Source organism: Moorena sp. SIO4G3 (assembly GCF_010692305.1).
Taxonomy (GTDB): domain Bacteria; phylum Cyanobacteriota; class Cyanobacteriia; order Cyanobacteriales; family Coleofasciculaceae; genus Moorena; species Moorena producens_A.
This window is the reverse complement of sequence record NZ_JAAHIG010000039.1, coordinates 1-49701: the sequence shown is the minus strand read 5'-3', so window position 1 is coordinate 49701 and position 49701 is coordinate 1. Positions and strand designations below refer to the sequence as shown.

At 43.2% G+C, this 49701-nt stretch carries 48 protein-coding genes, 1 tRNA gene and 1 pseudogene; 30 read left to right on the top strand and 20 right to left on the bottom strand.

The genetic code is table 11. The features are described 5' to 3' along the window. Positions 1 to 304: 304 nt before the first annotated feature. From F6J99_RS10270 to F6J99_RS10260, 3 genes are all read right to left on the bottom strand, one after another. Positions 305 to 1564, bottom strand: a complete 1260-nt coding sequence (locus tag F6J99_RS10270) for an ATP-binding protein (RefSeq protein WP_293112839.1) — start codon at positions 1562 to 1564, stop codon at positions 305 to 307. A 2-nt stretch (positions 1565 to 1566) separates the two neighbouring features. Further along, on the bottom strand, positions 1567 to 2832 hold the full coding sequence (locus F6J99_RS10265; RefSeq protein ID WP_293112838.1) for a tetratricopeptide repeat protein: 1266 nt from the start codon (positions 2830 to 2832) through the stop codon (positions 1567 to 1569). A gap of 647 nt (positions 2833 to 3479) precedes the next feature. Beyond that, complete coding sequence (locus tag F6J99_RS10260) at positions 3480 to 3713, bottom strand: hypothetical protein (RefSeq protein WP_293112837.1); 234 nt, start codon at positions 3711 to 3713, stop codon at positions 3480 to 3482. 1008 nt (positions 3714 to 4721) lie between these two features. On the opposite strand from F6J99_RS10260, the gene F6J99_RS10255 reads away from it, so the two are divergent. The 5 genes from F6J99_RS10255 (at position 4722) to F6J99_RS10235 (ending at position 7102) form a co-directional block, all read left to right on the top strand. Continuing rightward, the gene (locus F6J99_RS10255; RefSeq protein WP_293112836.1) at positions 4722 to 5051 is read left to right on the top strand and encodes a hypothetical protein; all 330 of its coding nucleotides are present in this window, start codon (positions 4722 to 4724) and stop codon (positions 5049 to 5051) included. Positions 5052 to 5125: 74 nt separating this feature from the next. Continuing rightward, on the top strand, positions 5126 to 5335 hold the full coding sequence (locus F6J99_RS10250) for a hypothetical protein (RefSeq protein WP_293112835.1): 210 nt from the start codon (positions 5126 to 5128) through the stop codon (positions 5333 to 5335). A 2-nt stretch (positions 5336 to 5337) separates the two neighbouring features. Next, complete coding sequence (locus F6J99_RS10245; RefSeq protein WP_293112843.1) at positions 5338 to 6432, top strand: SdrD B-like domain-containing protein; 1095 nt, start codon at positions 5338 to 5340, stop codon at positions 6430 to 6432. Positions 6433 to 6492: 60 nt separating this feature from the next. Next, the gene (locus tag F6J99_RS10240; protein WP_293112834.1) at positions 6493 to 6807 is read left to right on the top strand and encodes a hypothetical protein; all 315 of its coding nucleotides are present in this window, start codon (positions 6493 to 6495) and stop codon (positions 6805 to 6807) included. Between the two features lies 1 nt (position 6808). Next, positions 6809 to 7102 carry a hypothetical protein gene (locus F6J99_RS10235; RefSeq protein ID WP_293112833.1) on the top strand — a complete coding sequence of 98 codons (294 nt, stop codon included), beginning with the start codon at positions 6809 to 6811 and terminating at the stop codon, positions 7100 to 7102. A gap of 46 nt (positions 7103 to 7148) precedes the next feature. Here F6J99_RS10235 and F6J99_RS10230 read toward each other — a convergent pair whose 3' ends face one another. From F6J99_RS10230 to F6J99_RS10220, 3 genes are read right to left on the bottom strand one after another with little or no spacing between them, the layout of a single operon-like run. Continuing rightward, positions 7149 to 7652 (bottom strand): DNA-binding protein, encoded by a 504-nt coding sequence (locus tag F6J99_RS10230; RefSeq protein ID WP_070391419.1) that lies wholly within the window; start codon positions 7650 to 7652, stop codon positions 7149 to 7151. 38 nt (positions 7653 to 7690) lie between these two features. After that, positions 7691 to 7855 carry a hypothetical protein gene (locus F6J99_RS10225; RefSeq protein ID WP_293112832.1) on the bottom strand — a complete coding sequence of 55 codons (165 nt, stop codon included), beginning with the start codon at positions 7853 to 7855 and terminating at the stop codon, positions 7691 to 7693. Next, positions 7827 to 9446, bottom strand: coding sequence for a hypothetical protein (locus F6J99_RS10220; RefSeq protein ID WP_365973039.1), 1620 nt, complete (start codon positions 9444 to 9446; stop codon positions 7827 to 7829). Before F6J99_RS10220 ends, F6J99_RS10225 begins: the two co-directional genes overlap by 29 nt. A gap of 682 nt (positions 9447 to 10128) precedes the next feature. On the opposite strand from F6J99_RS10220, the gene F6J99_RS10215 reads away from it, so the two are divergent. Both F6J99_RS10215 and F6J99_RS10210 read left to right on the top strand, forming a co-directional pair. Beyond that, positions 10129 to 14121, top strand: a complete 3993-nt coding sequence (locus F6J99_RS10215; protein ID WP_293112830.1) for a magnesium chelatase subunit H — start codon at positions 10129 to 10131, stop codon at positions 14119 to 14121. Between the two features lie 628 nt (positions 14122 to 14749). Then, complete coding sequence (locus F6J99_RS10210; protein WP_293112829.1) at positions 14750 to 15004, top strand: hypothetical protein; 255 nt, start codon at positions 14750 to 14752, stop codon at positions 15002 to 15004. A 142-nt stretch (positions 15005 to 15146) separates the two neighbouring features. On the opposite strand, the gene F6J99_RS10205 is transcribed toward F6J99_RS10210, so the two are convergent. Next, entirely contained in the window at positions 15147 to 15272 is a 126-nt protein-coding gene (locus F6J99_RS10205) for a hypothetical protein (RefSeq protein WP_293112828.1), read from the bottom strand. 772 nt (positions 15273 to 16044) lie between these two features. Between F6J99_RS10205 and F6J99_RS10200 the strand changes: the two genes are divergently transcribed. The 3 genes from F6J99_RS10200 (at position 16045) to F6J99_RS10190 (ending at position 22139) form a co-directional block, all read left to right on the top strand. Then, positions 16045 to 16215: a hypothetical protein gene (locus F6J99_RS10200; protein ID WP_293112827.1), complete on the top strand. Its 171-nt coding sequence runs from the start codon at positions 16045 to 16047 to the stop codon at positions 16213 to 16215. A 171-nt stretch (positions 16216 to 16386) separates the two neighbouring features. Beyond that, complete coding sequence (locus F6J99_RS10195; RefSeq protein WP_293112826.1) at positions 16387 to 17736, top strand: hypothetical protein; 1350 nt, start codon at positions 16387 to 16389, stop codon at positions 17734 to 17736. A 44-nt stretch (positions 17737 to 17780) separates the two neighbouring features. After that, positions 17781 to 22139 (top strand): caspase family protein, encoded by a 4359-nt coding sequence (locus F6J99_RS10190; RefSeq protein ID WP_293112825.1) that lies wholly within the window; start codon positions 17781 to 17783, stop codon positions 22137 to 22139. Here F6J99_RS10190 and F6J99_RS10185 read toward each other — a convergent pair. Continuing rightward, complete coding sequence (locus F6J99_RS10185) at positions 22136 to 22879, bottom strand: hypothetical protein (protein WP_293112824.1); 744 nt, start codon at positions 22877 to 22879, stop codon at positions 22136 to 22138. The genes F6J99_RS10190 and F6J99_RS10185 overlap by 4 nt on opposite strands. A 436-nt stretch (positions 22880 to 23315) precedes the next feature. Between F6J99_RS10185 and F6J99_RS10180 the strand changes: the two genes are divergently transcribed. Beyond that, positions 23316 to 24977, top strand: a complete 1662-nt coding sequence (locus F6J99_RS10180; protein WP_075905259.1) for a C25 family cysteine peptidase — start codon at positions 23316 to 23318, stop codon at positions 24975 to 24977. Positions 24978 to 25132: 155 nt separating this feature from the next. Here the strand turns inward: F6J99_RS10180 and F6J99_RS10175 are convergent, their stop codons facing one another. From F6J99_RS10175 to F6J99_RS10160, 4 genes are all read right to left on the bottom strand, one after another. Beyond that, positions 25133 to 25981, bottom strand: coding sequence for an enoyl-CoA hydratase/isomerase family protein (locus F6J99_RS10175; RefSeq protein WP_293112823.1), 849 nt, complete (start codon positions 25979 to 25981; stop codon positions 25133 to 25135). A 308-nt stretch (positions 25982 to 26289) separates the two neighbouring features. Further along, positions 26290 to 26991, bottom strand: a complete 702-nt coding sequence (locus F6J99_RS10170) for a Uma2 family endonuclease (RefSeq protein WP_293112842.1) — start codon at positions 26989 to 26991, stop codon at positions 26290 to 26292. Between the two features lie 237 nt (positions 26992 to 27228). Beyond that, positions 27229 to 28062 (bottom strand): Uma2 family endonuclease, encoded by an 834-nt coding sequence (locus tag F6J99_RS10165; protein ID WP_293112822.1) that lies wholly within the window; start codon positions 28060 to 28062, stop codon positions 27229 to 27231. A 37-nt stretch (positions 28063 to 28099) separates the two neighbouring features. Beyond that, positions 28100 to 28279: a hypothetical protein gene (locus F6J99_RS10160; RefSeq protein ID WP_293112821.1), complete on the bottom strand. Its 180-nt coding sequence runs from the start codon at positions 28277 to 28279 to the stop codon at positions 28100 to 28102. 342 nt (positions 28280 to 28621) lie between these two features. Here F6J99_RS10160 and F6J99_RS10155 point away from each other — a divergent pair, with 342 nt between their 5' ends. From F6J99_RS10155 to F6J99_RS10140, 4 genes are all read left to right on the top strand, one after another. Beyond that, positions 28622 to 28762, top strand: a complete 141-nt coding sequence (locus F6J99_RS10155) for a hypothetical protein (protein ID WP_293112820.1) — start codon at positions 28622 to 28624, stop codon at positions 28760 to 28762. Beyond that, entirely contained in the window at positions 28759 to 29331 is a 573-nt protein-coding gene (locus F6J99_RS10150; RefSeq protein ID WP_293112819.1) for a Uma2 family endonuclease, read from the top strand. The genes F6J99_RS10155 and F6J99_RS10150 overlap by 4 nt, the downstream gene beginning before the upstream one ends. A gap of 66 nt (positions 29332 to 29397) precedes the next feature. Further along, the gene (locus F6J99_RS10145; protein ID WP_293112818.1) at positions 29398 to 29529 is read left to right on the top strand and encodes a hypothetical protein; all 132 of its coding nucleotides are present in this window, start codon (positions 29398 to 29400) and stop codon (positions 29527 to 29529) included. Positions 29530 to 29670: 141 nt separating this feature from the next. After that, on the top strand, positions 29671 to 31506 hold the full coding sequence (locus F6J99_RS10140; protein WP_293112817.1) for an aspartate kinase: 1836 nt from the start codon (positions 29671 to 29673) through the stop codon (positions 31504 to 31506). On the opposite strand, the gene F6J99_RS10135 is transcribed toward F6J99_RS10140, so the two are convergent. From F6J99_RS10135 to F6J99_RS10125, 3 genes and pseudogenes are all read right to left on the bottom strand, one after another. After that, positions 31503 to 31676: a hypothetical protein gene (locus tag F6J99_RS10135; RefSeq protein WP_293112816.1), complete on the bottom strand. Its 174-nt coding sequence runs from the start codon at positions 31674 to 31676 to the stop codon at positions 31503 to 31505. The genes F6J99_RS10140 and F6J99_RS10135 overlap by 4 nt on opposite strands. Before the next feature lie 170 nt (positions 31677 to 31846). After that, the gene (locus tag F6J99_RS10130) at positions 31847 to 32440 is read right to left on the bottom strand and encodes a biopolymer transporter ExbD (protein ID WP_070391428.1); all 594 of its coding nucleotides are present in this window, start codon (positions 32438 to 32440) and stop codon (positions 31847 to 31849) included. Positions 32441 to 32485: 45 nt separating this feature from the next. Next, positions 32486 to 33094: pseudogene (locus tag F6J99_RS10125) on the bottom strand (MotA/TolQ/ExbB proton channel family protein); the annotation flags it as partial. 176 nt (positions 33095 to 33270) lie between these two features. On the opposite strand from F6J99_RS10125, the gene F6J99_RS10120 reads away from it, so the two are divergent. The 3 genes from F6J99_RS10120 to F6J99_RS10110 all read left to right on the top strand — a co-directional run bounded on the left by F6J99_RS10120 (position 33271) and on the right by F6J99_RS10110 (position 34348). Beyond that, entirely contained in the window at positions 33271 to 33423 is a 153-nt protein-coding gene (locus tag F6J99_RS10120; RefSeq protein ID WP_293112815.1) for a hypothetical protein, read from the top strand. 177 nt (positions 33424 to 33600) lie between these two features. Next, positions 33601 to 33750, top strand: a complete 150-nt coding sequence (locus tag F6J99_RS10115; RefSeq protein WP_293112814.1) for a hypothetical protein — start codon at positions 33601 to 33603, stop codon at positions 33748 to 33750. A 301-nt stretch (positions 33751 to 34051) separates the two neighbouring features. Then, positions 34052 to 34348: a YkvA family protein gene (locus F6J99_RS10110; protein WP_293112813.1), complete on the top strand. Its 297-nt coding sequence runs from the start codon at positions 34052 to 34054 to the stop codon at positions 34346 to 34348. Positions 34349 to 34551: 203 nt separating this feature from the next. Here F6J99_RS10110 and F6J99_RS10105 read toward each other — a convergent pair whose 3' ends face one another. Together F6J99_RS10105 and F6J99_RS10100 are read right to left on the bottom strand one after the other, a co-directional pair. Then, positions 34552 to 34836: a hypothetical protein gene (locus F6J99_RS10105; RefSeq protein WP_293112812.1), complete on the bottom strand. Its 285-nt coding sequence runs from the start codon at positions 34834 to 34836 to the stop codon at positions 34552 to 34554. Positions 34837 to 34851: 15 nt separating this feature from the next. Next, positions 34852 to 34924 (bottom strand) — tRNA-His (locus tag F6J99_RS10100). Positions 34925 to 35161: 237 nt separating this feature from the next. On the opposite strand from F6J99_RS10100, the gene F6J99_RS10095 reads away from it, so the two are divergent. The 4 genes from F6J99_RS10095 to F6J99_RS10080 all read left to right on the top strand — a co-directional run bounded on the left by F6J99_RS10095 (position 35162) and on the right by F6J99_RS10080 (position 38517). After that, positions 35162 to 35548 (top strand): DUF4359 domain-containing protein, encoded by a 387-nt coding sequence (locus F6J99_RS10095; protein WP_070391431.1) that lies wholly within the window; start codon positions 35162 to 35164, stop codon positions 35546 to 35548. Between the two features lie 13 nt (positions 35549 to 35561). Further along, entirely contained in the window at positions 35562 to 36431 is an 870-nt protein-coding gene (locus F6J99_RS10090) for a sugar kinase (RefSeq protein WP_293112811.1), read from the top strand. A gap of 86 nt (positions 36432 to 36517) precedes the next feature. After that, complete coding sequence (locus F6J99_RS10085; protein WP_293112810.1) at positions 36518 to 37567, top strand: alpha/beta fold hydrolase; 1050 nt, start codon at positions 36518 to 36520, stop codon at positions 37565 to 37567. Positions 37568 to 37614: 47 nt separating this feature from the next. Then, the gene (locus F6J99_RS10080; RefSeq protein ID WP_293112809.1) at positions 37615 to 38517 is read left to right on the top strand and encodes a ChaN family lipoprotein; all 903 of its coding nucleotides are present in this window, start codon (positions 37615 to 37617) and stop codon (positions 38515 to 38517) included. Between the two features lie 128 nt (positions 38518 to 38645). Here the strand turns inward: F6J99_RS10080 and F6J99_RS10075 are convergent, their stop codons facing one another. Continuing rightward, on the bottom strand, positions 38646 to 39506 hold the full coding sequence (locus F6J99_RS10075) for an inositol monophosphatase family protein (RefSeq protein WP_365973026.1): 861 nt from the start codon (positions 39504 to 39506) through the stop codon (positions 38646 to 38648). Between the two features lie 254 nt (positions 39507 to 39760). On the opposite strand from F6J99_RS10075, the gene F6J99_RS10070 reads away from it, so the two are divergent. Then, on the top strand, positions 39761 to 40189 hold the full coding sequence (locus F6J99_RS10070; RefSeq protein ID WP_293112840.1) for a hypothetical protein: 429 nt from the start codon (positions 39761 to 39763) through the stop codon (positions 40187 to 40189). A 111-nt stretch (positions 40190 to 40300) separates the two neighbouring features. On the opposite strand, the gene F6J99_RS10065 is transcribed toward F6J99_RS10070, so the two are convergent. Together F6J99_RS10065 and F6J99_RS10060 are read right to left on the bottom strand one after the other, a co-directional pair. Continuing rightward, on the bottom strand, positions 40301 to 40591 hold the full coding sequence (locus F6J99_RS10065) for a cupin domain-containing protein (RefSeq protein WP_293112808.1): 291 nt from the start codon (positions 40589 to 40591) through the stop codon (positions 40301 to 40303). A 431-nt stretch (positions 40592 to 41022) separates the two neighbouring features. Next, entirely contained in the window at positions 41023 to 41640 is a 618-nt protein-coding gene (locus F6J99_RS10060) for a hypothetical protein (RefSeq protein ID WP_293112807.1), read from the bottom strand. 663 nt (positions 41641 to 42303) lie between these two features. On the opposite strand from F6J99_RS10060, the gene F6J99_RS45530 reads away from it, so the two are divergent. The 7 genes from F6J99_RS45530 to F6J99_RS10030 form a co-directional block, all read left to right on the top strand. Next, positions 42304 to 42459, top strand: a complete 156-nt coding sequence (locus F6J99_RS45530) for a hypothetical protein (RefSeq protein WP_365973023.1) — start codon at positions 42304 to 42306, stop codon at positions 42457 to 42459. Positions 42460 to 42565: 106 nt separating this feature from the next. Next, positions 42566 to 44080, top strand: a complete 1515-nt coding sequence (locus F6J99_RS10055; RefSeq protein ID WP_365973021.1) for a fatty acyl-AMP ligase — start codon at positions 42566 to 42568, stop codon at positions 44078 to 44080. A gap of 48 nt (positions 44081 to 44128) precedes the next feature. Further along, a complete protein-coding gene (locus tag F6J99_RS10050; protein WP_293112806.1) occupies positions 44129 to 45100 on the top strand; it encodes an acyl-CoA desaturase in 972 nt (323 codons plus the stop codon). A gap of 60 nt (positions 45101 to 45160) precedes the next feature. Then, positions 45161 to 46126 (top strand): acyl-CoA desaturase, encoded by a 966-nt coding sequence (locus F6J99_RS10045; RefSeq protein WP_293112805.1) that lies wholly within the window; start codon positions 45161 to 45163, stop codon positions 46124 to 46126. Between the two features lie 79 nt (positions 46127 to 46205). Then, positions 46206 to 46517: an acyl carrier protein gene (locus F6J99_RS10040; RefSeq protein WP_293112804.1), complete on the top strand. Its 312-nt coding sequence runs from the start codon at positions 46206 to 46208 to the stop codon at positions 46515 to 46517. Positions 46518 to 46546: 29 nt separating this feature from the next. Beyond that, positions 46547 to 48409, top strand: a complete 1863-nt coding sequence (locus F6J99_RS10035) for an NAD(P)-binding domain-containing protein (RefSeq protein WP_293112803.1) — start codon at positions 46547 to 46549, stop codon at positions 48407 to 48409. A 328-nt stretch (positions 48410 to 48737) separates the two neighbouring features. Continuing rightward, on the top strand, positions 48738 to 49701 hold a 964-nt coding region (locus tag F6J99_RS10030), incomplete at its 3' end, for a polyketide synthase (protein WP_293112802.1).

Sequence of the window (49701 nt, the reverse complement as noted above, 5' to 3'; positions counted from 1 at the left end):
ATAGGGAGATAGGGAGATAGGGAGATAGGGAGATAGGGAGATAGGGAGATAGGGAGATAGGCGGAACAGAAAGTTCTACCTTTGACCGCAACTTGGTATCAGCTATCAGCCATCAGCTTACCTACCTACTTCCTCTTAATTCTTAATTTTCCATTCTTAATTTTCCATTCTTAATTTTTAATTCTTAATTTTCCATTCTCCATTCTCCATTCTCTATTCTAAATTCTTCATTCTTCATTCTTCATTCTTCATTCTAAATTCTTCATTCTAAATTCTTCATTCTTCATTCTTCATTCTAAATTCTTCATTCTTCTTCATCTGACTGCTCTGACGGAGGCAAAAGTATAGGATTTCCTTGATATTCCGCTGCTTTATCCGTAGGTAAACGACGCACTAAGTCAAATTGGATTAATTTATCTAAAATCGGTAAAACTTGACTAAACTGTTGAGTTTTAAGACGCTTGAGGTCATCCATGGTTACGTTTTCATCGGATAGCACCCCTTTTTCTAAAACTAAGTCAAGGACATAATAATCTTCAGGAGTTAATTCTGACTGACCGCGCAGTTTCTGACTGACATACTCTAAACCTTGCTGAAATATCTCTGGTGTAATTATTTCTGCTTTCAGTTCCGCTGCTTTGAGTAATACATAACTACCAATGCGATTAAACCAACGAGGTATCCCCTGGGAATGTGCGCACAGATTTCTAGCGGTTTCTAGAGTGAAGGGATGAACCGCATCAGGATTAGTTTCGTCTTTGCTAGTTTCTCTAATCCGGGCGCTAGCGAGATAGTTAATTAACATTTGATAAGTGGTGGCTTGGTCTAATGCTGTAATCTCTAAGGCTAAATCAAATAACCCTCGTTCAGAGATCAACAAATCCCTAGTCAACCCGGAAGGATGCCCAGTCAAAATAAACCAAGCATCACCTTTGAGCATGCCTTGAGCATCGTGCAATAGTTGACGCACTTTGGCTGGGTCTTGTTTATCTAAATCATCGATAGCAATCACCACACGACTATAGGTTTCTAGCGCCCTTTCCAATAAGTCTTGAAAGGTGAGAGTGGGAAACTTTGGGGCATTAACCGGTTTAGCTTCCGCTTCAATGCTTCCCCCAAACCCGGCGATTTTGGCATCAAACTTGGTCTTGGTTTTGCGAGTAGATTCACTCATCAATCCCATGTTGTTTAACAGTTGTTGCGCCCACTCATCCTCTGGCATATGTCGAGCTAGGGCAATCAAAGCAGCGGTTGCTAAATCAGTTTCAAAGGGTAGACTAATATAGGTAGCGAGAGTATCTTTACTTTTTCGTTGTAAGACGCTCAAGACTTCTAAAATAAATGCTGTTTTACCAATACCAACGGAACCATAGACTAATATCCGCTTCCGTTCGCGACCCCGCAACAAATGAAATATCGTCCTTAACTCCTGGGTGCGACCTGTGAAAACTTGATCTAGGTTTGACCCCAAGCTAGAAGCACTTTCAGAAAAAGGAATGTCTTCAAGATTCCAGCTAGTAAAAATTGCGTCGGTTTCATCCCAAAGTTGATCGGCTTCACTCATGGCTATGGCTTGGCTTTAATTTTGTTAATTACTTGGAGTAGTTGTTGAATATTATCAATTCCTTGGTTATCCTTAATTGTATGACAAATTTCATAAGCTTGGGTTAGTTCTTGTCTAGCATCGTCGATAAATCCAATGGAAATCATGAGGATGCCTAATCCCGTTTTGCAGATAGCTATTCCTGGTTGATTATTAAGATGATTGTAGATGCGGAGAGCGTCCCGGTAATTCATCCGGGCTTTGTCTAGGTTCATGATTAAATGATGGGTGCGGGCAATGTGGTATACTGAATCCGCAAGGGCTTCTAGATTTTCGGTGTGACGATAGATCGGGAGGCTTTGCTCTAAGCGGGATAGCCCATCATACCAGCTTCCTTGCTGAACCAGCAGTTTACCAATATTACGTTGGATGTCTGCCCAATCTTTGGGATAGGCGTCACGGGTGTAAAATTCTGAAGAATTTTGATAGGATGCGATCGCTTTTTCCAGATTTTTTGCACTATTTCCTAGTATTCGCTTACTGTAGGCATTACCCAGATTATATTGAGTCATTGCCCAATCTTCGGGGAAGTCTTGTTTGGTGCGAACTTCCAAAGCTAGTTGGTATGCTTCTATAGCAAGTTCGAGATTATCAGCTTTATCTCCATTAATTCTGTCACTGTAGGCAATGCCCAGGTTATTTTGAATATTTGCCCAAATTATTGGGTTATTTTCAAGGGTTAAAACTGTTATAATCGTTTCGTAACCAGCAATGGCAATTTCCATATTATTGGCTTTATTATCCAGATTAAAATTATTGATTAGGTTGCTGAATTCACCAATATATATACCAATAATTTCTGCTCTTTCTGGTTCCAACTCTGAGAGTTTAGCACTTGCCCAGGTTTTTAAGATATCGATAAAATTATCATCGAGTTTCTCTAGGTTTGCTTCCAGGAGTGGGTAGACAACTTTGGGGTCACTATTGCTGTTAATAGTTGCTATCAATACCTCTGTCAAGAATTGCCAATAGTCTTCGGATGAAGGATTAACTAACGTAGAGGATTCTGAAATTCTCTCTAAAAGCTCACTCCTGAAACGAAGTAAAACATCAGCAGCATTTTGGTTACCATCTGCTGCTAGTTTTTCTGCTTCTTGTGCCATTACCTGCAATAATTCTGCATCTACTAACTCGCGGTTGCTCTCAAAAATTTGAAATTCTTCACCGCTGGAACAAGTTAGCAGTTGCTGGATCAAGTTGAGGTATGCTTGTCTTCTTTCTTCATCCATTTTTACTTATTCAGCTATCAGTTTGACCTGGTGGTGCGTTACGGGACGGACTCTTCCAAGACTGACTACCAATAAAATGAGGCCGAGCCCGTCCCTAACGCACCCTACGCCTACTCTTTTCCCCCCTTTTTTTAAGGGGGGTTAGGGGGGATCAAAACGAGTGCATCTCATTTTTGCAGTTTGACCTGGTGGTGCGTTACGGGACGGACTCTTCCAAGACTGACTACCGATAAAATGAGGCCGAGCCCGTCCCTAACGCACCCTACGCCTACTCTTTTCCCCCCTTTTTTTAAGGGGGGTTAGGGGGGATCACAACTCCCCTTAATAACTTCTATAAGTATAACAATCAATAAAAAAAATCGGTCAAGCTCAGATAAACCCCAATACTTGACCGAATTATATTGTGTAAACCTCAATCAGTACAGCTAAGCTGCACGTAAACCAAATAACTCCTGACTGATTAATTGTACATTATTCCCGAGTTATTCAGCTATCAGCTATCAGCTATCAGCTTATGCGCAATCAGTGCTTTTGAATAAAATAAGCTGACGGCTGAATGCTGACGGCTGACTGCTTATTTATACCCCTCCCCAAAAAAACGTTCACAATTCCTGGTCGCCAGGGCGTGGCCCTGGCAATTTACTATCCTAATCTACGTAAAAGTATCGAATCAAAGTCACCATAACCTCACCAGGATTTCCGGTAGGCTCGGGAGTGCTCCACTCGTCGGGATAAGCGTATTTAAGAGAATAGATGGCAAGAATTGTTTTCCGAACTTGTTCAGGAGAACCGACCAAGATGTGCTTGGCTTTCTTAGCTTTGCGACCTTGGTTTTCAGGGTTTTGATTTTCATCAGGTTGTGAAGGAAAGTTTGTACTCATGAATCGTTATTGGTTTAAAGTGTTTCCATTATTAATATATTAATTTATTTATTAAATGTCAAGGGGTTTAGGAATTTTTTTTTATTACCAAATTGCGACGATTAATCGTAATTAAATTATTGATATTAATCGTAGGGTGGGCAGTGGAAGAGACCAATAAAATACGATGGGAATCCCTTAAAGCACTGCCCACCGACAGTAAATTAATTAGTAAAAGTTAGTTAATTATCTAGATTTTTACTAAAATTAATCCTCTGGTGGGCAGTGGTCTATCCGATTTTAAACTATTACTATCCCTTGAAAAACCACTGCCCACCCTACATCAGATCGGGTGCATCTCATATTTGTAAAAAAGTGCGGTAGGGTGCGTTAGGGGCGAGCTCACCAAGACGCAAGCTGTAGCAAGTGTTAGGTTGTTGCCCGTAACGCACCACCAGGTCAAACTCCAAAAATGAGATGCACCCCATCAGATCTCTATTATCAACACTATAGTTGTCTTGTTTTTTAATAAAATTAATCTTCTGGTGGGCAGTGGTCTATCGGATTTTTAACTATTACTATCCCTTGAAAAACCACTGCCCACCCTACATCAGATCTCTATTATCAACACTATAGTTGTCTTATTTTTTAATAAAATTAATCTTCTGGTGGGCAGTGGTCTATCGGATTTTTAACTATTACTATCCCTTGAAAAACCACTGCCCACCCTACAGGTAGATCTGGCTGTGGTGGGCAGTGCTCTATCGGATTTTCAACTATTACTATCCCTTGAAAAACCACTGCCGACCCTACAGGTAGATCTGGCTGTGGTGGGCAGTGGTCTATCGGATTTTTAACTATTACTATCCCTTGACAAACCACTGCCCACCCTACATCACTACTCTGGTGGGCAGTGCTCTATCGGATTTTTAACTATTACTATCCCTTGAGAAAGTACTGCCCACCCTACATCAGAACTCTATTCTCAACACTATAGTTATCTTATTTTTTAATAAAATTAATCTTCTGGTGGGCAGTGCTCTATCGGATTTTCAACTATTACTATCCCTTGAGAAAGCACTGCCGACCCTACAGGTAGATCTGGCTGTGGTGGGCAGTGCTCTATCGGATTTTCAACTATTACTATCCCTTGAGAAAGCACTGCCGACCCTACAGGTAGATCTGGCTGTGGTGGGCAGTGCTCTATCGGATTTTTCACTATTACTATCCCTTGAAAAACCACTGCCCACCCTAGATCAGATCTCAATTTGTAACGTTTTGCAACTATGGCCAAAATGGCGGGACAGATTGAGCCGACTATCTCATTTTTTAGATAGGTCTGGGATTAGCAACACCTAGGGGAGGTACACAGGTTGTAGATTTTAGGGAATCGGGAATCGGGAATCGGGAATCGGTAACAGGGATAAAATCCTGTGTACCTTATTGCTATCCAAAACCCTATATTGTTTCTTTTGCCTTTTGCCTCTTGCCTCTTGCCTTTTGCCTTTTGCCTATTGCCTTTTGCCTATTGCCTTTTGCCTATTACCTATTGCCTCTTCCCTACTCCCTACTCCCTACTCCCTACTCCCTACTCCCTACTCCCTACTCCCCTATACACATACATTTCATTAATAGGAAAGTAACCATGATAGTAATCAACGATAACGAGAATTCCAATTCACAACCAGTAATACCAGAACCAAACCCGAATGACCCTACTGGTTCTATTGGCAATTACGTTTGGTTAGACAGCAACAAAGATGGTCTCCAAAATGAGCCTCCTGAAAATGGGGTGAATGGCGTTACTGTTAATCTCTTGGACATCAACGGTAACTTACTCCAAACCACTACTACGAATGACGATAATAATGAGAATCCTGGTTTCTATCTGTTTGAGAATATCCCGGATGACCTTTCTACTCGTTATACCCTGGAATTCGTTGCGCCCCAAGGATTTACTTTTACTACCCAAAATAACGACCCACGGCTGTTCTTTGATAGCGATAGTCCCATAGATAGTGATGTTGATCCCAATACCGGTCGTGTCACTATCGGTCCGATCACTCGATTCTTGCCAGAAGGGATTGACCAATTGGTATGGGATGCTGGTCTGGTGCCAGTTAAATCAGGGACAACTGGTACCCCAGGGGATGACAAACTGATTGGTACTCGTCGTAATGACCACATTAGTGGTGGAGACGGTAACGATATTATTGTCGGTCGTGGTGGTAATGATACCCTCTCTGGGGATGGAGGCAAGGATGTAATTAAAGGGGGTGCTGGTAAGGATGTGCTTGATGGTGGCTCTGGTCGTGACATCATTATGGGTGGTGGTGGTAATGACACGATTAATGGTGGTCGTGGTAAGGATCGGTTAGTTGGTGGTCGTGGTAATGATCACATCACCGGTGGTGGTGGTGATGACAGGATTAATGGTGGTCGTGGTAGTGATACGTTAGTTGGTGGTGCTGGTCATGATGAGTTTTTGTTCACTAAGGGCAGTAGCTTCCGCCATGGTGATGTGGATGTGATCGAGGACTTTGAAATTGGTGCAGATCTGATTAAATTGAGGGGCTTTGGTGCCATTGATCCCCAACAGTGGTTTAATAGAGCAGTAGCGTCTGGTATCCTATCTGACAGTGACCAGGGTGTTGTGCTTTCTCCTAAAACTGGTGGAACCCTTGTGATTGAGGATGTGCATCTAGATCAACTCAGTGGTGACAATTTCCACTTGCTATAGAATAGACTTTTTGCAGAAGTAGGGAACAGCGGATCTGGGAACAGGGAACAGGGGAGAATAGTGGAACGGGCATCTTGCCTGTGGTGCCATGGGCATCTTGCCTGTGGTGCCATGGGCATCTTGGTAGAACAGGCATCTTGCCTGTGGTGCCATGGGCATCTTGCCTGTGGTGCCATGGGCATGTTGGTGGAACAGGCATCTTGCCTGTGGTGCCATGGGCATCTTGCCTGTGGTGCCATGGGCATGTTGGTGGAACAGGCATCTTGCCTGTGGTGCTATGGGCATCTTGCCTGTGGTGCCATGGGCATCTTGGTAGAAAGCGCACCTTTACAAAGGTCAGATGCACCGATTCCCGATTCCCTACTATTCATGTGATATGCCAAGCATAAATCATAAAAATCCTCTTGTAATCGGCAGTTTAGTCGTTATTTTTATAAACCTAGTAATAGCTATTATTTGTTGGATTATTGTTCAACAATCTACGGGTTATGATGGTCTGTTTTATTTTTTTATATTGTCTATGATTGGTATCGCTCAGTTAGTCTATGTTATCCCAGTATTAATTGTGCTAAGAGTGCTAGGACGATGGGAATTGATTAAAGGAATGATTCTTGGTGGTTTGATTACAGGTTTGTTGAATCTTGGCGCTTGGTTTTTAATGCAAGCTTGAGCTTAAAGGTATTGCTAGCAAGCGTTATTGAAAAATAGCTCTTAATTTAACTAACTTCGTGAACTGTTGCGTCAAGGCTATCTTGACACTCTTCTAATGTCTCGTCGAGGTCCTCACTACCAGTAAATACTTTAGTAGTCACTGGAACGTTAGGCTCAACTTGGAGCCACACCGAATCACTAATAGACTCAGCTTGATTGGGTCTATAAACCAGTCGGCAGGCTCCTGCTATTTCTACCTCATGACAGTAATGAGTGCGCTCACCCCGTTTAACAGTAAACACTGGCAACGATGTCTGGTTCTTGTGATTGCTCTTTAAGGCTTCCTCATTAACGTGGATATAGGTAGTTTCCAGATGTTTCTCCTGATTCCATGTACCTTTTGGTCCCCTACGACCTTCGGTGACCACTGGGACACCATCATATAATGGAATCTGCCAAAACCGACCAACTTTTTTGGCTCCTTTGATGCGATCTTTACTTAATAGCATCCGCAGTCGCTGAGATGATATACCCAGCAGAGATGCAGCTTGTGTTGTACCGACAACCATAACTAAAATACTATTGCGGAATAGTATTGTAATCCCATCTAACTGGGAAAGTCAAGGTAAAGTAGGGAGTAGGGAGTAGGGAGTAGGGAATCGGGAGTAGGGAGTAGAGAATCGGGAATCGGGAGTAGGGAATCGGGAATCGGGAGTCGGGAATCAAAAATTATCAGAATTGATTTAGGTACCCGATATAAAGTCTTTGTCAAGTTCTTGTTTAACCAATTGAGCTAAGGTTTGGGCAGCTCCTGGTTTTCCGCGAACACTCTTGAGATGCGATCGCATTTCGGACAACTTCTCTGGATGCTCTAGATAGTCTAGGGCAAGTTGGGCAACCTCAACCGGCTCAAGTTTCCCTACCAATTCTGGCACAATTTCTCTTTTTGCCCAAATATTGGGCCATGCAAACAGACGCTTTTGCCCTAGCACCAACCAGTTAATCACTTTCGCTAGGCTAGACCCTACTCCTGGTAACTTGACCAATAGACCGGGTAAGCCATCCCAAGCCCGCATGGCATCTAACTGTTGCGTCGGCAACAGCACAATCATGGGTACCGCCAGAGACCCCAATTCAGCAGTATTCGCTCCCACTGTGGTTAAGCAAAGACAACATTGTGATAACAACTCATAGGCCGGAAAGGAATCCCAGAGTTCTACACACAAGCCACTGGGGGTTTGGAGGAATAGTTGCGAGGGCGGGGTATTTGGTTGAAGGTTAGGAGGTTTAAGGGTTGAAGGTTGTTCGCGTAGCGTGGCCTTTTGGCCAAGGTTAGCTGGTTGAAGGTTATCTCGATTAAAAGGCGACTGTTGATAAATAGACCTCTTGCAAAAGTATTGTTCTGATCGTGTTCTTGATGCAGTCGCTCCTGGAGGGAACCCCCAAGACCACGCTGCATCCCTTGGCCTCAATTCTTGTTCCCTGTTCCCTGTTTCCTGTTCCCTGTTCCCTGTTCCCTGTTCCCTGTTCCCGACTTCTGCAAGAAGTCTAATAAGTTGTGCCTCTGACCATCCTGTCTTGTTAATGATGGGATTGTGATCTCGATTGGCAAATTTGGCTAATGTTTTGAGATCTATGGTAGGAGCAACGGGAATCACAAAGCGAGTTTGGGGTCTAGCCCTGTGGATGTGTTCAGCGATCGCTAAAGACAAAGGCACTCCCTGAGCTAGTTTGGCTGGTTTTGACCCCGGTAATAGTGCGATCACTTCAGTGGAATGTTCAAGGGTATCTTCCGTTGAACCTGTAACCTGATAACCTGTAACCTGTAACCCTTGAGTAACCTGTAGCTCCTGATTAACCTGAGAACCTGCAACCTGTAACCCCTTATTAACCTGTAACCCTCTAATCTCTGCCATTAAATCCCCCACTATGGTGAATTTGTGGGCATATTTCTTAGGCACTTGAGCGATAATATCGGGTTTCATCACTGCAAAGTGGTCAATCCAGCGGTACCAACGAGCATCCCACTCGGCATAGACAACACTGCGATACCCTAAGCGCTTACTAATCACTACTGGGAAAAATTGGTCTCCCCCTAGGAATAGAACAACCCCTTGTGGATGCCAGTCCCAGTTTTCAGCTGTCTTACCCGACAACAAGAATGGTAAAAAATCCTCCGCTGCCTGAACCCGGTCTACTTCTGGGTAGGATTTTGCGATCGCATCTTCTTTGCCCGTGGCATGAGGGCAAGGAGATAGCACTACCGATATCCGGAGTAATGAACGGTCATTCCCTAGAGTTTCCCGCAATGCCTTTACCACTGGTCGCACCCAGGTGGTCAACTCTCCTGGGCCATTGGACATAACTAAAATATCTGCTGCTGGCACTCTTCCCCACTCCTAATTATCACTATCTGGCTTGCTATCAGCTATCATCTTTCAGCTATCAGCTATCAGCTATCAGCTATCAGCTATCAGTTATCAGCTATCAGCTTATGCGCTACGCCCACGCGTGCGCGTTCAGCTTTCAGTCAAATGCTGAGTGCTGACTGCTGACCACTGACCGCTGAGTGCTGACTGCTGACTGCTGAGTGCTGACTGCTTACCACTGACGGCTGACTACAAAATCTTAAGTAATGATTAAGTAGTAACGATAAGTAATAGTTGTATAAATCGATAAAATATCCTTATATATACAGCTAAGGTTACCTTTGTCAAGGATTTTTATTGTTTAGTTTTTTTAAGCTAAGCGGATTTAGCACTTCAATAATTGTTAAGTAATATTACAAAAACCCGTAATTTTTATATCGAATTGTATCAGATAACCGCTGGAACTCCCTGAAAGTATACGTTTTTTGATAGAAACTCTTTAGTTGGCAAAACAAAACTATTTCAACCAAGAGTGAGTGGTCACTGGTAGAGACGTTCGATAGCACATCTGTCAATAAAATCTAAATACGATCAAAACTATCAAAGGTGATCAGCCACTTACCGCCACTCAAGGTAAGGCACAGATAACGAATAATCAGGAAGGAGATCTAGCCACATGTTCACTCACGTCAAGTCCACCATTAGACACATCACCCCGGAACCCTTGAATGGGCGTCATTTGCTGAAGGTGGTCTATGTCGTGCTAGAACCGCAGTACCAAAGTGCATTATCAGCTGCTGTTCGGTCAATCAATCAAAATCAACCGGATATCGCTATTGAAATCAGCGGTTACCTCATTGAGGAACTCCGTGACCCAGAAAACTATGAAGACTTTAAACGGGATATAGCAGAAGCCAATATCTTTATCGCTTCACTAATCTTTATAGAAGACTTGGCCGAGAAGGTAGTAGCCGCTGTACAACCCCATCGCGATCGCTTGGATGCCGCAGTAGTATTTCCATCAATGCCTAAAGTGATGCGCCTGAATAAATTAGGTAGCTTCTCCATGGCCAATTTGGGTCAATCCAAGAGTGCGATCGCACAATTCATGCGTAAGCGCAAGAAAAAATCTGGGTCTTCTTTCCAAGACAGTATGCTCAAGCTGTTGCAGACCTTACCGAAAGTCCTGAAGTATATGCCCATGGACAAAGCTCAGGATGCTCGCAACTTCATGCTGAGTTTCCAGTATTGGCTAGGGGGGTCTTCTGATAACCTGGAAAACTTCTTGCTGATGCTAGCAGATAAGTATGTCTTTAAGCGCGAGAAGAAAAACAGCGAAACCTCTGTCCAATTCAAAGACCCAGTAGTTTATCCAGATATGGGGGTTTGGCATCCTCTAGCACCACAAATGTTTGAAGATGTCAAGGAATACCTGAACTGGTATAGTAGCCGTCAGGATATCTCAACAGACTTAAAAGACCCTCTTGCTCCCTGTATTGGTTTAGTCCTGCAACGCACTCACCTAGTTACAGGGGATGATGCCCATTATGTAGCCATGGTGCAGGAACTGGAAGCCATGGGAGCAAGGGTGATTCCCATATTTGCTGGTGGTCTGGATTTCTCTAAACCTGTAGATACCTATTTTTCTGAGGAACATGGCAAAACCGTAGTCCCCTTAGTGGATGCTGTGGTATCTCTAACCGGCTTTGCTCTAGTAGGAGGTCCAGCACGGCAAGACCATCCCAAAGCAATTGAATCCTTAAAACGCCTCAATCGCCCCTATATGGTTACACTTCCCTTAGTCTTCCAAACTACGGAAGAGTGGGAAAATAGTGACTTGGGACTGCACCCGATTCAAGTAGCATTGCAAATTGCCATTCCAGAGCTGGATGGTGCCATTGAACCAATTATCCTATCCGGACGGGATGGCGCAACTGGAAAATCCATTGCGTTACAGGACCGGATTGAATCAGTAGCCCGACGGGTGATGAAGTGGGCGAATTTGCGCCGTAAGCCCAAGCTTGATAAGAAAATTGCCATCACAGTCTTTAGCTTTCCCCCAGATAAAGGCAATGTTGGGACAGCGGCCTATCTTGATGTATTTGGTTCCATCTATAAGGTGATGGAAGCCCTGAACAACAATGGTTATGATGTCCAAGACTTGCCGGAATCCGCTGAGGCACTGATGCAAGAGGTGATCCATGATGCCCAAGCTCAGTACGCTAGTCCAGAATTGAATATTGCTCACCGGATGTCGGTGATGGAGTATGAACGGTTTACTCCCTACTCCAATCGCTTAGAGGAAAACTGGGGACCACCACCAGGACATCTGAATAGTGATGGACAAAACTTGTTAATCTACGGCAAGCACTTCGGGAATGTATTCATTGGAGTACAACCTACCTTTGGGTATGAAGGAGACCCAATGCTATTGTTGTTCTCCCGTTCCGCAAGTCCTCACCATGGCTTTGCCGCCTATTACACCTATTTAGAACAAATCTGGCAAGCGGATGCGGTTCTGCACTTCGGCACCCACGGGTCTCTAGAATTTATGCCAGGGAAACAGATGGGGATGTCTGGAGACTGTTATCCAGATAATTTAATTGGTTCTATTCCCAATCTGTATTACTATGCTGCTAATAATCCCAGTGAAGCAACCATTGCCAAACGCCGCAGCTACGCTGAAACCATATCCTATCTCACCCCACCGGCAGAAAATGCTGGATTATATAAGGGGTTAAAGGAACTCAGTGAGTTAATTGGGTCTTATCAAACTCTTAAAGATACTGGGCGCGGTGTTCCTATTGTTAACACCATTATGGATAAGTGCCGCTTGGTGAATCTTGATCAAGATATTGCGTTGCCCGAGCAAGATGCCAAGGAGCTGAGTGGCGAAGAACGGGATACTTTGGTAGGTCAGGTGTACCGCCGTTTGATGGAAATTGAGTCAAGGTTGTTACCCTGTGGGTTGCATGTGATTGGTAAGCCACCAACCGCAGAAGAAGCGATCGCAACTCTAGTCAATATTGCCAACCTAGACCGTAGCGAAGACGAAATCATCGGTTTACCCCGGATTATTGCCAACAGTATTGAGCGAGAGATTGATGAAATTTACAGCAACAATGACCAAGGCATCTTAGCTGATGTGGAATTGTTGCAAGATATCACCCAAGCTACCCGTGCTGCTGTTAGTGCTATGGTTCAAGCTCAAATCGACAGCGATGGACGGGTCTCTACAGTCTCTAAACTCAACTTCCTCAACCTTGGTAAAAAAGAACCGTGGGTAGAAGCCTTGCACAATGTAGGGTACACCAAAGTAGATTCCGACGCGATCAAGCCTCTGTTTGACTATCTGGAATTCTGTTTAGAGCAGATAGTAGCAGACAACGAACTAGGAGCAATGCTCCAAGCCTTAGATGGGGAATATGTGCTGCCCGGTCCTGGTGGTGACCCGATCCGAAATCCCGATGTGCTACCCACCGGTAAGAATATTCACGCCCTCGACCCCCAATCCATCCCCACCCTAGCAGCGGTGAAATCTGCCAAAATCGTAGTAGACCGACTCTTGGCACGGCAAAAGCGAGATAATGATGGGGCTTGGCCAGAAACCATTGCGTGTGTGCTATGGGGTACCGATAATATTAAAACCTACGGGGAATCCCTAGCCCAAATTCTATGGATGGTCGGGGTTAAGCCAGTGCCCGATGCCTTGGGACGGGTGAATAAATTAGAACTAATTCCCTTAGAAGAGTTAGGTCGTCCTCGGATTGATGTGGTAGTAAACTGTTCCGGTGTCTTCCGGGATTTGTTCATCAATCAGATGAATTTACTAGACCAAGGGGTGAAAATGGCCGCAGAAGCGGATGAACCCCTGGAAATGAACTTTGTGCGGAAACACAGTTTGCAACAAGCTCAAGAGATGGGGATTAATCTACGGCAAGCTGCAACTCGGGTGTTCTCCAATGCGTCTGGTTCCTATGCCTCCAATGTTAATTTAGCTGTAGAAAACAGCACCTGGGAAGAAGAAGCCGAGTTACAGAATATGTATCTCAGTCGCAAGTCCTTTGCTTTCTCTTCTGATAGCCCAGGCACCATGGCACAGAGTCAGAAGATTTTTGAGTCCGCCTTGAAAACCGCTGATGTTACCTTCCAAAATCTTGATTCATCGGAAATTAGCCTTACTGATGTTTCTCATTACTTTGACTCTGACCCCACTAAAGTAGTAGCAAACTTGCGCAACGATGGTAAGAAACCAACCGCTTACATTGCTGATACTACTACTGCTAATGCTCAGGTTCGCACCCTATCAGAAACCGTCCGTTTAGATGCCCGGACTAAGTTACTTAATCCCAAGTGGTACGAAGGGATGTTGAATCATGGCTATGAAGGGGTTCGGGAACTTTCCAAACGCTTAGTGAATACTATGGGTTGGAGTGCAACGGCTGATGCAGTGGATAACTGGGTTTATGAAGATGTGAATACTACCTTTATCCAGGATGAAGAAATGCGTCAGCGGTTAATGAATTTGAATCCCAATTCCTTCCGTAAAGTAGTCTCTACGTTATTGGAAGTTAATGGACGTGGCTATTGGGAAACCAGTGAGAGTAATTTACAGCTGTTGCGGGAATTGTATCAGGAGGTTGAAGATAGGATTGAAGGCATAGAATAGGATTATAGCGCTACGCCCAAGGCAAGAGGCAATAGGCAAGAGGCAATAGGCAACAGGGAATCGTGAATCATATTCCCCCCTTATTAAGGTCTCCCCCTTCTTAAAGTCCCCCCCTTATTAAGGGGGGTTAGGGGGGATCCCTACTCAATTCAAAATGTACCTAATAAATATGAAAAACCCTATAGTCAAAATATAGCAATTCTATATCCCATAAGTTACAAATTGATCCCCCTAAATCCCCCTTAATAAGGGGGACTTTGAAGTTGAAAAGCGTACCTGATAACTGCGAGAAACGCTATATAGCAATTGTATATCCCATAAGGTACAAATTGATCCCCCTAAATCCCCCTTAATAAGGGGGACTTTGAAGTTGAAAAGCGTACCTGATAACTGCGAGAAAAGAGTAGCTTTTTCGAGACGTTCAATAGAGCGTCTCGAATTTTTATGAATTACGAATTTGCCCCCTAAATCCCCCAATTCTGGGGGACTTTAACTCAATTTACCCCCAAATTTGGGGGGCTAGGGGGGCGAAATTTGCTGTCAAAAAAAAATTTCTAAAAACCCTTGACAAAATAATTTAGAATCATTATGATTATGGTATGCAAACAACAAGCAAAAGGTGAACCTTATGGATTCCGAATTTCGCCCAAACCCAGAGACTAATCCCGAGGATATAACTCCTAGTAATAATCCTCAAGAATCGTTTCCCAAAAAATATCCGGTTCAGCATATTTTGAGGGGCTCCCGCAAGGGCATCATCAACACCATGCATTCCCTCTATGCACTGGGTTATGCGGAAATCTCCGAGTGGACTCCTCTGCAACCGACTGGACTTCCTGGAGAATTTATTACGATGATGACCAAGTACCTAACTCTGGGTTAGGCTATTAAGTTACTGGGGGGCTTTGCCCCCTGGGCAAACCATCGGGGCTGCTCCCATGGGAGCATGTCTGGTATGGTGCGAAATCTGAATGACATAAGGTTCATCTAGCCGTGGATAGTATTTCTGCGGCTATTTTTTTTTGTTAGGGAGTAGGGAGTAGGGAGTAGGGAGTAGGGAGTAGGGAGTAGGGAGTAGGGAACAGGGAAATGCGATCGCTTTTAGCGGCTCCTAGGTCGCATCGCGTAGCGTGACCAAAGGTCAATCGCATTTCCTTACTTTACTGCTTGGTTATTTGGTTTTTCTATTTGGGCTGGGTAGTGATGATGCGTTCGCGTAGCCTGGCCTACGGCCAATCCCTACAGTCAACACCTCACCTCTCCCTATTTGTCTTGATACTGGTATCAAATTTCTTGGACTTTAGCAATGAGTATTTGTACGATATTTTTCAGTGTATAAATGAGTTGTAAAAGTAAATTGTGATTTTCGCTAAACTAAAAAACTTTGTATTCCTTACGGTTCCTACTTATTCGGAGTTTTATGTTTTATAACTCTTGCAATTATTTGTTTACATCTCCAATATAAATACTAGAGTAATTGTAATTTACTTCAGGTTACTTCACCCTGCTTCAGAGCAATTCATCGACACTTTATGCCCTACTTACTACTTCGTACTACCAAGACAAAAGTCCCTGAAAGCCTGACTAATTCATTGTTGTGAATTATCTCTCGTCAAAGTTTTTTATAAAATTAATAAACTTAACATAAGTTAACTAAAATAGTCTTAATTGTGTGTAATACTGTTTTTGGAAAGTAAATTAGCTATCAATAACAAATTGATAGCCATCAAAGCTGATCATCACAAAATAAACTACTCGAATTCAACATCAGGTGCATCTCATATTTGACACTATTGCTAGTGGTGCGTTAGAGGGGCGTTAATTGTTTCGCCTTGTAGCCAGGGCTAGGTTGCTGGCCTTAACCCACCAATGCTGGGTCAAACAACTTTTAGGAGTTGAGTAGACGTTCAGTTAGGTATAATCATGACCGCTACCAAGTTAATTGAGTTAGACGATGGCACGTTGATAGAAGTGGACGTGCCGGAAGATCAAGCACAACAGATTTCTAATCGATTCGCCGATAAGGTCAATACAACCTTTGATAAAATCAAGCCGATTTTATCAAAAGTTGTCGCCCTATTACTGCCAGGGTAATCCCATTTAATTTGGTATAAATTGCACTTCACAAAAGCCCTGGTGTATAGGTTAATAATTTATCTCTCATCAAGGATAACCTCGGATGTGTAAAGGGTTGTATTTTCTAGTCACTCATCATTGCAAGATGACGATTAGTAAATAGAACTCACAGACTTAAAATTTAAGAAGATGCCTATCGATAATTTACCTGAAATTGTCCTGCAAGGAGGACAATCCGTAAACTATTACCTAGTAGCTTTTGATCAGTATGGTAATGAGCAGGAAAGGGGTGAGATGAGCCAAAAATTGGTAGAAATTTTGGCTAACGAACCAATTACAGATGTTTTTATTTTTAGTCACGGTTGGATGGGAGACGTTCCAGCTGCCCGTCATCAATATAGAAACTGGTTAACTGCGATCGCTGTTCAAAAAACTGACTTAGCTAAAATGGAGCAAGTTCGATCAGGATTCAAATCTTTATTTATTGGACTGCATTGGCCTAGCTTGCCCTGGGGAGACGAGAATTTGGAACAGGCGGTATCTTTTGATGCCACATCTGGAACTCCAATGGAAAACTTGATCAACCAATACCAACGAATAGCAGATACTGAAGTTGCCAAACAACCCCTTCAGACTATTTTATCGGCAGCAATGGAAGATATGGAACCGCCAGAACTGCCCTCCAATGTGCGAGAGGCTTATGAAGAACTAAACCAATTGTCTGGTTTGGGTCATGACGGTGAAGGTGCAGCTCCGGGAAATGATCGAGAGCCTTTTGATCCCGAACAAATCTACCAAGCTTTTGAGGAAGAGTTTGCAGATGAATCCTTTGATTTTGGTAGTGGCTATAGTTTAAGAGGATTACTTGCACCTTTGAGAATCCTTTCTTTTTGGAAAATGAAGGAACGGGCGCGTCAATTTGGAGAAAGTGGCGGTTCTCAACTATTGAAGCAACTACAAGAAGCTGCACCAGAAAATGTACGATTTCATCTAAAAGGTCATAGTTTTGGTTGTATTGTCGTTTCTGCAATTTTGGCAGGTAAAGGTGGAAAGGGTGAACTTGTAAGACCTGTGAACTCTTTGGCACTACTCCAAGGTGCGCTTTCTTTTTGGTCTTACTGCTCTGAAATTCCAGTTATTTCAGACAAAAAACCCGGTTACTTTCACTCAATTATTGCAGAGGGTCGAGTAGCAGGGCCAATTATTACAACTCAGTCAGAGTACGATACCGCAGTGGGTAAAATGTATCCACTGGGAGCAGGTGTTGTTCTGAGTGAGGTTGATTTTGCACCAGGGCAATTACCCAAGTATGGTGCTCTGGGAACGTTTGGGGCGCGAGGGTTAGGACTAGATATTGTCGATCTAGAGATGTTACCTCAGGATATAGCTTATTCCTTTGAAGCAGGTAAAGTTTATAACATTGAAAGTAGCAAGTATATTTGTAAACATCTGCCAAATGCAGGTTTAGCAGGTTCTCATAGTGATATTTTTAAACCTGTAGTGGCTCATGCAGTTTTGGGTGCGGCGATAGGTCAATAGAATTTAATACAGTTGAATTTTTTTTCTATTTTGGAGGTTAAAAAATGGCACGATATGCCCTTGTAATTGGTATTTCAAAATATGATGATAAATATTTTTCGATGTTGAACAAGGCATATACAGATGCTTCTGCAGTTGCAGAGGTGCTGAATAAAGATAAAAGATACAAATATGTTAAAGTCTTAACGGATAACGTTACTACAAAAAAAATAGCTGATACTTTGAAAGAGTTTTTGCAGAAAAAAGCAGATTTCAATGAAGCTTTAATTTATTTTACTGGACATGGCTTTAAAGTTTTTGATTCTCTAGATATTGAGGAACCAACTGGATACATAGCAACTGAAAATTGTACCGTAACTTTGGAAGATGAAAAGATTACGGCGCAAAAGGGAGGTTTAGCCCTCAGTGCTCTGAGCAAACTGATAATTCAATCAAACTTGAGCAACCTAGTACTATTACTGGATGCTTGTCACAGCGGTCTTTTTCTAGAACAAAACTTAATTGAAAGCTCACTTCAAGCATTCAGCTCTAAAACAGATTATTGCCTGATTACGGCTTGTCGTAGTAGTGAAGCAGCAATCGTAAAAAAACGGGAGAAACACAGTGTTTTTACAGGTGCTTTGTTAGAAGGATTATCTAACAGTAATGCTGATGAACAAGGTGCAGTAACAGGAGATCGCCTATTTGATTTTATTTATCGAGACCTCCACAAGAGCAGACAGGAACCTATTCGCATGGGGCGTGGACGTTCTATTGTAATTGTGCAGCATGATTCTCCTCATCAGCTCGCCACGATAGAACCTATCAGAGATGACAATGGAGATATTCTCTGTCCCTATCAGGGTTTAGAGGTTTTTGAATCTGAAGAAAAAGAATTCTTCTTTGGTCGAAAAGAAGTCACTGAAAAAATAAAACAAAGCCTGGAAAACACTAATTTTGTACCAATTATTGGGACATCAGGAAGTGGTAAATCCTCAGTCGTTAGGGCTGGCTTAATACCTTGGCTAGAAGAAGAAGGAAACTGGCATATTTTAGAACCGATTAAACCCGGAGATTTCCCTTTAGAAGAATTAAGGGAAATATTCAAGCCTTTTTTCAAAGGTCAAAAAAAACCAAAACAACTCAAAGAGCTAATAGAGAAACATCCTCAAGGATTGATTGAACTGACGAAACAACTTCCGGATACTAAAGAGTTTCTTCTCATCGTTGACCAGTTTGAAGAAGTTTTCACGGTCTGTTCTGATGAACAAGAGCGGCAACGATTTATTGACTTGCTAACTCAGGTAGTTACAGTTTCTGACTGTCGATTAAAAGTTGTCACAACAATGCGGGCAGATTTTTTATCATCCTGCTTAGATTATTCAAAATTAACTCAGTTGATACAGACTCAAAACCAATTGATGCCACCCCTAGAAGGAGCAAACTTAGAAGCAGCGATTGTTAAACCTGCTATACGGCAAGGATATCGTTTGGAGAAAGGATTAATTGGAGAAATAATGACAGATGTAGGAAAAGAAAAGGGAAGTTTACCTTTGTTAGAGTTTGCATTAACGCAACTTTGGGATAAACGTGATCAAGGACAAAATTTGTTAACTCTAGAAGCCTATAACCAAATCGGTAGCTTGACTGGCGCACTAAACCGCCATGCAGATAAAATTTATCAGTATCAACAGGATTACGAAGAATTCCCAGGAGAACTAAGAGATGAGCAGCAAAAAGAATGGATTAGGAGAATCTTTCTGCGACTGGTACGAACGGGAGAGGGGACTAAAGATACTCGTCAACGTCAACCCAAAGCAAAATTATTATCAACTATTGAATTAGATTCAGAGAAACAAGAACAACTCTCTGAATTGATTGAATATCTAGTCAAAAGTCGTCTCCTAGTAACAAGTAAAGATGAGATTGATCTAGCTCATGAAGCTCTTATTGAAGGTTGGAAAACTTTTGCAAATTGGCTCGGTAACAGTCAAGAAATTAGAAAAATACGAGATAAAATTGAAGACCAATTTGAAGAATGGAAAAAATCAACCAATAATGACAGTCATTTAATTATGGGTGGCTTATTATCTCAGGTAAAATATGATCAGTATTATTCAAAGTTAAAGGTTGAATTAGATGATGAAGCCTTCAATTTTGTAAATCTTAGTATTAAATATGAAAAAGATCAACAAGCAGAGAGAAGAAAGATCTTAATCAGCAAAGAATATTCTGAGATTGATGCTTTGGTTTCACTGTCAAAAGCACAACTATCTTTGAATGATCAGATCTCTTCTCTTGTGACTGCATTAAAAGCGTCTAAACGAACTAGAGAATTAGAAGCTAAATCTGAGGAAATTAATCGAAAGGTTGTGGATGCTCTCAGACAGGTTGTTTCTACGATTCAAGAACGTAACCGATTTCATGGACATAGTCAGCAGATTGAAGATGTTATTTTTGCTTCAGATTATAACTTAGTGGTCTCATCAGGAGGAGATAAAACAGTTAAGATTTGGAGTTACTGTGGTAAATTGCTAGCCGATTTAAAAGGACATAAAGGTTGGGTTAATAGTGTTGATATTATTCCGCAAGATAGAAATCGTTTTCTAGTGGTTTCTGGTAGTTCAGATAAATTAATTAAGATTTGGAACGTTACATACCAGTTAAATGAACAAGAAAACTCAGTTGAGTCCGTTGAGTTTGAATGTCTGAGAGATTTAAAGGGACATAAAAGCTGGATTTTCGATACTGCTGTAGCTGTAAATAAACAGCTAATCGCCTCAGCCGGGAAAGATGGTACAGTCAAAATTTGGACAATTAGTGGAGATTTAGTCAACACAATCCAAGTTGGAGATCCCAATAGTGAAGCAAGAGAAGTATGGAGTGTTACCTTTAGTCCTAATGGTGAGATTATAGCAACAAGTGGAGAAGATCGAATTGTTAAATTATGGGATCTCGAAGGAAATCTGTTGAAAGAGTTGAGAGGTCATGAGCACAGAGTCAGGACAGTTGTATTTAGCCCAGATGGACAGCTTATTGTATCTGGCAGTGATGACTGTACGATGATTTTTTGGAATCAGAATGGAGATATTATTAAAAAAGTTACTGATTTTGATGGTCATGTCAATTGTCTACGATTTAGTAGAAGTGGATCTATTTTAGGTGCTGTAAGTGATGATCGAACAGCTAAACTCTTTGATTTACAAGGCAATCTACTAAAGACATTCAAGGGACATCAAAGTCGTGTTAAAAGTTTAAGTTTTAGTCTAGATGATAAAACCTTAGCAACTGCAAGTTGGGACAAAACAATAAGATTATGGAGTTTAGATCAACAAATTCATACAGTAATTAAACATCATACGGATCGAGTTTTAGATGTTAACTTCAGTCCAGATGGTCAACGACTAGTTACAGGCAGTTGGGATATGTCAGCTTGCGTATGGGATTTAAATGGAAAATATCTTCAAACTCTCGATGCACATATTGATAAAGTCAATGGTGCTAATTTTAGTCCAGATGGCGAATTGATTGTAACAGTTGGTTCCACAAACGATCGAACCGTCAAAGTCTGGAGTAGTGATGGTTGCCTAAAACAATCACTCCAAGGACATGAAGACTATATTCGTGATCCCAGCTTTAGTCCAGATGGAAAATTTATTGTTACAGCAGGAGGAGATAAGACAGTGAGAGTATGGACTCTCAATGGAGATCAATACATTGAATACGCTACTTTAGGAGGAGAAAACGGTCATACTTCTGAGGTTCGAGGCGTAAGTGTCAGTCCAGATAGTCAGTGGATTGTTTCAGGCGGTAAAGATGGATATATTAAATTATGGACTCAGGATGGGATTTTAGTTAACTCTCTTAAAGCACATGAACAAGAAATTTGGAATGTTGTATTTAGTCCAGACTGTGAAGAAGATGATCAAGTATTAATGGGAACAGCCAGTGAAGATAGAACTGTTAAAATTTGGAAATTTAATCAAACATTAGAAAATTTGGATCCTATTCTAGTTCTAGAAGGTCATACAGATCGGGTTTCTGATGTTGTATTTAGCCACTGTGGAAAGCTAATTGCTACTGGAGGGGCTGATAAAACCGTTAGACTATGGAGTCGGAAAGGAACTTTGCTATCTACTTTAGAAGCTCATACAGATCGAGTCATGGCAGTCGATTTTCATAAGAATGGAGAATTTATGGTATCAGCAGGAGTTGATGATGTAGTTATTATTTGGAATATAAAAGCACAGGTTGAAATGATGAAGCTAGAAGAAGAAAATACCAATGATACTGAAATAGATTTATCAGAGTTAGATAAACTAACACAAAGAGGAGGTGAATGGGCGCGTAATTTTATTGAGAATAATCAACAAGAGGTTCGAGATGAAGACAAAGATTTATTAACTATTCTACAATCTAACTAAGAATCGAACAGATTTCCAGGAGAAACTAGAAATGCATTTTCGATAGTATCTATTTTTTTGATAGTCTTTGTAGACTTATAATTCAGTAAGTTTTCTAAAGCTTCTTTGGGATGTAGATCGTCGTATAGAAAATCCTGTTCTAACAAAATAATTGGTTGAGTAACATTTTTAAAAACTTCTAGATCAAGTTCTGAAACCGAAGCTCCCATATAAAGTTTTTTAGATATTTCCCATCCAGTATGCTCCAAATTTTGTAAAATTTTATATGAAGTCTTGTCTCTGATTTTATCTAAAAATTTATAAAAATTGACCTCATCTATTATAGATTGGGCAATACCTGCATATTTTTTTTGTAGATTTTCACGTAGACTTTGAAACCGTGGAATTCTATAGAGCACTAATTTTGTAACCAAATTAGGGACTAGAACAGCAGTGTAAATTGCAATCATTGCACCTTTAGAACTACCAACTAATGTAAATGGTTGATTAATAGATTTTAAGGCTGTTGCAACACACCGACCATATTCTTTCCAAGTTAGCATTGTCCCATGACAAGTGGGATTTAGCTCAGCGTCTTTATATCCTGGTAGAGTAATTAAACAGGTAATAAAAGGTCTGACTGATTCAATCGGAAGGGCATCTCCAAATAATTCAGGAATATAAGCAATATTATAATTAGGATTTAGCTTTCCATCTATAATTACTGCACCTAAATGAGTCATTACTGTTTGTTTATTCAAAGTATTTCCTCTAGCTATATTTTTTAACGGGCGACAGAATAGCCTGAAATCCTTAGTATGTCAAGCTAGTCGATTTTTGTGGTAGAAAAAAGGTAGCTGTTCTATTTGGGGCGCATGTCATTTATACAGAACATTTGTACTAAAGCTATACCTGTTCGTGTTTTTGAGCATGCTCTGATAGTATATAGTTCATCTGTTCTGCAACTTTGACCTGCTCCCTTCTATTTGTAACAAAGTTCAACTATTGATAGTGTAACAAAATTTACCTATTGATAATTTTCTTATCATTATGCTAAAACCCAGAAATGTTGAATACATTATCAAGACAACGAAAGTATTATCAACGAGGTATAAGGGCGCTTATTGCTTATAGAATCTGCGTTTTAACTTCTTTCGTCGCCCCCTCAGCTATATTTCATTTTTTAACTCTATTCAAATGAACAAAAAAATACTATATTTTAACGGAATTAATGGAGCAACAGGAGAATATTTTTTTCACCCTTTTTCTTTGAAAAAAATTGCTAATGTTGCTCGTGGCGAACATTTTGATTCCCATCATCTGACAGAACTTAAAGATCGCAAGGAAAGAGATGAATATCAACCAATGGGGCCAATTGAAGGGATTGATCCCAAGAATTTGGCTGAGACAGGTTGGGGAGTCATTTTTGCCTATGAGTATAAAGATAGTTCTAGGTTACAAGCAGAACAAATCAAAGATGCTCTTAAGGAATTATTACAGCATCGTCGTCAACAAGCAACTCAAGTTCATGAAAACTTCTATCGAGAGTATATTGACTCCAGAGCCTACCGTACCAATGAATCCAAAGTGGACTTTCTTACACGCCAAAGAGTTGGCTCAGGTCCTGCTAATCCCAATAAGATGCCCTATTATCTCTTAATTGTGGGCGATCCAGAATCGATTCCCTATCACTTTCAATATCAGCTTGATGTACAGTATGCTGTGGGACGGATTTACTTCGATACATTGGAGAAATATGCCCAATATGCTCAAAGTGTGGTGCAGGCAGAAATTAATCCTCCAAATCTTCACCGTCGAGCTAGCTTTTTTGGAGTCAAAAATACTGGTGATTACGCTACTGAGCAAAGTTTTAAATATTTAGTTCAGCCCCTTTCCGATAAGGTCAAGATAGATCAGCCAGATTGGTCAATTCAAACCTTGCTGGACAAAGAGGCAACAAAAGCTAGTCTAAGCCAACTGCTTGGAGGTTCAGAAACCCCGGCTCTGCTGTTTACAGCGAGTCATGGCGTGTGTTTCCCCAAAGATCATCCTCGACAGTTGCTTCATCAAGGTGCATTAATTTGTCAGGATTGGCCAGGCGTATTTCGGGAGTCTGAAAAAAAAGAATTAAACCCTGATATCCATTATTTTTCTGCGGATGATATTGGTGATGATGCCCAAATACATGGACTAATTGCTTTTAATTTTGCCTGTTATAGTTCGGGGACGCCAAAATTGGATGATTTTGCTCATAGGACTGGTCAACAGAGATCTGAAATTGCTCCCTATGCTTTTATGGCTCAACTCCCCCAACGTCTTCTGAGCCACCCTAAAGGTGGAGCATTAGCTGTAATTGGTCATGTTGAACGAGCCTGGGGTTATTCCTTTAAATGGAAACGGGCTGGACAACAAACAGAGGTTTTCGAGAGTACTTTCAAACGTTTGATGGAAGGTCATCCTATTGGCTCAGCAGTAGAGTTTTTCAATGAACGTTATGCAGAATTGTCTTCTGATTTGAGTCATGAGTTAGAAGAAATGAAATATAAAACTTTGGTTAAAGATGAAGATTTGGCATATCTCTGGACAGCCAATAACGATGCTCGAAACTATTTGATTGTCGGCGATCCAGCAGTTAAGCTTTGTGGATTAACAAATGAAATCTCTAACACTGAACAGATAGCCTCCAAGCAACAAATTGAGCTAAAACAAGATATCCAAGATGATATTCAGAATTTAGTTACAAATTTGGAAAAACAAGTTAAAAGACTAAAACAGCGGGTTGATGGACTGGAACTAGATCTAAAACATCTTCGAGAGCAGAATGATTTATTACGTCAACAAATCAATGACAATTTCTAAACTTAAATTGCTCAGAATACTTTCAAAATACACAAAAACAGGATACCAGGGTAAATGCATCTTGTCAATAAACCCGGAGTAGTTATCAATAAACCCAGGATGGTGGGGGCATGCGCCCCCGCCAGAATGTTTGCAATAAATGCCGTCTTGGACAATTATTCTTTTATCTCCTGAACTTTGACCAGCATATCCGGCCAGGAGCGCTGATTATCCATATCAAACTGTGCACCTTGTTCATCTGCCCACTTGAAGCGTTTAAGAGCAGGAGTTTGGCTGGTTGCTTGATACAACCAATAAGCTTCAGTGCGCAGGGCTTCTTCAATTGGCAGATCGATAGACTCATAAACGGCCTGTTTAGTGGCATTGATCGACTCGGACGGCCAAAGGGCAATACGTTTGGCAAGATCTTCAACAAAAGGTCCGATCTCTTCGGGATCCAAAGCACGGTTGATCGTACCAACCCTTTCGGCTTCATCAGCATCAAAATCACGGGCACCCAGAACAATCTCTAGGGCACGACCAAGACCGACTTGGCGCGCCATACGGGATGCACCACCACCGCAAGGTAGGATGCCCATACCAACTTCCATCTGCATGAATTTAGCTTTACCGCGAGCTGCGAAACGCATATCGCAAGCAAGGGCAAACTCATGGCCTCCACCTCTAGCAAAGCCTTCGATTTTGGCAATGGTCGCCTGAGGCAGTTTGCTAATTCGCTCTAGCACTACCTGTAGATCTAACAACTTCACCTCGTCCCGTGAAACAGCTTTTCCTGACATATCCTTCAGGAAATTAGTATCAGCATGGCACACGAAAATCTCAGGATGCGCTGATTGGAAAACCACAACTTTAATATCCCTGTCAGCTTCCAATTTCTGAGCTAACATATTCAGATCAGCAAGCATTGGCAGCCCCTGAACGTTCACAGGTGGATAATCAAACGTGACAGTGAGAACCCCATCATTAACTTCAGCGTTAAATGTTGTAAACCCTTCATAGTTCATTGGTATTGCTCCTGGTGTTGGTTAATGTTAGAATCCTTCGAGGGCATTCTTGCCGATCACAGGATCACTCTCCTGAAGCTCATCAGCCGTTTTAAGACAGTCTGGATCATAACATAGCTGAATTAGTATCGCAGCTTGGCTAAAGAATACTTAACGCATCGTCTTTTTGAGTCTGTTGAAAAAGGGGTTTGATTCGTAACCATGCAAGAAGTTACCCTAATAACTGTACCAATTAAACCCTTTAACAATTAGGAGCCTCAAACCCTTGAAATATCCTTGACTTTACAAGCCAGATACAAACACTATAGTCAAAGGTCAAAATCTTCTGGATTTATCCCTTTCGCTCTTAATTGTTCCAGCAATGATGTCATACGACTTCTTTCTTGCTCTAAAGCTTTCTCCGCTTGCTGTTTCAGTTCAATAGCTTGCTCTTTGAGTTCAACGATTTCCAAATAGCTCGCAAAGGGCTTACCATCAGGATAATACAGTACCAATTCCGACTCTACTAACTCAAAGGTAATTCCTAAACGGGGACTAACCCAACCAAGCATCTGGGGGATAGCTTCTAACTTTTCTGATGAACGCAACCAGCCTTTTAGTGTTGTCCGATTGGGATCATAGAGATAGTACTCTTCTACCTCATGGTTCTGGTAAAACTTGAGTTTATCATCTTCTAATTCCTTGATAGTGTTTGTGTGTGAAGCTATTTCAAAAACCACCTGGGGATTAATGTTATCTTCAACCCAAGTTTTGTAAGAACGCCGATGCCCTTTCGGTCTACCGATCACCACCATCACATCGGGTGCTTGGTTAATTTTTGGTTGTCCTTCTACTGGATACCACAACAAATCCCCTGCTACAAACACATTGGGGTCATCTTTAAATTTAAGGTCTAGGCCAGACTTAATGGTAGTAATTAGTTCAAATTGAAGGGTATTGTCCGCCAAAGGTTTGCCGTCACTTTCGGGATAAAAAATGTCATCGGTAGTTGGTTGGATCTGCTGAACCATTGTTAAACTTTTACCTGAGCTGATAATGAAGAATAGGGAGCAGGGAGTAGGGAGTAGGGAGTAGGGAAAATGGAGCAACTCGTTCCAATTTATTGATCATAAACTCAGTGCATCTCCTACCTTTTGGTGGTGCGTTACGGGGCTACTGGCTACGACCTTGAATATCATGGCAATCCCTCCCCTAACGCACCCTACGCACCTGACTTCTGACTTCTAACTTCTGACTTGCGCGTAGCGCTATACTTGATCAGGATCCACACCCATAGCTCGTAAACGAGCAGCCAGTTGCTCAGCTCGTTGTTGAGCTTGAGCGGCTTGTTGTTGAGCTTGGGTAGCTTGTTGTTGAGCTTGGGTAGCTTGTTGTTGAGCTTGGGTAGCTTGTTGTTGAGCTTGGATAGCTTCTTGTTGAGCTTGAGCTGCTTCTTGTTGAGCTTGCACAGCTATCTCTTCAGCAGTAGGTAGCACAATTCCCTCTAAAGTAGCCCAACGTAACCAAGTCGTATCAACATTATTTTTATAAACCCCTTGCCAACGAACTAAGGCTAATTCTAATCTTTCGCTAATTAGTCGTCCTTGTTCATCTTCAGTTAAAGGCTGATAGACGCCATTGTGCAACCTAAATCCCGCAAAATCCTCTGGATTAAAGGGGTCGTACCAAAAATATTCTGGTACTCTGACTTGGTCTTGATAAACTACTTTTTTAGTCGTTTTATCCGTGTTAGCTGTACTGTCAGAAATTAGCTCAATAATCACATCAGGTGCTTTACCTTCTTCCCAAACTACCCAACTGAGTCGTTCGGCTTTGGGAACTCCAAGCACTACAAATACATCCGGACCTCGAAAATCTTGATTCTTAATTTGTTCTGTACTGAAATAAAGAAACATATTACCCCCAAAATAGCCATCTTCCCGCTGGGCTAACCAAGGGTATAACGGGTCAGTCAGCAATTCCATCTGAAGTTTATGTCGTTCCGTTTCCATAGGAATACCGTCATCACAAGGAAGTTCATATTGAGTTGGCGGTACAGGAGGAGTATTAGGCACAACAGCAGAGGTCATAGTTTTAGACATAGTGGTGGTATTACCTACTCAAATTTAACGCCCATCGCTAAGGTATCGTTGAAACTCGCCAAAAAACCCAGCCGTTGGTTCTGTCTTTTTTGAGCAAACTATGGTAAAGCGCTACGCGCAAGGCAAGAGGCAAGAGGCAAGAGGCAAGAGGCAAGAGGCAAGAGGCAAGAGGCAAGAGGCAAGAGGCAAGAGGCAAGAGGCAAGAGGCAAGAGGCAAGAGGCAAAAGTCTACTACAAAAGCAAACCTTTTTGAGCTTTTATAAATGTCAAAGCCATAACGGAGTTGCTATACTAGCTATTCTATTAGTAGTCAATTTTTCTAGGGCAACATCGGAATAGTTATTGATCACTGGGAATCAAAAACGCGATCGCTTTTAGCGGAAGCGAAGCTTCATCGCGTGACTCGCGTAGCGTGACCAAACGCGAACGCGTGGCCTTTTGGCCAAGGTCAATCGCTCAAAAAACTATATAGCGTTAATTTTAATTATTTATACTTATAATTTACCTTAACGTTTCTTCTCCCAACTCCCAACTCCCTTTGCTAAATAACTTGAATATAGTGCTCTCTAGCCTAATCAGGTACACAATATTTTTTCGCTCTTGCCTCTTGCCTCTTGCCTCTTGCCTATTCTCTGTTCCCTGTTCCCTATTCCCTGTTCCCTACTCCCTACTCCCTACTCCCTTCCCTAAACAATCATGACTTCCTTAACCCTTGATCTCCAATCAATTAACCTTACCGACGAGCAATTTTTTCAGCTTTGTAAAGACAACAACGATTTGAAATTTGAACGCAATGCTAATGGAGATTTAATTATTATGTCACCTACTGGCGGCAGCACAGGAAACCGGAATGGTAGATTAAACCAACAGTTGTTTAACTGGAGTGATTCCGATGGAACTGGCATTGCTTTCGATTCTTCCACTGGTTTTAAACTCCCCAATGGAGCAGACCGTTCTCCCGATGCTTCTTGGATACCCTTAGCACGCTGGAATAGTTTAACTCCTCAACAGCAAGAGAAATTTTTGCCCCTATGTCCTGACTTTGTGATTGAATTACGTTCGCCCAGTGATACCTTAATAGCAATTCGCAAAAAGATGGAAGAATACCGAGACAATGGCACTCGTTTAGGTTGGTTAATTAATCGTAAAGACCGACAAGTGGAAATTTATCGACCAAGTATAGATGTTGAAGTTTTAGAGTCTCCCAGTAGTTTATCGGGAGAAGAGGTTTTGCCTGGTTTTGTGCTGTATCTTGACCTAATTTGGTGAAGGTTTATAAGCGATCAGCGGTCAGTTGTCAGCGATCAGCGGTCAGCTATCTTGCTTTAAACCTGTATGGTCTTTTTGTTTCTGTCCAATAAAACTCCGGATCTCTTTTGCCTTTTGCCTTTTGCCTTTTGCCTCTTGCCTTTTTCTGCAATCGATGACTTGACAACCCAGATCCAAAAGCTGATTACTGAAAGCTGATTACTTCCCTATAAACAAGAGACTGAAAAAATTTTTTTTGTTGACAATTATTCACTCTTCTGTTAACGTATCCAGGTAATTACAATTAACTCAATCCTGGAAACGGGAGTCAAACAAAAAAACAAATAGTGGAATAAGCTTATGGCGCTAGTTGTCCAAAAATACGGTGGTACCTCGGTGGGCTCTGTGGAACGCATACAAGCCGTTGCCCAGCGAATTCTCAAAACAGTCCAACAAGACAATTCCGTGGTAGTGGTGGTGTCCGCTATGGGTAAGACTACCGATGGTTTGGTACAACTAGCGAAAGCCATCTCCCCTGATCCCTCTCGTCGGGAAATGGATATGCTGCTATCCACCGGTGAGCAAGTCTCCATTGCTCTATTATCCATGGCCCTACAGGAATTAGAGCAACCAGCTATTTCCCTGACTGGCGCTCAAGTAGGTATTGTAACAGAAGCTAAACACAGTAGCGCTAGGATTCTGCAAATCGAAACCCAGCGGCTGGAGCGGTCTTTAAACGAGGGGAAAGTTGTAGTCGTTGCTGGTTTCCAGGGCATCACCAGCACTGATGAGTTAGAAATCACTACCCTAGGTCGGGGTGGATCTGATACTTCAGCCGTAGCCCTAGCCGCAGCACTGGGGGCATCTCGCTGTGAGATTTATACCGATGTACCGGGGATTTTAACCACTGACCCCCGGATCGTACCGGATGCTCAACTGATGGCGGAAATTACCGCTGATGAAATGCTGGAATTAGCTAGCTTAGGGGCAAAAGTCCTCCATCCCCGTGCGGTAGAAATTGCGCGCAACTATGGCTTAACCTTAGTGGTACTATCCAGCTGGAGCGATGAGCCTGGCACTAGAGTAATTTCCCCAAGCTCTCCCCCCCGTTCCTTAGAGGGGTTAGAAATTGCTCGACCAGTGAATACCGTAGAATATGACACCGACCAGGCAAAAATAGCCCTATTACGAGTGCCCGATTCACCTGGTGTAGCAGCACGGTTGTTTGGTGAAATTGCTGGTCAAGACCTAGATGTGGATTTGATTATCCAGTCCATTCACGAACATAATACTAATGATATTGCCTTTACCGTCAATACCGCTATGATCAATCGAGCGGAAGCAGTAGCCGAAGCCATTGCTCCCGCCCTGCGTCGCCAAACCACCCCCGATACTCAAGAAGCAGAAGTAATGGTCGGTAGGGATATTGCTAAAGTCTCGATCACTGGAGCAGGGATGATTGGACGTCCTGGGGTTGCAGCTCAGATGTTCCAGGCTTTAGCGGATGCTGGTGTCAACATTGAGATGATTTCCACCTCCGAAATCAAAGTCAGCTGTGTGATTGATGCCCTCGAATGCGATCGCGCGATCGCGGCCTTGTGTAACTGTTTCGATATCAACAATACCCCCATTCATCTACCCATTCGAGATCAAGCAGGAGATAGTGACCACTCAATCCCGGTCACCCACCCCCCCGTTCGAGGTGTAGCCCTAGACATCAAGCAAGCCCGTCTAGCCATTCGTGAAATTCCCGATCGTCCAGGCATGGCAGCCAAGATATTTGGAACCTTGGCAGAGCAAAATATTAGTATTGATATGATTATCCAGTCCCAACGCTGTCGAATCATTAATGGAATTGCCACCAGGGATCTTGCCTTCACAGTACCTCAAGGGGAAGCCGAAATGGCTCAGAAAGCCTTACAACAAATCGCACCAGTGATTGGGTGTAGTGAAATTCTTCTGGATGCGGATATTGCCAAAGTCAGTATTGTCGGTGCTGGCATGATTGACCAACCAGGGATCGCAGCACAGATGTTTGCCGCCCTAGCCGAAGAACAAATCAATATTCAAATGATTGCCACTTCAGAAATTAAGATTAGCTGTGTTGTTGCCCAAGACCAAGGAGTGCGAGCATTGCAAGCTATTCATAAAGCCTTTGGTCTTGCTGGAAGCCAAAAAATCCAGGTTCCAGCTTAGGACTCTAGAGAGGGGGAAGTGTGGGAAGATAGGGGAGTGTGGGGAGATAGGGGGATAGGGAGATAGGGAGATAGGGGGATAGGGAGATAGGGGGATAGGGAGATAGGGAGATAGGGGGATAAACCAAAATTTCCTTTCTTGATGCAGTCGCTCATGGGGGGAACCCCCACTCGCGCTTTGCATCAAGACAATGACTAACAATTCGTGATTCGGATATGAGGGGATGTTTCGATAAATAGGCGCGAAAATCCTGACTATTTGCCTAAAATTATCCCCATCTCCCCATCTCCCCATCTCCCCATCTCCCCATCTCCCTATCTCCCCACACTTCCGAAAAACCTTATTTATTATTGGTAGATCCAGGCAAGAACTTTAATATGTCATTAAGAGCATCAGAGGAGTTGTTTCCAGGAGAGTTAACCTTAGGCACACCTGTTCCCGATGGCAGGGAAGGAATAAAGTCAATGGATTGACCTGAGGATCCTGGTAGAGTAGCTAGGGCTACGCGATCGCCTCCCACTTGTCGTAGCACATCCAATACCTGAACGACCTCGTTGTAACTGGCCTCCTTGGAAGCATAAAGAGCCATCAACCCATAAGGATTGGTTTGACGATATGCCTGCAGTTTCTTTTTGAACTGCTCTTGGGTTACTACTGGCTCCTGTTCAACGTAGAGTTGACCAAACTCATTGAGGCTAACCATTAAGATTTCCCGTCCTTGAGCCTTAGCAGTACTTGCCTTAGGCAAATCCACGCTCAGGGCTTGCTGGCGAGATAAGGTAACAGCTGCCAAAATGAAAAAGGTCAGAATACAAAAAATTACATCAATCAGGGGAACAATCTCAACCCGAACCTCTTCCGGCGAGCTATCCATTCGCAGTCTTAGAGGACGGACTGCCATCGGGGAACGAACTGAATCCTTTTTTTTCGTCATAAATTTTTCCTGTGACTAAGAGCTTTCTTCTTGTTGTAACCAATCTTGTCGATAAAGCAATTCCAACTCGCTTCCAGCTTTGCGGAAAACTTTAACTTGGTTAAACCAAAAAGCCTGAAATAGTCGATAGAAAGCCAGACTGATAATCGCCACAATCAAACCGGTAGCTGTGCTAATCAGAGATTCTCCAATTCCCTGAGTCACCCCATCGGTGGAAGCTGTGCCAAGGTCACTAATCCGAATGGAACCCAATGAATTAATCAAGCCCAACACTGTACCGAGTAATCCCAACAGTGGTGCTAGAGCAATCACAGCTTCCAGGAGTTTATCCCCCCGTCGCATAGCAGCTAATTCATCATCCGCAGCCGACTCTAGAGCCAGCCGGAATACTTCTGGGTCAGGATTATTCAGTCGTAAAGGAGCATACAAATATCTACCGATGGGTTGTCGGCGTGACTCAAGGGCAATCTGTCTAGCAACATGCCAGCTACCAGCTGCTGCCTCTAGAACACGATTAACAATTATGCCTTCCCTCAACGCTATAGTTGCCCAAAACCAAATCCGTTCAAAGATTGTACCCATAGTCAGGATCGATAGAGCCAACAGAGGCCACATGGCGATCCCACCTTTTGCAATAAGTTCGACAATATCCACGACTTGCCCTTACTTCCAAATAACTCAGTGGTCTATCAATCTTCTATTGATTTTCAACCACTTGCCAAGAAACTGATCCTATTCTCCACAAGTTAACTGATTAGGTCAGGAAATTTACACTTGGACTTTAGCATATCCGGTACAGAGTGTCTTAGGTAGTGCAGGGAGATGGGGAGATGGGGAGATGGGGAGAAACGGGAGATGGGGAGATGGGGAGATGGGGAGAAACGGGAGATGGGGAGATGGGGAGATGGGGAGATGGGGAGATAGGGAAGAATTTCATTTCCATGGGGCTAAGGTCTGATCACGATAAGCAAATTCGATATTAGGTAAAGCTTCAATTTTTGGTTTCAGTGTGGAATGGGCATCTTGCCCGTTTCAATTGCCTAAATTCTAGTAAAAACTCTAATCAAACGGGTGGTTATCCCCATAGTCGGTTTCTGGAAGAATCTGGCACTATAAATAGTAGCTATAGAGTATTGAGTCCTGTCTTGATGCAGTCGCTCATGGGGGGAACCACGGCAGTCGCTCATGGGGGAAACCCCCAAGACCGCGCTGCCTCCCCAAGACCTCGCTGCATCGCTGTTTGGTACGTCAGAGCCGGAGACTTCCCCAATCCGGTCTATAGGCAAAACCCCTTCTCCGGTTGCTTCTAATCCGGAGAAATCTTAACAAGAGGTGCGACCCAAGGGCGATTTACTCGCCCATTCTTGATGCAGTCGCTCATGGGGGGAACCACGGCAGTCGCTCATGGGGGAAACCCCCAAGACCGCGCTGCCTCCCCAAGACCGCGCTGCATCGCTTGGAAAGCGCACCTATGTGGCCCTTGGGGATAACGAGTTTGGCTGGTCTCGGCTGATTAGCATTTCAAACCAGTCCTATAAACCATTAGTTGGAGGTGTGGCTTTCCTACCCACGCAACTTGGTATGGGATGAGGTATTCAGCCGCAAATTTTGATGAACAATCCAATTCAATCTTTTTACAACTGGTATCGCAACACTATCCGCCATTCTAAGTATCGCTGGTGGATCATCTTGGGAACCCTAGTTTACTTTCTGAGCCCCATTGATATTTCCCCAGACTTTATTCCCATCATTGGGCAAATTGATGATATCGCAGTTATAACCCTGCTGGTTTCGGAGCTGTCTCAGTGGCTAATTGACTTTGCCAAAACCCGCCAAAGCGAAAAGATTGCCAATGACTCTCAAGATCCTAAGGTCAAGACTGTGGATGTAGACTCTATGGGTGTCTAGTCAAGCGTCTTGAGAGGATTTAGGCAGAAGTGATGATGTGAATCTACTTCTGCATTTTTTTGGCATTGCTGAATCTTCGCCCTGAATAGGAGTAGAGTGGGCATTCTGCTCGCCCGGAAATGAAACGGGCAAGATGCCCATTCCACAGCAGGCTCCCCGTTATACCAAGATGCCGGAAAGTTGAAACAGCCAAGATGCCCGTTCTACGGATACGGGCAAGATGCCCGTTCTACGGATACGGGCAAGATGCCCATGCCACGGATACGGGCAAGATGCCCATGCCACCGATACGGGCAAGATGCCCATGCCACCGATACGGGCAAGATGCCCATGCCACCGATACGGGCAAGATGCCCATGCCACCGATACGGGCAAGATGCCCGTTCCACGGATACGGGCAAGATGCCCATGCCACGGATACGGGCAAGATGCCCATGCCACCGATACGGGCAAGATGCCCATGCCACCGATACGGGCAAGATGCCCATTCCACGGACTTTTAGGGCGAACGACGGGACTCGAACCCGCGAGTGGTGGAACCACAATCCACTGCCTTAACCACTTGGCTACGCTCGCCATAATCTTACCGTTGTTGATTATAGCATCTTATTTGTTGGTTTATCAACAATCTCTGAAATTTTGATGGGTTTCTGCTCAGTCCGTCAGTCCTGTGGTTTGCTGACAATTGCTGCAATTGTCTTGCCCTCAAGGACTTCCATCACAGCTTTCGACGTTACCACTATTTTGCAGTTAATCTGGAACTCGAAGGCTTAATAGCCATCGTAATATATAATATATCGTTAAAAAATTCAGATGAAGATTTCACAGGTTGTCACCGCTGTTGGCACAATGGTGCTGGCGGTGGTGGGAGGCTCGATGGTGGTGACCAATCCTGGACAAGCTACCTATGAAGATTATGCGGTTGAGCAACTGAGCAAGTATCTAAAAGAAGAAGTTTGTCCCCAAGCTCCGGAAGCCCTAGACGGTTTCATCCGCCGTCAGTGTACCATACTGGTGGATACAGGACGACCCCAAATTAAGCAAGTTGTTGCCCAGACCACAAAGCGAGAAAATTTTTTGCTCTTTAGTATTTACCGCACTGACCTGGATGTTGGTACGCTGATCCCTTCATACTCCTTTGAAACTGTTGGGATCTGTCAACAATTCTACCTTTACAAGGCTGATGAAAAATCATACTAAGGGTAGTTGTTAGATGGCGAGCACTGGTCTTTTTGTGGGGATGGTTACCTTAGACCTGGTATACCTCAGCAGCAACCTACCAAGCAGCAATGAAAAAATAACTGCCTCTGACTATACGGTAGCGGCTGGGGGACCAGCAACGAATGCAGCAGTAACGTTTAGCTATCTGGGGAATCTAGCTAAAATTCTAGGTGTGGTGGGAATTAATCCGATTACTCAGCTAATTCGCAGCGATTTGACCAGTCATGGCGTAATCATCGCCGACCTTGACCCAGCTAACCCCCAACCGCCACCAGTATCTTCTATCATTGTTACGGAATCCACAGGCGATCGCGCAGTTATTTCGATTAATGCTACTAAAATCCAAGCCAGCAGTACACAAATACCTCAGGATTTAGACTTGATGGTGGATGTGGTGCTCATTGATGGTCATCAGATGCTGGTTAGTAATGCGATCGCAAAATTTGCCAAAACTCATCATATCCCTGTAGTCATGGATGGCGGTAGCTGGAAGCCAGGATTTGAAACAATTTTGCCCTATGTTGATTACGCCATTTGCTCAGCCAATTTCTATCCACCAGGGTGCTCTGACCTTGAAGACGTGATGGCTTATCTCCTAGAGGCTGGGATTCCTCACATTGCCATTACCCAAGGAGAAAAAGCAATTCAGTATCGTAGCTTAGGAGTGTCCGGTGAAGTAACCGTACCCCAGATTCAACCAGTAGATACCTTAGGAGCTGGGGATGTGTTTCACGGTGCCTTCTGTCACTATATTCTACAGAAAGAGTTTACTGATGCCCTAGCCGCAGCAGCAAAGGTAGCTTCCAATTCCTGTCAGTTTTTTGGCACTCGTCGGTGGATGGAAAAAGATATCGAAAATTAGAGCAATAAATGTTTGTCTGCCCACACCAATGGAGAACTAGAAGGGCTTATAGTCCGATGTGTAATTACAAATAGGCACGAAACCTGATGCAAGACTACCAAGCTCCCTGGTACCTAAGAAATGGCTTATTTCAAAGTATTGCTACCACTTACTGGTACGGCACGACCTGGAGTTGGTGGGGGGAAAGAGTACCTTGGCTTTCCCATTTGCCCCTGATTCCTTGGCAGGAACACATATTTACTGGTGCGGATCAGGTACCGTTGCGCGGATTGTGGAGTTGTCCTGACAATGCCAAAGGTACCCTGATTGTTAACTATGCCCTTACAGGGGATGTCGATAGTGGTTGGTATAGTCGTACCCTTGCTCGTAAAGCCTACAGCAATGGTTGGGCAGTGTTAATTTATGATTGGCGCAGCAACGGACGCAGTGCCCAACTATCCCCAGTCCCATCTTCTGACGGTTGGCGAGAAGGGGAAGATCAGTTGCAGCTAGCCATGCAATTAGTAAAGATGGGTTGCCCAGAACCTGTCGGTTTGGTGGGCTTTTCCATGGGAGGACAGTTGGCATTGTGGGGACTTAAGGCAGCAGTTGAAAACAATTGTTCTCTGGTCAGGTTTGGAGCAGTTTTGGGTCCTAATCTGGAATCGAATCGCTCCATAGATTATTTGCTATCTACGCCAATAGGACGCTTGATCGAACAGAGGTTCACTCATAAACTCAGGAAAATATCTCAACAACGGTTAGAAAACTTTCCTGAGGCTGTCAAACCTGGTGTAGTGGAGTGCATTAAATCAATGCGGAGCTTTGACCACTATATGGTGATTGATTACTACGGGTTTGCTAGCGTTAATGAATACTATCAGAAGACTAGTGGACTTTACCTGTTGGACAGCTTAGCTTTGCCCTATTTGATCATCTATGCTGCGGATGACCCGATTTTTGACCCTACTATTATTCCAGAATTGGAAGAGCGCACGAGTAGTAATCCCTATGCCAACTTGATTTTAACTGCCCAAGGGGGTCATGTGGCTCACATTAGTACAGGCAAAGGTGATGTGGATGAATTTTGGGCTTTGAATCGGCTTTTGGAATTTTGTGATGGTCAATTAATTCCTGGCAATCCTGAATCACGTTAAGCTAAACATGACCAGTTGGATTTTTGAGTCGCTATTATCAATTTTATATGGGTACAATTACCAAAGTCGTTGTTTATTCCCTGGGACTTTTCTTTTTCTGTACTACCCCAGTTTTTGCTCAACATACTCAACATAATAGTTCAACTGCCACTAGCCAGCAACAACAGATAGAAACGGTTAATCTACTATCCCTACCAGAGGTATTACCGGAATGGAAAAAAGCCCGGGTTATCTATTTAGGAGAAACTCACAGCAGCCAAAAAGATCATGAGGCGCAGTTAGCGATTATTAAAGCACTAACCCGTGAAAATTCCAAAATTGCGATCGCAATGGAAATGTTCCAGCGCCCAGCTCAAGATATCCTGGATCAATACCTAGCCGGGGAAATCACAGAAGCTGAGTTGGTTAAGCAAAGTGAGTATGAACAACGCTGGGGCTTTCCTTGGGAATATTATGCTCCCCTAGTACGCTTTGCTAAAACTAATCAACTGCCTGTGTTAGCCTTAAATACACCTACTGAGGTCACTCGTAAAGTAGCCCGTAGGGGTTTAGAGAGTTTAACCTCTGCTGAGCAGGAACATATTCCCCCATTATCAGAAATTCGCACAGATAACACTGATTACCGCAACCTGATTCAGGGATTCTACCAACAACATCACCACGCCGGTCATAGCAATAGTCGCAACTTCGACAATTTTTTCGCAGCCCAAGTGTTATGGGATGAAACCATGGCAGAGAAGATTGCTTTGTTTGCCCAAGCTAACCCAGATTATCAAGTAGTAGTGATTGCTGGGCAAGGTCATATTATCTATGACTACGGTATACCCAGTCGGGTTGCTCGACGGTTCAATCATCAGTTGGAACAAATTTCCGTTTTGTTGGGTGCTCAGCCAGAGAAACTGGCAGGAGAAAATGCGATCGCAGATTATTTATGGGAACATCCCTTTTGAAGTTAGAAGTTAGAAGTTAGAAGTTAGAAGTTAGAAGTTAGAAGTTAGAATTTGGAAGTTAGAAGTTAGAAGTTAGAAGTTATAATTTAGAATTATCCATTCAACATTCAACATTCAACATTCAACATTCAACTTGTCTTATTCCCAAGAAACTCTACCAAGGGCTTAAACACACTCACTAATTCTGGACGTGCTGCAACTAGAGTCGGAAACGACCGCTCACCGTAATCTTCGCCCACTTGCAAGGGGAAAATTGCCTGAGAATCTAAGGAGACCCAAACTGCCCCAGCTGCGTGAATAATCACCCAAGCTCCAGCAAAATCCCAAATCTTGGGGGTGGCTTCCACTCCTCCTAAGGTGACACCGTTGGCAGTGGCGAGAAAGTTGTAACTGGCAACCCCTAGCATCCGAATTTTGCAGGGGAAGGGTTGCTTCATTACTGAGGTACTACGGGCGCACAGGTTGAAAAAGTGGTTTTGGCTAGGGGAATCCTGGCTGCTGTGGATGGCACGTCCATTCAGAAAAGCACCGTTTTCTACACCGCTGAGCTCCGATTTCCCCAGCCAAAAACCATGAAAAGATTGCTGGACAGGAGCAAAATGAATATAACCAAACACTGGAGTTCCCTGATACAACAAGCCTAAGGAAACCCCCCACAGGGGAATTCCTCTAGTAAAGTTGGTGGTGCCATCAAGAGGGTCAATAATCCAGCACCATTCAGACTCAGGAAATTGGTGGGATGCTTCTTCGCTCAGTACGCCGTGGCTAGGGAAATGAAATGCGATCGCATCTCTAATTTCTTGATCTGCCCACCTGTCCGCCTGGGTCACTAACGTACCATCGGCTTTTTCGGACCCTTGTACCTGACCAAAGTCCTTAAGGTGCCGATTACCGACACGGTTTGTGGTGTCTTTGGCAAAGTTGAGAATATCTGTCCAAAAATCATTCATATCATGTCCGGTGGTGCGCGGTACCGGACATGATATCATGGTGTCGTTCTCCGGTAAAAACCACCCATCTACCTTAGTTTGTTGAGTTAGTTTGTGGTTTGTTTAACTCTAGACAATCCCCACAGAGCAGGTCAAAGTTGCCGAATATATTAACTATGTACTATTGCTTAAAGGTTCGTTTCCGTTGAACCTTGGCCAATAGGCCACGCTACGGAACTTGGCAACCCTTCAACTTGCCAACCTTCCCTACTCCCTACTCCCTACTCCCTAAAATCCAGATTGATAAATACGATATGAACTTATTCGGTAGTAATCGGCAAGACTTAGCAATACACAAGTGGCAACATCAGTTAGATCAGTTTGTTAAAGCCAATCAAAAAGAATTAGCTGCACTAGCTTGGGGGCTCTTTCTGGAAAAAGGAGAAAGTGATGAGACCCTCGGACTTGACATGAAACCGAAGCCACATTTTGTTTACTGTCCTAGGGCAGCAATAGAGACCCTAAATCGTCAGGTTAATAACCAAATTCAGGAAATTTTGGGAGTGGTGGATGCTCATAAACCTGAGCAGGAAGTTCTAATTATTGGCATTGGTAATGGACAGTTGAAACTGATTCAATTTGAACCTGAACTTTCACCACCAGAATGCTTTGAGCAAGTTGGTAAGGATGTCGATCAATTATTAGAAGAATTAGAGAAGCAGATGAGTGAAACAATAAAGTAGGGATATACAGTAGGGAGATCAATTCCGGTTAATCACTTCAATTTTATTACCCCTACTCCCTACTCCCTACTCCCTACTCCCTAAAATTCTGGATCAAAGCCCCTCAAACTTCTAGCCAAATTTATAGTGTTTTCTAACATTAGAAATAATCTTCCAGGTGCAAGACATTCCAGCTGGGAAAGTTACCAAATCTCCTTTGGCAATTTGAACTGGTTCACCGCCATCTGGCGTTACAACTACTTCACCCTCTAGCAAGTAACAAATTTCCTGTTCATCGTAAGTCCAGGGAAATTCCGAGACTTCCTTTGTCCAAATTGGCCAATCTGAGACACCTAAGTTATCGAGATGGTCTTGGCTAGGACGTTCAATCAGAATTTTATTGATATTGGTTGGTGTAGACATATAGCGTTTGTATTTGAGTTGTGAACAGAATCCTTAGAGGTTGTCTGAGAAGTCTCATTTGCTACATCCAAGCCCCCTAAATCCCCCAATTTTGGGGGACTTTTAGAAGCAAATTGACTCTTGTTCCCCCCAAAGTTGGGGGGCTAGGGGGGCAAAATTCAGTATAAAAAAACTTTTCAGATATCCTCTTAGTAAAAGGCAAGAGGCATGCTAGCAATAGGCAATATTTAATCAAGTATATAGGAATTTGTCATAATCTAAAAAATGCTATTCCTTGTTTACAACTTATTGGTAAATGCTATAATTTTTGCAACTTAACCCTGTTCAGTGGTAAGCATTCATTTTCATGAAAGCTATCAGCTGATAGCTGATAGCTGATAGCTGACCGCTTATAGCTGACCGCTTATAGCTGACCGCTTATAGCTGACATCCTAATCATATAGGGCATCGAGCAAAAACTTGGTAATCTGACTTTCCTCCATAGCTGACAAAAGCTTAGTGTCGGCAATATCTAACTTAGCGCCCGCAGCATGTAAATCATCATCTAAAGCCGTTAGAAAACCTCGAGTAATCGGGTCTTCTCCCACTTGGGCAAACATCACACCCAGTTCTTCCTGAGAATCCATCTTCTTAGTTGCTGCCACTAGTAATTTTACTACAGCCATCCGTGGCTTTGGTTCACTATCCAGGATGACGATAATAATATCACCGTTTTCTTTCGTCTGCTGGCGGGATTTACGGCTAAAGTGATCATCAATTGCCACTTTGAGCGGCTCAACCACATTGATGCTGTCTGAACCATAGGGCTGCTCAAACAGGTCAACTAATGCCTGACTAGTGGTGTTGTCATATTTTTGATAGGGAGTAGATGCAATGTAAATAGTGAGTCCGTCTGGATCGAGTTCCTCACATTTCTTTGCCAAGGCGATAATAGACTCCTGAGCTAGCAACCACTGCTTGTCCAGTCCAGGCTGGGTTCCAAAGGTTTTAGAGGCATTTCTAGCCAGAATTATAGTGTAGTCTCGGTTTTGCAATAGGTCTTGAGACACAGTAATCCTCTGATCTCCATTCGCATCTTATCCTAAGTTTTCCCAGAAATCCTGATCAGATCCAATCAGGAGTTGGGAGAGTCTAGTTGAAAATGTTCTTTTTCTATAGCTAAGTAGTCGGAAACAATTAACGTTAACTGTTAAGACTTGGAAGGAGCTTGGGATCATGGAACAGAAAGGGTTTGAGAAACTTCAAATTTCTTAATAAAGTTTAGGGTTGACAATTTTTTTTTTTTTTGATAGAGTTTTTTGTGTTGTTGATTCGGTAAGTCTCATTGAGCAGAAACATAACTACAGTTAAAACCGTTGAAAAACTATTGATAGGGAGCAGTAAAGCCTTGAAAAACGCTATTTTAAAAGTAAAAGTAATTTTGTAAATATAAGCTCTTCAGACCTTAAGTTTTTTAACTGTGTTAAAAAAACTTATGTCCGAGTACTTAGTTTTATATAGCTAGTGTTGTTGGGCGAAAGTCGGGAAGGAATTTACTTCCAATTAGGATTGAAAGTGAATTTTTTTGGTGCTAGAGTTTTTTTGGTGCTGGATTCGGTGAGTCTCATTGATAAGAAAACCTAACGACAGTTAAAACAGTTAAAAAACTGTTGATAGGAAGCAAGTCAGCGTTAAAAAACGCTATTTACAAAGGAGCTTGAAACTGGCGAAATATGAGATGTTCAGACCTTTATGACAAGTTTTCCAATCTGGTAGAGTTGTTGCGTTATAGAGCCCTAACTCAGCCTGATCAAATCCCTTATACCTTCAATGAAAAAGGGGAAGAAGAAACTGATCGTATCACCTATGAGGTATTAGACCAAGGCTAAAAGGCGATCGCCTGTCAGTTGCCGTCTCTGGGGGTAACGGGAGAACAAGCTTTGCTAGCTAGTATATCCACCAGGTATAGACTTCATTGCTGCCTTCAAAGGGTGCTTGTACGCTGGCGTAATTGCCGTGCCCGCTTATCCACCACCCCGACGCAGTCGCAATCTCTCTAGGTTGTTAGCGATCGGATCAGATGCAGAGGCGTTGTTTGCCCTAACTACCACATCTGTTATGACCGAGTTAACCAGTCGCTTTGCCCAGCATCCAGATCTGGCTCGGCTCCACCTGCTTGCTACCAATAAATGCGATCGCGACCAAGGGTTAGACTGGTCTGAACCAACCCTAGACAGCAGTAACCTGGCCTTTCTCCAGTACACCTCCGGTTCTACCGGGACACCGAAAGGAGTAATGGTAAGTCACGGTAATCTGCTACACAATCAGCGGATGGTTAAGCACGCCTTCGGACATAGCGAACAAACCATTTTTGTTGGTTGGCTGCCTCTATTCCATGATATGGGGCTAATTGGCAACGTGCTTCAGCCCTTATATTTGGGGATCCCCTGTATTCTGCTCTCACCCCTGGCATTTCTGCAGACGCCTATCCGTTGGTTAAAAGCGATTTCCCGATACAAAGCTACCACTAGTGGTGGCCCTAATTTTGCTTACGATCTGTGCATTCGCAAGGTTAAACCAGAACAGTTGGCTACTCTAGATCTGAGCAGCTGGGATGTGGCTTTTACAGGAGCGGAACCAGTCCGTGCCGAGACCCTAGAGCAGTTTGCTGCTAAATTTGGCCCCTGTGGCTTCCGCAAAGAGGCGTTTTACCCCTGCTATGGTATGGCAGAAGCCACTTTATTTGTGTCTGGGGGGTTGAAAACACAGCCACCCATTATTTGTTCAGGGTCGGGGAAAGCACTAGAGCAAAACCAAGTAATACCGGTCTGTAGCGAGGTGACAGGTGTCCGTAAGGTTGTAGGTTGTGGCCAGTCATGGTTAGAGCAAAAAATCGCGATTGTTGACCCTGAATCCTTAAGATTGTGTCCTGCTAATCAAGTAGGAGAAATTTGGGTATCAGGTGCCAGTGTAGCTGGTGGCTATTGGCGGAGACCAAAGGAAACAAAGCAGACCTTTCATGGTTACATAGGAGATACAGGACACGGTCCCTTTATGCGGACTGGAGACCTAGGATTTGTAAACAATGGAGAACTATTTGTTACAGGTCGCCTCAAGGATATTATTATCATTTGCGGTCGCAATCATTATCCCCAAGATATTGAACTGACTGTAGAGCAGAGTCATCAGGGGCTCAGACCTAGTGCTGGAGCAGCTTTTACAGTGGAGTTGGGAAATGAGGAGCGACTGGTAGTTGTCCAGGAGGTAGAGCGCAGTTACTGGCAAAAGCTAGATGTGGATGAGGTAGTGGAAAATATCTGCCAAGCAGTGGCATCTGAGCATCAACTTCAGGTTTATGATGTGGCACTGATCAAACCTGGGAGTATTCCCAAAACTTCCAGTGGTAAAATTCAGCGCTATAACTGCCGTGTTGGGTTTCTAACTGGAAGTTTAAATGGTGTGGCAGGGAAAGTCTTCAGGAAAAGCCAAATTTCACCAGTTGGAAACTGATATCAACTCGCTGTGAATAAAAACGCAGTAAGTAGGAGTTTAAAAAAATTGAATCAGTTAGATAAAACTAAAATAGTTGAGCCGTTTACAGGTTCATATAAGCCAAATAATATAACGATAACAAACAAAAACCTCCAAAAACTGCAACGACGCTTTGCCTTTGCTAATGTTTTAATTCCTTTTCTGGGTTTACTTGTTGCCATCGGACTAGCTTGGCAAGCAGGTATTAGTTTTGTGGCAGTAGTATTGTTGGTGATTATGTATGCCTTGACCATGTTCGGTGTGGAAGTAGGTCTTCACCGCTACTTTTCCCACGGAGCCTTTAAAACTAATACTGCTATCCGAGTTACTCTTGCTATCCTTGGCTCTATGGCAGCTCAAGGACCGGTTAACTACTGGGTATGTCACCATCGCTGCCATCACCAATACAGCGATCAGCCAGGAGATCCTCATTCCCCCAACCTTGACAAAGGAAAAAAGTTTGGTTGGCTTCGGGGACTATGGCATGCCCATGTGGGTTGGCTATTCGAGAGTGAGTTTAGAAATCCTTTAATCTATGCCAAAGATTTGCTTCGAGACCCTCTGATTGCCAGGATCAATCAGTTATACCTGATCTGGGTAATGCTGGGTCTAATCATTCCCACTGTGCTAGGTGGATTAATTACCTGGAGTTGGATGGGCGCACTGCAAGGCTTTCTATGGGGAGGGTTGATTCGGATATTGTTGGTTCATCATGTTATTTGGGGAATCAACTCAATCGCCCATGTCTATGGAAGTCGTCCCTTTGATACAAGCGATCGCAGTGCTAATAACATCTGGCTAATGCTTCCGAGCATAGGAATCTCGTTGCACAATAACCATCATGCCTTTCCTTCCTCAGCTATCTATGGACTGGAATGGTGGCAAATAGACTTAGGTAGCTGGGTTCTGCGCCTTATGGAAAAGTTTGGTTTGGTGTGGAATATCAAGAGGCCAACAGTTGAGATGGTCTTGGCTAAAAAGATCAAGCATGATAGCTAACAATTATCCTTTTTTATTTGATATTTTTCTTTGATATACTAACTAGGACAGAGCAGATCAATGTCAATACAGTCCAATAGCAGCACTGACGTCGCTTCTACTAGACATTCAGGCCATAAACCGCGAATAACCATAGACAATGAACACCTGCAAAAACGGCAATGGAACTTTGCTTTTGCCACTATTGTAGTTCCTTTTGTTGGTTCCTCAGTGGCGCTGGGACTTTGTTGGCAATGGGGCATCGGAGCTGTTGAGGTAGGTCTTCTGGTTGTGATGTACATATTGACGATTACCGGAGTAACTGTCGGTTTTCACAGATACTTTTCCCACAAAGCCTTCGAGACAAAACCACCAATCAGGATTATCCTTGCGATCCTTGGCTCTATGGCAGCTCAGGGCTCCGTGATCAATTGGGTAGCTACTCACCGACGTCATCATCAATATAGTGACCAGCCTGGGGATCCTCATTCACCTCACTTCCACGAAGAGAAAAGCTTGAGTAAACTTCATGGACTATGGCATTCCCATTTAGGGTGGATGATGAACAGTAAATTGACCAATTATGGTCTATTTGCTAAGGATATCTTACGAGAGCCTATCCTGCTCAAAATCAATCAACAGTATCTCACTTGGGTTATTCTCGGTCTAGCGATTCCGGCTGCATTAGGAGGAGTTTTGACCTGGACTTGGTTGGGAGTATTCAAAGGGTTTTTGTGGGGAGGACTCCTGCGTCTTTTCCTAGTACATCACGCTTATTGGTACATTGGCTCTAGTTGTCATACAATTGGCAGTCGGCCCTTTGATACTAGAGATAAAAGTGGAAACCAGATCTGGGCTGCTATACCTACTTTTGGAGAAGCATGGCATAACAACCATCATGCTTTTCCTAACTCAGCTAGGTTCGGTCTGCAATGGTGGCAAATTGACTTTGGTTCTTGGATAATTCGCTGTCTTCAATTAGTTGGTTTAGCTTGGAATGTTAAGGTGCCAACCCCAGAAATGGTAGAGGGTAAAAAAACTACATAATAAGTATTTAAGTATTGTGGATTATATTATTTTTGTCTATAAAAAACAATAAAAATTAAAAATAACGAGGTTTTTAATCATGAAAATTGAAACTGATCATATGCCTTTAGTTTCTGAGATTAATCAGGAAAATTTTGAAGATGAACCCAAGACTCAGTCAACGGTATCAGAAATTCAGGACTGGTTAGTATCCTATCTAGCGGAACTACTGGAAATAGCTCCAAATAAGGTCGATGTGAAGAAACCTTTTGAGCGGTATGGTTTGGATTCGAGTACAGCAATAGCTCTGACAGGAGAACTCGAACAGTGGCTAGGATATGAGATTGAGCCAACGCTATTATTCGATTACCCCACCATAGAAGCAGTGGCGCAGCATTTAGCTAATCAATAAAGCTAAGAGGTGAAGGATATATAAGTGCGATGATGGAAAATAAACGTTGTCTAATTGTAGGGGCTGGTCTATCGGGCTTAGTGACAGCAAAGGAGCTATTAGATGTCGGCATTGAAGACGTGACCATTCTTGAGCAAGAGGAAGATTTAGGAGGCGTTTGGCGAAAATACTGCTGGTCTACTGCAACTCTTACCTCTTCCAAGTGGATTACGGAGTTTGGATCTTATCCGATGCCAGATGATTACCCAGACTTTCCCACCCCAGAGCAAATGATGGAATATCTTCGTTCATTTGCCAACAAATTTGGACTGGAGGAGCGTGTCCGTTGCGGGATTACTGTGCGCGCGATTGAGAGGAAAGCTGACGGAAAGTATGATGTAGTTACTAATGACAGCACATACAGGGACTATGACTTTGTTGTCCTCTGCACCGGATTGCACGGGGAACCAAATATGCCTGCCTTGCCAGGGTTAGACCTCTTCCGGGGCAAGGTTCTCCACGGGAGCAAATATAAGACACCAGAAGCATTTCAGGGCAAACGGGTGCTATGCACTGGCCTTGGTGAGAGTGGTATTGGTATTAACTCAGAGATTAGCAGCGTAGCAGCAAGAACTGTTGTGTCCGCAACTTCTTATACACCCTTTCCTCGTATTTACCCTTTCACCTGTAATCCTATTGATCAGATGATGTATTGGCCAATCGGTCAGTACATGGGTTGTTACCAAGAAATACTTACCTTTGGGATGAGCTGGTACACTCGGTTACCCAAGATTTTCAAGCCAGCATACGCACGCTTCCATCGGTCATTACGATGGTCCCCTAAAGAGTGGTTGCCAGAAGCAATGCTTCCATATCGGTGGCACGGCAAACACTGGACAAAACCTGGTCTGCGGTTTGGTAAAATCAGCGGCAACCTGACTCGACCTGAGGCACCGACAGATGATATCTTGTTTTTGGTTCACAGCAAAAAGATTGTACCAAAGGGAAGGGTAGTTCGCTTTGACGAGACCAGTGCCTACTTTGAGGATGGCAGTCGAGAGGAAGTTGATGCTTTGGTGGTAAACACCGGCTATAAACCGACTGTGTTGTCTATTAAGTTACCAAACGACTGGAAGTACCGACACCTAGACCTCTACAAGGGTTGTTTCCACCCGGAGATGCCTAACCTGGCTTTCGTTGGTTTAGTCAGACCAACCATTGGCTCAATACCTGCTATGGCAGAGATGCAAGCCCGCCTTGTTGCCCAGGTTTTTGCTAATAAAGTCAAGCTACCAGAACCACAGAAGCTGGAGAAGCTGATCACAAAAGAAGCAAGCCAACACACCCGTGAGTGTCCGACTATGCAAGAGCGCCTTCCCCACGTCTATTTCTTCGATCGCTGGATGGAGGAGATGGCTGAGTTAATTGGCTGTAGACCGAGAATTGGCAATCATCTAAGTTCTTGGAAACAACTACAAGCTTACATATTGGGTGCGCCGATACCTCTGCGCTTTCGCCTGCGCGGATCGGGTGCGATCGCTAATGGCTACGATCGTTACGCGGCAAGGGTAGCAAAAATCTATGGCAACCACTTTGGTGCTGAATTGAGGAATCTCATCTTCTTTGACTTCTTTTACCCAAACGTCCTCGCACTGTCGCTTGCAGCAGTCCTGCTCTGGGTAGTGAAGTTATCAGCAGGTGCTAGCCTTGGTATCGCTATCCTGTTTTGGGTTTTGTATATGAAGGTGGATCTGTTTCGATATGTAGTTTGGTTTCCTGTTTTGTTGAGGATACAAGCTATTCTCGACTCGACTTCTATTACAGCTGGGTTGAGATCAAATCTGCCTCCGTATGAGATACCGAACTACAAAGAGCCGAAAATACTTCAGACTGAGGCTACTGTTGTGGACTAAAAAGTAAAATAAACACATTACCAGTATTGATTTCTAAAGATAACTTTTCTATGATGGATTTTGTTGACCAGATTTTGCCCCTTACCCGGTTGCTGAAAAAATCAGGAAGGATAAACATCCCCTGATGCTACTAGATACCAACAACCAATTAATTGGTTGTTGAAGTAATTGTTAATAAATAATATTGAGAAATTTATCAAGTGTTTGCTGTTATTATTATTTGGGATTATCCTCGTTTTTGTTAGCTCAATTAAAAAACGTTGAATATTTGTATTTACTAGTTTGGTAACCGGTGATTTAAGTATTTTCAATCATTGAGTAAGTATTGATGATTTCAGACTCAACACATATAGCAATTGTTGGCATTGGTTGCCGTTTTCCTCTGGTTAAAACACCACAAGAGTTTTGGCAACTTCTGCATGATGGGATAGATGGGGTCACTCAAGTACCTAAAGACCGATGGGATATTGATGCGTTTTATGAACCCAAACCAGCTACCCCAGGAAAAATGAATACCCGTTGTGCTGGTTTATTAGAACAAATAGATGGATTTGAACCCAACTTTTTTAGTGTTTCCCCCCGGGAAGCTAAGCAGATGGATCCTCAGCAAAGACTGATTCTGGAAGTGGCTTGGGAAGCCTTGGAAAGTGCTGGAATAGCGCCAGAACGATTAGCTGGTAGTCAGACCGGGGTCTTTGTTGGTGTTACCAACTACGAATACTATATGCTTGTTTCCAGAGATATTCCTGGCTTAGATGCATACAGTGGAACTGGAACAAGCCCATCGATTATTCCTGGTCGCTTATCCTATGTGTTGAATCTGCGCGGACCAAGTCTGGCTGTGGATACCGCTTGCTCATCATCTTTAGTAGCACTTCACTATGCTTGCCAAAGTTTGAAAACAGGCGAATCTGATCTGTGCCTGGTTGGAGGGGTGAACCTAATTCTTTCTCCAGAGTTTACAATTATCTGCTCCCAGGCTCAGATGATGGCAGCAGATGGGCGTTGCAAAACGTTTGATCAAGCTGCAGATGGTTATGTTAGGGGAGAGGGATGTGGCGTTGTTGTCCTGAAACGGCTGGTGGATGCAATCCGGGATGGGGATAATATTCGGGCAATTATTAGAGGTTCAGCGGTTAACCAAGATGGTCTGAGTAATGGATTGACAGCTCCCAATGGTCCTTCTCAACAAGCAGTGATCCGGCAAGCCTTAGCCAATGCTGGGGTTAAACCAGCACAGATTAGTTATGTAGAAACCCACGGTACGGGAACCCCTTTGGGAGACCCCATTG

Bases quoted from the DNA above. Each gene is read 5' to 3' on its own strand.
- F6J99_RS10200 (WP_293112827.1), top strand. From the start codon at position 16,045: ATGACCGCTACCAAGTTAATTGAGTTAGACGATGGCACGTTGATAGAA.
- F6J99_RS10085 (WP_293112810.1), top strand. From the start codon at position 36,518: ATGCAAGACTACCAAGCTCCCTGGTACCTAAGAAATGGCTTATTTCAA.
- F6J99_RS10040 (WP_293112804.1), top strand. From the start codon at position 46,206: ATGAAAATTGAAACTGATCATATGCCTTTAGTTTCTGAGATTAATCAG.
- F6J99_RS10195 (WP_293112826.1), top strand. From the start codon at position 16,387: ATGCCTATCGATAATTTACCTGAAATTGTCCTGCAAGGAGGACAATCC.
- F6J99_RS10230 (WP_070391419.1), bottom strand. From the start codon at position 7,652: ATGGTTGTCGGTACAACACAAGCTGCATCTCTGCTGGGTATATCATCT.
- F6J99_RS10165 (WP_293112822.1), bottom strand. From the start codon at position 28,062: ATGTCTAAAACTATGACCTCTGCTGTTGTGCCTAATACTCCTCCTGTA.
- F6J99_RS10120 (WP_293112815.1), top strand. From the start codon at position 33,271: ATGGGGAGATGGGGAGAAACGGGAGATGGGGAGATGGGGAGATGGGGA.
- F6J99_RS10260 (WP_293112837.1), bottom strand. From the start codon at position 3,713: ATGAGTACAAACTTTCCTTCACAACCTGATGAAAATCAAAACCCTGAA.
- F6J99_RS10130 (WP_070391428.1), bottom strand. From the start codon at position 32,440: ATGACGAAAAAAAAGGATTCAGTTCGTTCCCCGATGGCAGTCCGTCCT.
- F6J99_RS10220 (WP_365973039.1), bottom strand. From the start codon at position 9,446: ATGTCCAATGGCCCAGGAGAGTTGACCACCTGGGTGCGACCAGTGGTA.
- F6J99_RS10070 (WP_293112840.1), top strand. From the start codon at position 39,761: ATGAACTTATTCGGTAGTAATCGGCAAGACTTAGCAATACACAAGTGG.
- F6J99_RS10095 (WP_070391431.1), top strand. From the start codon at position 35,162: ATGAAGATTTCACAGGTTGTCACCGCTGTTGGCACAATGGTGCTGGCG.
- F6J99_RS10235 (WP_293112833.1), top strand. From the start codon at position 6,809: ATGCCAAGCATAAATCATAAAAATCCTCTTGTAATCGGCAGTTTAGTC.
- F6J99_RS10110 (WP_293112813.1), top strand. From the start codon at position 34,052: ATGAACAATCCAATTCAATCTTTTTACAACTGGTATCGCAACACTATC.
- F6J99_RS10090 (WP_293112811.1), top strand. From the start codon at position 35,562: ATGGCGAGCACTGGTCTTTTTGTGGGGATGGTTACCTTAGACCTGGTA.
- F6J99_RS10175 (WP_293112823.1), bottom strand. From the start codon at position 25,981: ATGAACTATGAAGGGTTTACAACATTTAACGCTGAAGTTAATGATGGG.
- F6J99_RS10140 (WP_293112817.1), top strand. From the start codon at position 29,671: ATGGCGCTAGTTGTCCAAAAATACGGTGGTACCTCGGTGGGCTCTGTG.
- F6J99_RS10035 (WP_293112803.1), top strand. From the start codon at position 46,547: ATGATGGAAAATAAACGTTGTCTAATTGTAGGGGCTGGTCTATCGGGC.
- F6J99_RS45530 (WP_365973023.1), top strand. From the start codon at position 42,304: ATGAGATGTTCAGACCTTTATGACAAGTTTTCCAATCTGGTAGAGTTG.
- F6J99_RS10115 (WP_293112814.1), top strand. From the start codon at position 33,601: ATGGGGGGAACCACGGCAGTCGCTCATGGGGGAAACCCCCAAGACCGC.
- F6J99_RS10215 (WP_293112830.1), top strand. From the start codon at position 10,129: ATGTTCACTCACGTCAAGTCCACCATTAGACACATCACCCCGGAACCC.
- F6J99_RS10080 (WP_293112809.1), top strand. From the start codon at position 37,615: ATGGGTACAATTACCAAAGTCGTTGTTTATTCCCTGGGACTTTTCTTT.
- F6J99_RS10045 (WP_293112805.1), top strand. From the start codon at position 45,161: ATGTCAATACAGTCCAATAGCAGCACTGACGTCGCTTCTACTAGACAT.
- F6J99_RS10210 (WP_293112829.1), top strand. From the start codon at position 14,750: ATGGATTCCGAATTTCGCCCAAACCCAGAGACTAATCCCGAGGATATA.
- F6J99_RS10145 (WP_293112818.1), top strand. From the start codon at position 29,398: ATGGTCTTTTTGTTTCTGTCCAATAAAACTCCGGATCTCTTTTGCCTT.
- F6J99_RS10075 (WP_365973026.1), bottom strand. From the start codon at position 39,506: ATGATATCATGTCCGGTACCGCGCACCACCGGACATGATATGAATGAT.
- F6J99_RS10190 (WP_293112825.1), top strand. From the start codon at position 17,781: ATGGCACGATATGCCCTTGTAATTGGTATTTCAAAATATGATGATAAA.
- F6J99_RS10270 (WP_293112839.1), bottom strand. From the start codon at position 1,564: ATGAGTGAAGCCGATCAACTTTGGGATGAAACCGACGCAATTTTTACT.
- F6J99_RS10170 (WP_293112842.1), bottom strand. From the start codon at position 26,991: ATGGTTCAGCAGATCCAACCAACTACCGATGACATTTTTTATCCCGAA.
- F6J99_RS10105 (WP_293112812.1), bottom strand. From the start codon at position 34,836: ATGGGCATCTTGCCCGTATCGGTGGCATGGGCATCTTGCCCGTATCGG.
- F6J99_RS10205 (WP_293112828.1), bottom strand. From the start codon at position 15,272: ATGCGATTGACCTTTGGTCACGCTACGCGATGCGACCTAGGAGCCGCT.
- F6J99_RS10245 (WP_293112843.1), top strand. From the start codon at position 5,338: ATGATAGTAATCAACGATAACGAGAATTCCAATTCACAACCAGTAATA.
- F6J99_RS10265 (WP_293112838.1), bottom strand. From the start codon at position 2,832: ATGGATGAAGAAAGAAGACAAGCATACCTCAACTTGATCCAGCAACTG.
- F6J99_RS10150 (WP_293112819.1), top strand. From the start codon at position 28,759: ATGACTTCCTTAACCCTTGATCTCCAATCAATTAACCTTACCGACGAG.
- F6J99_RS10180 (WP_075905259.1), top strand. From the start codon at position 23,316: ATGAACAAAAAAATACTATATTTTAACGGAATTAATGGAGCAACAGGA.
- F6J99_RS10065 (WP_293112808.1), bottom strand. From the start codon at position 40,591: ATGTCTACACCAACCAATATCAATAAAATTCTGATTGAACGTCCTAGC.